We start from the raw sequence: 42,497 nt of genomic DNA on the forward strand, positions 1-42,497 counted from the left end.
GCGTAAGGCAGGCTTCATCTTGCTTCGGATGGAGATCCTTCGGTCGGCGCACGGGCTGCCGCGTGTCACCGACGGTTCAGGGCGGCGCCTTTCTCAGGATGACAAGTGGGGGCGGAGGGGGCGCTGACGAGCCCGGGCGTAAGGCAGGCGTCATCTTGCTTCGGATAAAGATACATCGGTCGGCGCACGGGCTGCCGCGTGTTACCGACGGTTCAGGGCGGCGCCTCTCTCAGGATGACAGGTGGGGGCGGAGGGGGGGGCGGAGGGGGGGCTCTGACGAGCCTGGGCGTAAGGCAGGCTTGCGGCCTCACTTCCCCGAATTTCGGTAAACAGATAGATTTCCGGCCGTTCTCGACACCACTGATCACGTTTTTCCACGGCGGGCGATGCGATTCCGCGATGTGCCGCCGGCCACGCGTTTGTAGATGATGCAGATCCGCTCCCTGATCGCGCTCGCCATCGTCGCGTGCACCGTCGCCGCGCCGGTGCGCGCCCAGCAGGGCGCAACTGACGCGACCGCGCCGTCGATGCAGGGCCCCTACACGTTCGGCGTGCGCATGGCGGAGAGCCTGCGGGCGGCGGGGCTGGCGCAGCCCAGCGGCCGCGTGCTGCTGTTCGTGGACAGCGGAGGCGTGCAGCCGCGCGTGTCGTTGCAGCTCAGCAACGTGCCGGCGGAGCTGCACGGCGTGGTGCTTCCGCTGGTGAACGAGTACGTGGCCACGCGCGGATCCGCCGCGCCCTCGCACCTGAGCATACTCCTGGAGGCGATGGTGCCGCGCCCGCCGCGGGACACGGCCGAGGTCCGGAGCGAGCAGCTGCCGGAGATCGCCAATGCGTCGCAGGTGCGCGCGTACCTGACCAACGTGGCGCAGACGCACCCGGCGTCAACGGACGGCACCGTGGACGTGCACGCGACCGTGCGCGTGTACGTAAACGAGGCGGGGCAGGTGGTGGTGGCCGAAGCGCGCCCCACGGGAGACCCGCACATCGACCTGCACCTGACCACCATCGCCCACGCCATGCGCTTTCGCCCCGCGCGCATCAACCGCCGCCCCGCAGGTGTGTGGATCGCCATCCCCCTGCACTTCACCCCCACCCGCTGACGGAGGCGCGCGCCCTCCCGCCGCGCCACCGCTTCTTTCCCCTCACACCCTCACACCCCCACACCCGTTCACCCCTTCCCCCGCTTCCCTCCCCCCCGCCGACTTCTTACATTCGCCGCCAGCGCCCGCCGCCCCGGCTGGGCGCGCTCGGAAACCGACGGGACCCGACCCATCCATGACGCTCCCCAGCCGCGACGACGCGCTCGCGCTGATGCACCAGCACGTCCAGAGCGAAAGCCTGCGGCGGCACATGTACTCCGTCGAGGCTGCCTGCCGCGCCTACGCCCGCCGCTTTGGTGAGGACGAGGAGCTGTACGGGCTGGCGGGGCTGCTGCACGACTTTGACTACGAGGAGTTTCCCGACGAGCACCCGCTGCGCGGCGTGGAAATGCTGCGCGAGCGCGGGTATCCGGACGAGCTTCTGCACGCCGTGCAGGCGCACTACGCGGCGCGTACGGGCGTGCAGCCCGAGACGCGCCTGGACCGCACCCTGCACGCCTGCGACGAGATTACCGGCCTGATCACCGCCGCCGCGCTGGTGCGCCCCAGCCGCTCGGTGATGGACCTGGAGGCCAAGTCGGTGCTCAAGAAGATGAAGGACCGGCAGTTCGCGGCCGGCGTGGACCGCGAGGACGTGCTACGCGCCGCCGAGGAGCTGGGTGTGGAGTTTGCCGAACACGTGGAGTTCGTCATCCATGCCATGCGCGGCGTCGCCCCGCAGCTGGGGCTGGCCGGTCCTGACGCGTGATTGATGAGCTGGATCCGCGATGTGTCTGATTCCGTTAGGCTCGTGCGTTGTACCCGGTTACGAACCGCGCCGGGGATTTCGGGATACTGATACTGCAATAAGTATCAGCCGCATTGCGAGGGGTGTCGGAGCGTATCTCCTTGCCGCGGGACCGTTTGGAGACGCGGCCCGCGCGCGGTTCAGATTCTTTCCTCGCGCGCGAGTTCGGGATAGATTACGCGCGGTGGCGGTTTTGATCGGTACCGAACACACGAGACAACGAGAACCTTGATTACCCTGATGCTGGGGGGATTGGGCGCCCTGGCCCTAGGTCTGGGCGTGCGCCATTACTCGACACCGGCGTGCCCCCGCTGCAAGCGCCGCGAATGGGACCGCAAGCTGTGCGCGCCGCTTCTGTTCTGCCGGCGCTGCGCCACCCGCGTGGATTCGCAGGGGCGCATCTACAACTGAACGAGCGGGCCTTTCGGTCTTTGCGCGCGGCGGCGTTCCCACACCGGGGGCGCCGCCGCGCCGCGTTGTATCAGCGCACTCATCTCGATGGATCGCAACGAGTTGCGGTGGGCCCTCGCGCGGTCCGGCCCACCGTGTTACTCTATGAACGGGGGTGGTGGGGCGGGGAACGGGGCACCGGCGGCGGGCGGGACCCGCGCCGGGGGGCCATGCCGAAGGCAGCACTCGAAGCAAAGGGAAGAGCCATGAGGAAGCCGGTCAGCAAGCACGCGTTGCGCAGGGCGATGGAGCAGGCCCGCGAAGAGGGCATCATTGCCTGGGACGAGCCCACGGGCGCCGTGGTGGACCACGTATGGCACCAGCTCGCCAAGCAGGCGCTGGAAGGCAAGCCCCGTACGGGCCAGGAGCGCGCGTCGGATGCGCGCCGCCGCGAGCCCGCCGCCGTCTGACCGTTCCCGCGGCAGTCCGCCGCACCGCCGGCCCCGTGCCCGATCCGGGCGCACCGGCCGACGCGAGCCCCGGCCCCGGCCGGGGCTCGCTGCGTGCCGAGCTTCTCTTCAACCTCACCTTTCTGGCGCTGGCCGCCGCCCTGCTGGGCGTCACCACCCACACCGTGCTGCGGCTGGTGCAGCCCGGCGACGCCTGGCTGCTGGCCCTGCTGGTGGCCGTGGACGTGGCCGTGTACCTGCTGCTGGCCAACCACCTCATCCAGCGCCTGGTGCTGCGCCCCGTGCAGGCCGCCGTCGAAGCGGCCGCCGCCGTGGCGGGCGGCGACTACGCCCGCCGCGCGCCCCCCGCCGACAGCGTGGAGATGGCCGCCCTTTCCGCCGCGCTCAACCGCATGACCGAGCAGCTGCTGGAGAACCAGGAAAAGCTGGCCGAGAACGTCCGCTCGCTCGACGAGACCAACCGCCGCCTCCTGGCCACCCAGCGCGGCCTGGTCGAGGCGGAGAAGCTGGCCTCCATCGGACGGCTGGCGGCCGGGGTGGCGCACGAGATCGGCAACCCGCTGGGCGCGCTGATGGGGTACGCCTCCGTCCTGCGCCGCCGCGGGGTAGATCCCGAGCTGACGGTCGGCGTGGAGGGCGAGGCGCGCCGCATCGACCGCATCGTCCGCGGGCTGCTGGACTACGCGCGCCCCGCCCCCGTGGACCGCGCGCCCGTGGACGTGAACGCCGCCGTGCGCTCGGCGGTGGAGGTGCTGCGGGGGCAGGGGGCGCTGGAGGGGGTAGAGGTGGCGCTGGAGCTGGCGCCGGAGCTGCCCGCGCTTCACGGCGCGCCGCACCTGCTGGAGCAGGCGTTCCTTAACCTGGTCGACAACGCGCGGCGGGCGATGGCGGGGCCCGGCTTCATCACCATCACCACGCGCCTGGTGCGCTACCAGACGGGCACCCGCATTCCCACGCGCCGCGCGGACGATCCCCCCGGCATCACGTACGCGCACCTGCGCCGCCCGCGCATCACCAGCGTCCGCGACCCGCACCGCATCGAGCCGGGAACGGAGACGGTGCAGGTGACGGTCGCGGACAGCGGCCCGGGGATCCCCCCGGAACACATCGACAAGGTGTTCGACCCCTTTTTCACCACCCGCGCGCCGGGGGAGGGAACGGGGCTGGGCCTTGCCATCGTCGCGAGCACCGTGGCAGACTTGGGCGGGCGCATCGAGGCTTCTTCGGGGGCCGGCGGCGGCGCCGTCTTTACCCTATCCCTCCCCACCGGGCGGCCCGCGTGAGCGATCGGCGCGTTCTGGTCATCGACGACGAAGCCGGCCTCCGGCATACCCTGCTCCTCATCCTGCGCGACGAGGGCTTTGCCGTCACCGTGGCCGAAGACGGCGAGGCCGGGCTGCGCATGGCCCTGGCCGACCCGCCGGACCTGGTCCTGTGCGACGTGCGGATGCCGCGCATGGGCGGCCTGGAGTTCCTGGAAAAGTACCAGGAGGCCGGCGGCTCGGCGCTGGTGGTGATGATGAGCGCGTACGGAACGGTCGACGCCGCCGTGGAGGCCATGCGCCGCGGCGCCTACGACTACATCTCCAAGCCCTTCAACGCCGACGAGGTCGTCCTCACGCTGCGCAAGGCGGAGGAGCGCGAGCAGCTGCGGCGCGAGGTGGCCCTGCTGCGGCGCGAAGTGGGCCGCGCGGTGGGGTTCGAGGAGGTGGTCGGCGTTTCCGACGCCATGCGCGAAGTGACGGACCTGGCGTCGCGGGTGGCGCCGTACCCCTCCACCGTGCTGCTGACGGGGGAAAGCGGGAGCGGCAAGGAGGCGGTCGCCCGGGCGGTGCACCGCGCCTCGCCGCGGCGGGACCGTGCGTTCGTGGCCGTCAACTGCGGCGCCATCCCCGAGAACCTGCTGGAAAGCGAGCTGTTTGGCCACGAGAAGGGCGCGTTTACCGGCGCGGACCGGGCGCACGAGGGGTTGTTCGAGCAGGCCGACGGCGGCACGCTGTTCCTGGACGAGATCGGCGAGCTTCCGCTTTCGCTGCAGGTAAAGCTGCTGCGCGTGCTGCAGGAGCGAAAGTTCCGGCGGGTGGGCGGCACGGGCGAGCGCGCGGTGGACGTGCGGGTGCTGGCGGCCACGGCGCGCGACATGGTGGACGAGGTGCGCGAGGGCCGGTTTCGCGAAGACCTCTTTTATCGCATCAACGTGGTGCAGATCCACGTTCCTCCGCTGCGCACCCGCCCGGAGGACGTTCCCCTCCTGGCGGAGCACTTCCTTCGCCTGCACGGCGCGCGGCTGGGGATGGAAACGTTCGATCTGCCGAAGGAGCTGGTGCCGGTGCTGGCCCAATACGGGTGGCCTGGGAACGTCCGCGAGCTGGAGAACGTGATCGAGCGTGCGCTGGTGCTCTCCGGCGGTCGCATGGGTATCGATCACCTGCCGCCACACGTGCGCACCGGCCGTCACCCCTTCGAGCTCCCCGACGCCGACGGCGACCTTTCCGTAAAGCGCCGCCTTCCCGCGCTGGAAAAGACGCTCATCGCCCGCGCGCTGGAGCGCTGCAAGGGCAACCGCACCCGCGCGGCCGAGATGCTGGACCTGTCCGTGCGCGCGCTTTCCTACAAGATCCAGGATTACGGCCTGGAGTAAGGAAGTGCGTGAGTGCGGGCCGCTCGCCGCGCTTCTCTGTTTCTGATGGTCTGATGGATGAGAGATGTTTGGCGCGGAGGCGCAGAGGAGCCGTTTCCTCTGCGCCTCCGCTTCGTTGTGCATACAGACTCCGAAACAGAATGGGCCTCACACGGAGTCAACGGAGTTAACGGAGTTTTCTCGCGCCGTTACCTCTGGCTGGTCGAGGAGGCACGAACTGGCATGGGGGCATCGGGAACGTGGTGGAGATGGAATGCGGCAGGGGGCCATCCGCGTTTTTTCGGGAAGGGATGTGGATCGGTCGATGTCCTCTGGAGCGGATGGATGCCCGCCGATCGCACCACCTGATGCGCGATCTTGAGAACCCTCCGTCCACTCCACGGCGGAGGTGAACGGCACGAGATCCCGGCCGCGCCGATCCGATCTCGCCACACGCGCGCACCGCCGCAGTCCCACCAGCGTTCTTCTCCGTCTCTCCACCCCTCTTACTCCACGAAATCGAGCCCGGGAGCAGTCGCGTGACTGTCCCGAAAAACTCGTTCGCGTGCTGACGGCTCGCGGTTTGGCCCTTTCGTAACGCACAGGTGAACGTAGCGGACAGTCCTCCGGGGCCGCCGCGCGGCTCCGGACCACCGGTACGGGCGGCGCTGCGGAGGGGAGGCGGCTGTGCGAGTGACGGACGCGAGGGGCGGGTACACGCTGGTGGAGCTGGTGGTGACGCTGACGATCTTTCTGATCCTGATGGCGATCGCGGCACCGCGGTTCGAGTCCATGCTGGCCCACGTGCGTACCCGCGGCGCGCTGAACCGCGTGGCCGTGGACCTGGCCTACACCCGGCAGCTGGCCGCGCGCACCGGCAGCCGCGCCAGGCTGGAGGTGGTGCCCGCGCCCGACTGCCCCCCGCCGCGCATTGGCGCCGCGGGGTACCGCTACCGCATCATCGCGGATGCCGACAGCGTGGTGTACGAGGTGAACCTGCGGCTGGACGGCACGCCGGTGTGCCTGACCACCAACCAGTCGGGAGAGGTGGTGTTCGACTCGCGCGGGCTGATCGTCGGCTTCAACAACCGCACGATGAGCGTGCGGCAGGGCGACCATCCCCCCGTCTCGCTCACCGTCTCGGCCGTGGGCCGCGTGCTGCGCAACTGATGGGCACGTGCCACCGTACGCCGGCGAGGCCCGCTCTCCATCCCTCGTTACGCCTTGCCGCGCAACGGGATGCGGGAACGCCGCGCGCGCGGGCCCCGCCCGTCTGGCATGGCGTGCCACGGCACGTCGGTCTGTACCCGGAGACGGGAGCAGGTGGGAATGGCAATCTGCATGGAATAGTGCAGGATTCCGCCCGACCGGAGGGCCCAATCGGGCAGACCGTTCTCGTAAACTGCCTTCTCACAACAACTTGGCGGAATGCCGCAATCCGGCATACCCGTTGCCTTACCCAGGGCCAGCAGCGCACGAACGCGCTGAAGTACCCCCAGCGCACCGACGCGCTGACGTACCCCACCGTCCTGACCAAGGAAGACTCCCATGCGCAACCTGCGGAACAACAAGGGCTTCACGCTCATCGAGCTCATGATCGTCGTGGTCATCATCGGCATCCTGGCCGCGATCGCGATCCCGAAGTTCAACGCGGTGTCGGTGAAGGCCAAGCAGGCGGAAGCCGGCCCGATCCTCAAGCAGATCTGCAGCCTGCAGGGCACGCAGTTCCAGGAGACCGGCGCCTATGCCGCCAACGTGGCCGCGCTGACGGGCTTCACGGCCCCGACCGCCAAGTACTTCACGTTCGAAACCGCCGGCGGCGCCAGCGCCACCGCCACCGCCACGCCGAACGGCCTGGGCACCACGTCCGGCGTCGTCGCCGAGACCATCACCTGCTAATCCAGGCTGGTTGACTGAAGGCTCCGGGGTCGGGTACGCACTCCCGGTCCCGGAGCTTCTGTTTACGGGCGCGCGCGGATCTCTCCGGCGCCCATCCCTTCTTTCACCACGATGTCGCCATGCGATCCAAGCGCGGCTTTACCCTGATCGAACTGATGATCGTCGTGGTCATCCTCGGGATCCTGGCGGCGATCGCGATCCCCAAGTTCGGCGAGGTCACCAAGCGGAGCAAGGAAGCCGAGGCTCCCCCGATCCTGCGCCAGCTGCACACGCTGCAGGAGCGGCACCGCGAAGCGACGGGCGGCTACGCCACCACGCTCAACGTGCTGGAGGGCGGCACGTCGAACTTCGGCAACGGCAAGTACTACAGCTTCTCCATGCTGGCCGCCACCTCGGCCGCGTACTCGGCGTGCGGAAGGCCCCTGGACCCCGCGCTGGGGCTTACGGCCTGGCAAATCGACCAGAACGGAGACATCCAGGACGTCGCCGCCTGCTGAGCCGGCGGCCGACGGGACCGGGACCGGACGACGAACCGCGCCAGGGCCGCCTTCGGGCGGCTTTGTCGTTGTTTCAGGGCGCATCGAAGCAGGGCCACCGCCGAACGGGCCGTGCCGCGGCGGAGCGGCTTCAGGCGCCGGACCCGGAAAACTTTTCCGGGCGCGGAAAGAAAAGAGGTGCGGGTGCAGGCGGATATCCCCGGAATCGCTGGGTTTTTCCGCCGCCGGCACCGGGCATGGAAGTTGGAATACAGGGACTTCATGACCAGCGCAAACATCGTACGGCACCGGGACAGGCGGGGGGGATACACCCTGACCGAGCTCCTGATCGTGCTGATCGTAGCGGCCATCATCTCGTCGATGGCGCTCCCCAGATTCTTCAGCTTCATTCGGCACCTGAACGCGCGCAGCGCGACCTCGCGAGTGGTGGCCGACCTGACCATGGCCCGCACCCAGGCCGTGCGCGAAGGGCGCTCCGTCTCGCTGCGCATGACCGGCGCGTCCACCTACCAGATTACGGTCGACAACGGCGCCGCGGTGCTGCGGACCATCAAGACCGTGGACGTGCGGGGGGGGCAGCGGGACGTGTCGCTGGCTCCGACCGCGGCGCGCGTCATCTTCGATTCTCGCGGAATGTTGACCGCGGCGTCGGCCCAGCAGCTCCGGGTGGTGCGCTTGGGAAAGGTCGACACCGTAAGCATCTCGGCCGTAGGGAGAGTGTATCGTGGTGGAAACTGATCTGAAGGCCGCGCCGGCCGTGCGCGCGGACCGCGGCGGCTTTTCGCTGATCGAGGTGCTGATCGCCATGGTGGTGCTGGCGGTGGGGCTGCTGGCGCTGGAGTCGCTGGCCATCGGGGCCAGCCGCAGCATCGCCACGGCCAACCGCATGACCGAGTACACGCTGATCGCCTCGCAGCAGCTGGAAAGCGTGCAGGAGCGGGTGCGGACGGGGGGCAACCCCGGCTCGACCGACGTGCGGCTGGCCAACGGAACGCGGGTGCAGACCGTGGTGCAGCGCAACAACGCGACCGGCACCCTGTGGACCATCAGCGTCACGGTTACCCCGCCCGCCGGCGGCGTCGGCAACGCCGCCCTTACCCCCACCACGGTGACCGGCCTTGTATCCCAGTAGCTCTTTCCAGGGCAGGCGCGGCTTTACGCTGGTCGAGCTGCTGATCTCGCTGGTTCTGGGCGCGCTCATCATCGGCGTGGTGCTGCAGTTCGTGACCGGGCAGACCCGCCTGACCAGCATGCAGAGCAGCCGCGAAGAGGTGCAGCAGAACGCGCGCGGGGCGCTGGAGATGGTGGCCAGCGACCTGCGCGGCTCCATCGCGTCGGGCGTGGCGCGGGGCGACGCCGATGCCATCGAGCTGCTGTTGCCGCGCCGCTGGGGTGTGGTGTGCTCGCAGGTGGGCACCGCCCGCACGACGGTGGTGTTTCCCGATCTTCCGGGGCAGGTGACCCCCGCGGGGGTGGGCGCCGGGCTTCTGCTGCAGCAGACCCCCGGCGCCGCCTGGCGGCCGGCGCTCCCGGTGCTGGCCACCGTCGCCACGGCCACCCCGGTGGGGCTGGGCACGTGCGCCGGGCTGAACGTGACCGGCAACGTGGTGGCCTTTCAGCTGGACGGCGCCAACCACCCCGGGGTAACGCCGGGCGCCACGGCGGCGCTGTACCAGCGGGTGCGCTACGACGTGCGCACGTCGCGCGGGGCGCAGTGGATTCACCGCAGCAACGGCATGAGCGACGCCAACACGTTCATCATGCAGCCGCTGGCCGGCCCGGTGGACACGAACGCGGGCGGCGTCAGCTTTACCTACTTTGCGGGCAACCCGCCCACGCCGCTCCCCGCCGCGCCCGGAACCGGCGCCGCGGCGGCGAACCTGAGCCAGGTGCGGCTGCGGGTGCGGATCAAGAGCCGGCAGGGAGGCAGCGCTTCGCAGGTGGAGTTCGACTCCGCCACCGTCCAGATCCGCAACGACAACAACTGATGAGGCCCATGACCCCCCGAATCCTGCGGTTCGCGGCCGACCGCCGCGGCGTGGCGCTCCCCGTGGCGCTGTTCGGCCTGGTGGCGGTGAGCCTGCTGGTGACCACCGCCCTGCTCACCTCGTCCACCGAGTACGCCATCAGCGCGGCGCACCGTACCGCCGCCGGTTCGCTGTACAACGCCGACGCGGCGCTGGAGCAGTACATCTTTACCCGGGCCCAGGCGGGGGGCGCATTCATGCAGGCCACGCAGAACGGGGCGGCGGCGGGGCCCGACGGAAAGAACTACCTGCTGCAGGTGGCGCGGCTGTCGTGGACCGAAGACACGGCCCCTCCCCCGGGGCAGGTGGCGGCGACGGAGCTGTTCTCCATCGTGGCCACGCCGCAGGACGGGCGCGGGCGCGGGGTGGGGGCGTTCTTGCGCCTGCGGCGGCTGGCGGCCCGGCTGGACACCAACATCAACGCGGGCGCCACCTCGGGCGGCGACATCGAGATCACCGGCAGCTCGTTCATCAGCGACGGGCGCAGCGGCGTGAACTACTGCGGCACCAGCGACAACCAGGCAGACTACGCGGTGCAGGTGACGGCCGGCAGCAAGATCGACGCAAAGGACAAGAACCTCGAAGGCGTCACCAACGTTACCACGTACCAGAAGAGCGAGCTGGCGAACAACGTGCTGGGCCCGGGCGTGACCCTGCGCGCGCTGGCCGACCAGGCGACCATCCAGTTCGGCCCCCGCTGGAACAAGCCCGCCTTTTCCGGACGTCCCAGCGGCGACGCCACGGACGAAAACTACAACTGGGGGTGCCCCGCCGTGCTGGGCGTCAGCTGCCCCAACACGTCCAGCCAGCGCCACGTGGTGGTGGCGATCGACGCCAACGGCGGCGAGGTCAAGATCAATGGCGATTACGGGCAGGGGATGATCGTCATAATCAACGGCAGCATGTCAATCCAGGGCAACTTCGTGTACAAGGGAATCATCCTGGTTGAAAAGGACATGAACATCCGCGGCGGCTCGGGCGGACAGGAGTCAAAGATCGAGGGGGCGGTGGTTTCGTTCGGGCAGAACAGCATGATCGAAGACAACCTGAGCGGCAACGCCACCATCAAGTACAACTTCTGCGCGATCGAGGACGCGGAGCGGGCGATGAACCAGAACGCCCTTCAGAACGCGCCGCAGTCGCGCCTGGGCGGCACATTCGCCTGGTACGAACTGATACGCTAACCCCCACCGGGGCAGGGTTTAGCGCGGGCATGTCGCGTCCATCTTGACGAGCGCGCATGCCCGCGCTAACGTGTTGGCAACCTCCCCGATCCATAGCCCAGTCACGCCTTTCGCCGCGGCCGGTTTTGCGGGCCGCGCCTTCACACGGACTCCACGCCGAGGCCCATGGTTTCCTTTCTGCGCCGCAACAAGTCCACGGTAGGGCTCGACATCGGCAGCGGCTTCATCAAGGTGGCCGTGATCGACCATTCCGGCGCCGAGCCGGAGCTGGTGCACGTGTCGCACACGCCGCTCATTGCCGATGCCATCGTCGAGGGCGAGGTCATGGACCCGCAGATCGTGGTGCAGACGGTGAAGTCGCTCATGGAGTCGTCGGGGGTCAAGCCCAAACGGCTTGTCGCTTCGGTGGGCGGGCGCGACGTCATGGTGAAGAAGATCCAGATGGACCGGATGAAGGAGGCGGACGCGCGCGAGGTGATCCGCTGGGAGGCCGAGCAGTACGTGCCCTTCGACATGGAGAACGTGCAGCTGGACTTTCAGATCCTGGATCCGCTGGACGACGGGCTGCAGATGAACGTGCTGCTGGTGGCCGCCAAGCGCGACGTGGTGGACCAGAAGGTGGGGCTGCTGCGTGACGCGGGGCTGGGTCCCAGCGTCATCGACGTCGACTCCTTTGCCCTGCACAACGCCTTCGAGTACAACTACCCCGAAGCCATGGAGGGGGTGGCCGCGCTGGTGAACGTGGGCCACGAGATCAGCACGGTGAACGTGCTGCAGGACGGCGCCATGGTGCTTACCCGCGACGTGCCCTTTGGCTCGCGCAAGCTGCGCGAGGACCTGCGCCGCATGCACGGACTGACGGTTGAAGAGGCAGACGCCGTGCTGCAGGGCCGCTCCGACCGCGCGCGCGAGTTCGAGGAGCTGCTGCGCGGCGGCGCCGAAGACCTGGCGGTGGGGGTGGAGCGCGCCCTGGCCTTTCTGGGCGCGGCCGACGGGGTGACCGGCGCGGGCCGCGTGTTCGTGTGCGGCGGCGGCGCGCGCATCCCCGGGCTGGTGGACGTGGTGGCGGCGCGGCTGCGCGCCCGCACCGAGGTGGCCTCGCCGCTGCAGCGCCTGCGCGCGCGGCCGGGGGTGACCTCCTTTTTCGCCGTCGACGAGCTTGCTCCCATGCTGATGCTGTCGGTGGGGCTGGCACTGCGCCAGGCCGCCTGAGGGCGGCGCCCACCGCACCCCGACCCCAAGACCAACGTGATCGAGATCAACCTGCTCCCCAGCGGCACCCCGCGGCGCCCCGCGGCGTCGGCGCGCCGCGCCCCGGGCGGGCCGTCGCTTCCCAGCCTGGGCGCCGACCCCCGCGTGGCGGGGGTGGCCGGCGCGGCCGTGCTGCTGGCGCTGCTGGGGGCGTACTGGTTCTGGACGTCGGGGCAGACGCGCGGCGGGCTGCAGGCGCAGGTCGAGGCCGAGGCGGCCGACTCGGTGCGGCTGGAGCGCACCATCGCCCTGATGAAGACGCTGGACACCCGGCGCGACACCATCGACCGCAAGATGGAGGTCATTCGCCAGGTGGACACGCGCCGCTACGTGTGGCCGCACCTGATGGACGAGGTGAGCCGCGCCACGCCCCCGTTCATGTGGCTGACCAAGCTGGCGGTGGTGGAGGACGAGGAGGCGGCCCCGCCCCCGCCGCCCACTCCCGCCCAGCAGGCGGCCGCCAAGGCCGACTCGGCCAAGGGCGACAGCGCCGCCGCGGCGGCCGCCCCCGCGGGGCCGGCCCCGGGGCCGGTGTTCACCCTGGAGGGGAACGCGGGCAGCACCGAGGCGCTTACCCGCTTCATGAAGAACCTGGAAGCCTCGCCCATGATCCGCGAGGTGTCGCTGGTGACCAGCGAGCGCGACGACGTGCAGGGGCGCGCCGTGCTCAAGTTCACCCTGGAGGCCCGGTGGGAGGAGCCCGACTCCGCCTTCGTCGAGACCGTTCCCCTTCTCACCGCGCGGTGACCTGACATGGCGCTTCCCCCCCTGGACCCGCAGCAGCGCAAGCAGCTGATGTTTGGCGCGCTGTTCCTGGCGCTGCTGGCCTTTGGCTTCTACGACCGCATCTACACGCCGCGCAAGGCGCAGATCGCGGAGCTGGAAACGCGGCTGGAGACCCTCAAGACGGTGAACACGCGCAGCCGCGCCATCACCCGCGGCGCCGAGGGCGCCATGGACGAGCAGCTGGCGCTGTACCGCCAGCAGCTGGAGCTGGCCGAAGGGCTGATCCCCAGCGACGAGGAGCTTCCCAACCTGCTGGACGCCATCTCGGCCGAGGCGCAGCGGACGGGGGTGGAGCTCACCCTCATCCAGCCGGTGGGCGCCACCGAGGAGCAGTACTACACGCGCCGCGTGTACGACATGGCGGTCACGGGCGGCTACCACCAGATCGGGGAGTTTCTTACCCGGGTGGCGTCGCTGCCGCGCATCGTGACCCCCACCAACCTGACGGTGGCCCCGGCCGCCGACACGCCCGACGCACCGCCCGCGCGCCCCGGCGCGCCGGCGTCGCTGGAGGCGCGCTTTTCCGTGGAGACCTACGTGATTCCCAGCACTCCGGTGGAGGACGATGCGAGCGCCTGAGCGCACCCTGCTGGCGCTGGCGGCGCTGCTGCTGTCCGCCGCGCCCGCCGCGGCGCAGGCGGCGCCCGCACGCCCCGCCGCCGCGGGCGCCCCCCCGGCCGCGCCGGCCGAGGCGTCGCTTCCCGAAGCGGAGGTGTACCGCCGCGAGGTGTTTCAGTACCCCGGCGCCGGCGGCCGCCCCGACCCGTTCTCGCCGCTGCTGAGCGGCGAGGAAATGGGGGTGCGGGTGCAGGACCTGAAGCTGGTGAGCGTGATCTTCAGCGGCACCCCGGGTGCCTCGGTGGCCACCTTTACCCTGCCGGACAGCACCCAGCGGGTGCGCCTGCGGGTGGGACAGCGGCTGGGCTCCGTGACGGTGGTGCGCATTCAGCCCCGGCGCGTGGACGTGCGCGAGGACGAGATGGGCGTGAGCCGCGTGTACTCGCTGGAGCTGGAGCGCCCGCGCCGCGGCGTGACCACCGGGCAGCCCGCCCCCGCGCCGGCCGTGGCCCCGCCGCCGGCCGCCGCTCCCGCAACGCCCGCGGCCGGAGGCCGCCCGTGATGACCCACACACCCCGAGCCATGAGGCGTTCGATGATGGTGCGCAACGCGGTGTTCGCGCTGCTCCTTCCCGCGCTGCTGGCCGCGGCTCCCGCGCCGCCGGCGGCGGACGGAAGCGTGGCGGCGCTGCGCCTGGAAGGGCGCGAGGGGCGCACCGAGCTGACGGTGGAGATCGCCGGCGGCGAGGTGCGCTGGACCGACTTCAGCCTGGACGGTCCGCCGCGCGTGGTGGTGGACATCGAGAACGCCACGCTGGGCCTTCCCTCCAGCCGCTACGAGGGGCTGGACCGCGGCGGCGTGCGCGGCGTGCGCACCAGCCAGCACGCCCCCGACGTGGTGCGGGTGGTGCTGGACCTGGACCGCCAGACGGAGTACCGGGTGGAGCGGGTGGGCGAGGGGCTGCGCATCTCGCTGCAGTCCGGCGCCACCGCCTTTGCGCCGTGGAGCAGCGGCGCCCGCACCGCCGCATCGCAGACGGCGCGGCCGCAGCCGGGCCGCGCGCAGGCGCCCCGGCCGGCGCAGCAGCCGCAGGCGCGCCGCATCACGGTGAGCTTCGAGAACACCGAGATGCGCGACGTGCTGGCCACCTTCGCCGAGTTCTCGGGGCGCTCCATCATCGCGGGGACCGACGTGGCCGGGATCGTGGTGGACGGGGTGACCTTTACCAACCAGCCCTGGGACGTGGCGCTGCGTACCCTGCTGCAGGCCTACGGCCTGGCGGCCGAGGAGCTGTCGGGCGGCATCATCCGGGTGGACCAGGTGGAGCGGCTGGCGGCCCGCGTGGCGGCCGAGCCGCTGGTGACGCAGGCGATCCGGGTGAACTACGTGCCCGCGGGCGACCTGGCGCGCACCTTCGCGAGCATGATGAGCGATCGCGGCAACATCGTCGCCGACACCAGCACCAACACGCTCATCGTCACCGAGGTGGACCGGGTGGTGCGCGACATCCAGGCGCTGGTGACCACGCTGGACGTGCCGGTGCCGCAGGTGGCGATCGAGGCCAAGATCATCTTCGTGGACCGCACGCAGCTGGAGGCGCTGGGGATCCGCTACGACCTGAAGGACTTTCAGGGTAACTCCTTTGGCGGGCTGATCGAGAGCCCGCTGTACGACCCGGTGACGGGGCAGCCCACGGGCGAAAGCTCGCCGGACGACCGCTTCGTGCTGGGCGGCCCCTCCATCGGCGCGGTGGGCAACGCCGACGCCGAGCTGGAGGACGCCACGCTGGACGTGGCGGTGAGCCTGCTGCTGGCCAACCGCTTTTCGCTGATCGCGCTGGTGAGCGCGCTGCAGACCACCGACATCGCCGACGTGCAGGCGATGCCGCAGATCACCATGCTCGACAACACCACCTCGCGCATCTTCGTGGGCGAGGAGATCACCTTCCTGACCGCCTCTACCACGGGTGGCGCGGGGGGCGGGGCGGGCGGCGGGGCGGCGCCGGGCGGCGTGACGCTGCAGCCGGTGCAGGTCGAGGCCGGGATCGAGCTGGAGGTGACGCCGCACATCACGGCCGACGGGCGCGTGCGCCTGGCGCTGCGGGCGGAGAACTCCAACCCGCGCACCACCGAGGCCAACCTGCTGAACGTGGCCCGCCAGCAGGCCGAAACCGCGGTGCTGGCACAGGACGGCGAGACGATCGTGATCGGCGGGCTGACGGTGACGCGCGTGGAGGAGACGCGCAGCGGCATCCCCTTCCTGATGGACCTGCCCCTGCTGGGCGGCCTGTTCCGGAGCACCCGCCGCAGCGAAAGCAAGCAGGACCTCCTCATCCTGGTGACCCCCCACATCGTGCGGCAGCCGCGCTGAGCGCCCGGCGCCGAACTTTTCAGAGGTACCTTTCCATGAAACTGCTCCGACACAGGGCCGCCCTCGCGGCGGTCCTGATGGGCGCCGCCCTGTTCACGGCCTGCGACTCGCGCAATCCGTTCGTCCCCGTTCCCGGTCCCCCCGACCCCACCGACCCGGTGGCGGCCGACAGCGTGCGTCCCACGGTGGCCATCGTCCTTCCCGACACGGCGACGGACAACGTGGCGGTGGGCGATTCGGTCTTTGTGCGCGCGCGCGTCACGGACAACGTGGCGGTGGAAACGGTGATCCTGGAGGGCTTCGCCATTCGCGGCAGCGCCACGCTGGGCACGGCCGTGCGCGTGGAGCGGTTCGAAAAGAAGACGGTGGACCTGCGGGCCGACGGCCGGCTGGTGCGCGACACGATCATCGACCGCTTTCTGCTCGCCACGGGCGACACGGTGCCCGAGGGCGGCGTGTTCGTGGTGGTGACGGCGCGCGACACGGCCGACCGCGAGACCGCCGACACCATGCAGGTGAACCTGGGCGGGCCGCGCATCAGCGTAACGTCGGGGGCCGCGGAGTACTTTGCGGGGACGCAGATGTCGGTGACCATCAACGCCACCGACAACCGCGACCTGCTCAGCTCGGTGACGCTCAACCTGAGCGGCGGCATGCAGCTGAACCAGGTGATCCAGTTCTCGTCGGCGCGGGCGCAGTACGACACCACCATCATCATCCCCATCCCGCTGGCGGCGCGGGGCGACGTGCGCGTGTCGGCCACCACCATCTCCGGAAGCAACCTGGTGGGCGTGTCCACGCCGGTGATCGTGCGGCTCAAGGAGCCCGACGTGGACCAGGTGGCCCCCAAGGCCACCGTCCAGTTTTCCATCTCCGAGCGGGTGGAGCAGCAGGACTCGTTCTCGGTGCAGGTGACGGGGCTGGACGAGAACCGGGTGGACTCGGTGGGCGTGACCATCCTGGCCATCCGCCGCGACACCGTTCCCAACGACACGCTGCGGGTGTTCGTGGGCCGCGGCGCGGTGGCGGACGGCACCTTCCGCTTCGCGTTCGCCGACCTGGGGCTGGATCCGTACGGCACCTTCGAGGTGGACCTGGAGATCACGGGGTGGGCCAGGGACGTACAGGGCAACTGCGGCGCGGCCACCCGCGAAAACGCGCCGCAGGAGCTGGCGTGCGTGGTGTCGCCGGCCGGGTTCCGCCTGTCGACGGGCGCCGGGCGCCTGCTGCGGGTGTTCGTGGCGCGCGGCGTGACCATCGACCGGCCGGGCGCCAACGGCACCGACGTGGTGGCCGACCTGGTGGCCGACAGCAGCCGCGTGTACCTGAGCAACTACACGCAGAACCGGGTGGACGTGCTGCCGCTGGGCGGCCTGACGTACGGCACGCCGGTGGCGGTGGGCTCGTTCCCCTGGGGGCTGGCGCTGGGGCGCACGCGCGACTCGCTGTACGTGGCCAACAGCGGCGGCACCAACATCTCGGTGATCCCGCTGCGCAACGCCACGCTGCGCGAGGCGCAGGAAAAGCGCATCTTTACCCGCAACGAGCTGCTGTTCGGCGTGATCTACGACGTGGAGAGCGGCGAGGCGGCGTCGGTGTCGCTGCACGACTACTCCGACCGCCCGCAGTTCCTGGCGCAGACGGCCAACGGGCTGCTGGTGTACTCCACGCGTCCCACGGCCGCGGCCGAGGACGGCACGGTGCGCATCTACAACCCCGAAAAGGCGCGCTCGGAGATCTTTACCGGGTACGTGGACAAGCACACCTCCGGCCGGGCGCTGGTGGTGAACGCCGACTCCGCGTTCTATGCGCCCCCCAGTGACGTGGTGGTGTGCCCGCGCCGCCGCTTTGGCGACACCGAGAACCCGCCGTGCATCACCGGGTTTCCGCGGGCCGTCTCGGACTCGCTCACCAAGCTGCGGGCGCTTCCGGCCAACCAGAACGGCGCCCGGTACGATACGCGGCTGGACATTGGCGCCGACGTGCGCGAGGTGGGCTTCTCGGACACCACCTTCGTGGCGGCCAGCACCGACCGCCGCTTCGTGGCGGTGGGCGAGGGCGTGCGCGAGAACGCGCGCATCCCGCTGTTCGAGGCGCTGGGCGACTCGCTGGTGATGCGCGGCGACGTGCGCGACCTGATCAGCAACGCGGCGGAGCGCGTGATCGGGCTGGGCATCAACCGTGACGGCACGCTGGGCGTGGCGCGCGGGCAGCAGGCGTACTTCTTCAACGAAGAGCTGCGCCTGCAGGGTGTGATGGAGAGCGGCTCGCCCACGGGTGGCGTGGCGCTGCACCCGGAGGGCGGCAACTACCTGACGGGCGACCTGCGGCTCGCCTTTGTCTCGGGCTCCCAGGGGGGGCGGCCGTACGTGGCCGTGCTGAACACCTTCAACTTCTGCGAGCTGGCGCGGGTGTACACGCGTGACCCCGTGACCGGCGCGCTGGCCCTGGCGCCGCGGGCTCCGGGCGACCCGGCGAACGTGGACCTGCGGCTGTACGCGCTCACCTCCACGGGCGTGCTGTCGCTGCCGATCACCAAGGCCGACCTGGCGTCCCGCCCGCCGCTCTGCCTGAACGGAAACTGAGCGGGTACGGACGAGGCCCGGCGCAAGCCGGGCCTCGTCGCTGTTGATGCGGAGGACGCGGACTTTTTCCGCGTCCTCCGCCTTTTTCGTATCGTCCCGAAACAGAATGCCTCACACGGAGTCAACGGAGTTAACGGAGTGGAACGTCGTCGCTGATCCGCCGGTTCGATGTGCGGAGCGATTCTTCACGGGATTGATGACGTGCGCCCCGTACCCGCTCACCCGTTCACCCGCTCACCCGTTCACTCCGCACTCCCGCTCTCCGTACTTTCGTACTTTCGCACTCTCGTACTATCTTCCCCGCATGCCGACCTTTCGCTTTACGACCGCGGGCGAGTCGCACGGGCCCGCATTGGCGGCGGTCGTGGAAGGGCTTCCCGCCGGCCTGACGATTTACCCGGACGAGATCGACCGCGAACTGCGCCGCCGCCAGGGCGGGTACGGACGCGGCGGCCGCATGCGCATCGAGTCCGACCGCGCCGAGATCCTTTCCGGTGTGCGCCACGGCGAAACGCTGGGCTCGCCCGTCACGCTGCTGGTGCGCAACCGCGACTGGGCCAACTGGACGGAGCCCATGTCGCCCGTCCCCGTGGAGACCGAGGACGATGACGAGGCCATGCGCCGCGTCTTTTTTCCCCGGCCCGGCCACGCCGACCTCGTCGGCGCGCTGAAGTACGACCGCACCGACGCCCGCGACATCCTGGAGCGCGCCAGCGCGCGCGAAACCACCATGCGCGTGGCCGCCGGCGCCCTGGCCAAACAGCTGCTGGGGGCGCTGGGGGTGCAGATCGGCAGCCACGTGGTGTCCATCGGCGGCGTGGTGGCGCAGGTGCCGGCGGAGCTGCCGGCCGATTTGAACGCGGCGTCGGATCCGTCCCCCGTGCGGTGCCTGGATCCCGAGGCGGAGGGGCGGATGATCGACCTGATCGATGCCGCCAAGCGCGACGGGGACACGCTGGGCGGGGTGGTGGAAGTTGTCGTCCGCGGACTCCCCGCCGGACTGGGGTCGCACGTGTCGTGGGACCGGAAGCTGGACGGGCGCCTGGCGGCGGCGCTGATGTCCATCCAGGCCATCAAAGGGGTGGAGATCGGCCTGGGCTTTGAAGCCGCCCTGCGTCCCGGCAGCCGCGTGCACGACGCGATCACCCGCGACGCGGCGGCGGAGCGGGGCGGGGGGTTCGGCCGGGTGGGGAACCACGCGGGCGGGCTGGAGGGCGGCATCACCACCGGGCAGCCGCTGGTCTGCCGCGCGGCGATGAAGCCCATCTCCACGCTGATGACGCCGCTGGGGACGGTGGACCTGCGCACGGGCGAGGCGGCGGAAGCGGTGCGCGAGCGCTCGGACGTCTGCGCCGTCCCCGCGGCCGGCGTGGTCGCGGAGGCGATGGTGGCGATCGTCCTGGCGGGCGCGGTTCTGGAGAAGTTCGGCGGCGACTCGATGACGGAGCTGCGGCGCAGCGTCGACGCGTACTGCGCGCAGATCCGCGCCCGCGGCGCCTTCGCGGGCTGAGTCGCGTCTTCGACGCGGGGCCCTCTCCCCCAGACGGCCTTTTGCTCGTTCCTCGCAACGGCGTCCCACCCCCTCCCCCAAACTGCGGGGGAGGGGTGGTGCCGGCCCGACGCAGCGATGGGCTCCCCTCTCCGCGAGGGAGGAGCGGGGAGGGGCACCCTGGCGGGCGTCAGTTCGATGCTGTTCGCTGAATCCTGATCCGTCGCCGACCCAACCTCCCCCAGGGTTTTCGGGGGGGGTGGCGCGCCTGAGCGAGCGGAGGGGGCGCCGCGGGCGCGGTTCGATGCCATTCGACAAATCGCCGTGACGAGCCCATCTTCCGCTGACCTTTCCATCACCCGCGTCGTCCTGGTGGGGATGATGGCGTCGGGAAAGTCGGCGGTGGGGGCGGAACTGGCCCGGCGGCTGGGGTGGACGCACCTGGACCTGGACCGCGAGATCGAGCGCGCGGCGGGGCGGGCGGTCCGCGAGATCTTCGCGGCGGAGGGCGAGGCGGCGTTCCGGCGGATGGAGGCGGAGGCCACCGCCCGCGTCGCGGAACGCACCGGGATCGTCCTTTCCCCCGGCGGCGGGTGGATCACCAACCCCGATCTGCTGCAATCGCTGGGCGCCGGCACCCTCTGCGTCTGGCTGAAGGTATCTCCCGAAGAGGCCGTGCGGCGCGCCGGCGCGGAGCCGGGGGAACGCCCCTTGCTCGCCGGTGCCGATCCGCTGGCGGCTGTCCGCCGCCTGCTGGCGGAGCGCGAAGGCTTCTACGCCCGCGCCGACGTCGAGGTGCTTACCGACGGCAGGTCCGTGAGCGAGCTGGCGGACGAAATCCACAATGTGATCCGCGCCCGGGCCAAGACGCCCGCTGAAACGCGCGGGGAATCCCCCTGGAACGACTGATGGCGGGCAAGAACAACACGCGGCTGGTGGTGGTGGAGTCGCCCACGAAGGCCAAGACGATCCGCGGCTTTCTGCCGGCGGGGTACCGCGTGGCGGCCAGCATGGGCCACGTGCGCGACCTGCCCGAATCCGCGACCGACATCCCCGCCAAGTACAAGGGCCAGGAGTGGGCGCGGCTGGGGGTGAACGTGGACGCGGACTTCGAGCCGCTGTACATCGTGCCCGGCAAAAAGGCCAAGATCGTCTCCGAGCTCAAGGCGCTGCTCAAGGACGCGGACGAGCTGATCGTCGCGACCGACGAAGACCGCGAGGGGGAGAGCATTGGGTGGCACCTGGTGCAGGTGCTGAACCCCAGGGTGCCCATCTCGCGCATCGTCTTTCACGAGATCACTCCCGAGGCCATCCGCGCGGCGCTGGCCAGCCCCCGCCAGATCGACGAGGACCTGGTGCGCGCGCAGGAAACGCGGCGCATCCTGGACCGGCTCGTCGGTTACACGGTCAGCCCGCTGCTATGGAAGAAGATCGCCACCGGCCTTTCCGCCGGTCGCGTGCAGTCCGTGGCCGTCCGCCTGCTGGTCAATCGCGAGCGGGAGCGGCGTGCCTTTCGCTCGGCGACGTACTGGGACCTGAAGGCCACGCTGCTGCGCGGCATCACCCCCTTTACCGCGGTGCTGACGGCGGTGGGCGGCAAGCGGGTGGCGGCGGGGCGCGACTTCGACGAGAACACGGGGCGGCTGAAGTCCAACGACGTCGTTCTCCTGGACGGCGAGCAGGCGACGGCGCTGCAGGAGCGGCTGCGCGCGTCGGGGTGGAAGGTGGCGGAGACGGACGAAAAGCCCACGGTGCGCCGTCCGTATCCCCCGTTCACCACGTCGACGCTGCAGCAGGAGGCCAACCGCAAGCTGCGGCTGAGCGCGCGCGACACCATGCGCATCGCCCAGCGGCTGTACGAGGAGGGCCTGATCACGTACATGCGTACGGACAGCGTCCACCTGAGCGAGCAGGCCATCAAGGCGTCGCGCAGCCGCATCCGCTCGCTGTACGGCGACAACTACCTCAGCCCTCAGCCGCGCCAGTTCACGACCAAGTCCAAGGGCGCGCAGGAGGCCCACGAGGCCATCCGCCCCGCCGGGACGGAGATGCGCACGGTGGAGGAGCTGCGGCTGACCGGCGTGGAAGGCGCGCTGTACGACCTGATCTGGAAGCGCACCGTGGCCAGCCAGATGGCCGAGGCGCGGCTTACCTATCTGACGGCGACCATCCAGGCGGACAACGCCACCTTCCGCGCCTCCGGCAAGCGCATCGACTTTCCCGGCTTCTTCCGCGCCTACGTGGAGGGGCAGGACGATCCCGACGCGGCGCTGGAGGACCGCGAGGAGCCGCTGCCGCCGCTGGCCGCCGGCGATGACCTGGCGCTGCGCGCGCTGGAGGCGCTGAGCCACGCCACGCAGCCGCCCGCGCGCTACACCGAGGCCACGCTGGTCAAGATGCTGGAGCAGGAGGGGATCGGCCGCCCCAGCACCTACGCCAGCATCATCGGCACGGTGATCGACCGCGGGTACGTGGAGCGGGTGAGCAACCAGCTGGTCCCCACCTTCACGGCGTTCGCCGTCACCGGGCTGCTGGAAAAGAACTTCCCGTCGCTCGTGGATACCAAGTTCACGGCGAAGATGGAGGAGGAGCTGGACGAGATCGCCGAGGGAGAGGCGCAGTGGCTTCCCTACCTGCGCGATTTCTTCCTTGGGGCGGACGGGCTGGACGAGACGGTAAAGCGGGGGCAGGAGTCCATCGACCCCCGCGAGGCGTCGACGGTGATCCTGGAGGACCTGGGCGCGCGGGTGCGCATCGGCCGCTTTGGCCCCTTCGCGGAGACGGAGGCGGACGGCGAAACCTTCACCGCCTCGCTGCCCGAGGGGATCGCGCCGGCGGACCTGACGGCGGAGCAGGTGTCGGAGCTGGTCCGCGCCAAGGCCGAGGGGCCGGACGTGCTGGGGAACGATCCCGTGACCGGCAAGCCGATCCTGATGCTGCAGGGGCGCTTTGGCCCCTACGTGCAGCTGGGCGAGGCGGAGGAGGGATCGAAGTCGAAGCCCAAGCGCGCCTCGCTCCCCAAGGGGATGAACCCCGCGGACCTGAAGCTGGACTTCGCGCTCAAGCTGCTTTCCCTTCCGCGCACGCTGGGTACGCACCCGGAGACGGGGAAGGAGATCCAGGCCAACGCGGGGCGCTTTGGACCGTACGTGGTGCACGACGGCGACTTTCGCTCGCTGGCCAAGACGGACGACGTGTACACGGTGGATCTGGCCCGCGCGCTGGAGCTGATCTCGCAGCCCAAGGGCGGACGCGGCCAGCGCGCGGCCATCGAGCCGCTCCGCACGATCGGCGCGCACCCCAAAGACGGGGAGCCGGTGAACCTGTTCGAGGGGCGCTACGGCCCGTACGTAAAGCACGGCGCGGTGAACGCGTCCATCCCCAAGGGTACCGGGCCGGACGAGGTGACGCTGGAGCAGGCCGTCACGCTGCTCGCCGAGCGCGAGGCGGCCGGGCCGCCCGCCAAGAAGGGTGCGCGTGGGGGCCGTGCCGGCGGCGCGCGGACGGCGCGTCCCGCGTCGAAGTCGGGATCCAAGTCCAAGGCGGACACGGCGGCCAAGACGCCGGCGCGCGCGGCGAAGTCCCGGACCGCCGCCTCCGCCCGCACCGCGGCCGCCAAGTCGACGGCGCGCACCGCGTCCAAGACGGCAAGCAGCCGCACCGCCGCCAAGAAGCCGAAGAAGTAGGCGCGGCGGCGCGCTGGCGGAACGCTGGATTGCCCTCCTCCGGGTTCGGGGGAGGGCACTGCGTTTGGGGCCTCCCCCGGCGGCGCCTGAGAGCGCGCCACCCCCTCCCGCAAACTGCGCGGGAGGGGGGATACACGGCATGGGCGGTGGGACGCTTCGGACGAGCGGGTGCGAGGGGCGGCGCCCCCTCCGGGCGAGCACCACTCGCCCACCTCCCCCAACAAACCTGGGGGAGGTTGGGTGTGGGGCAGGGGATGCGATGCTTCGGCGAGAGGATGGTGCGGGATGGTGGGCCGCCCCCCTCCCCGGCCCTCCCCCGCAAACTGCGCGGGGGAGGGAGGTGCGACGCACCGTCCGGAGCGCGATCGAATGCTCCCCTCTCCTTGGAGCACGAGGGGGCGTCCGCGGACGAAGTTCGATACTGGTCGTCGAGCTCGAATCCAGTGGCAACATGTAGTTCTCCCCTCTCCGTGAGGAACGAACGGGGAGGGGCCGGGGGAGGGGCACCCCGCGGACGCCGTGCGAGGCCGGCTCCGCTCTCGATCTGGTGAGCACGCGGACTGTCCCGCACGTGCCGTCTCGGCTATACTCGCGCGGTCTCTGTTGTCGTCACCCACGGGCATTCCGGCCGAAAGGAGGAGGGATGAAGTTCGACAAGATCGCTCCCCTTCTGGACGGGATTCCGTATACCAGCCCGCACAAGGGACGGGTGTTCTACGACTTCGTGATGGACACGCGACCGGAGCAGTGCCTGGAACTGGGGTTCGCGCACGGGGTCAGCAGCTGCTACATCGCGGCCGCGCTGCACGAGTTGGGCAGAGGCCACCTGACCACCGTGGACCTGCTGGGCAGCAAGGAGTGGTTCGATCCCACCATCGAAACGCTGCTCGCGCGGACGGGGCTGGCGAGCTACGTCACGGTGGCGCGCGAGAACACGTCGTACACGTGGTTCCTGAAGAAGAAGATCGAGCAGCAGACCGCCGATCATGTCTGCGCGCCCTGCTACGACTTCTGCTTCATCGACGGATGTAAGAACTGGACGCACGACGGCGCGGCGTTCTTCATGGTCGACAAGCTGCTCCGCCCGGGCGGGTGGATCATGTTCGACGATCTGCTGTGGACGTCGGCGCAAGAGGAGGCGCGCAGCGGCCTGAAGACCGCCGCCGGCGTGCCGACGGACCAGCTTGCGGAAGACGAGTACCGCGAGGCCCACGTCGAGGCCATCTTTCGCCTCCTCGTCATGCAACATCCCAGCTACTCGCGCTTCAAGGTGCTGGACGAGATCCTGGCCCTGGCGCACAAAACCTCGGGCGACACGAAGCAGATCCAGTTCGACTCCATGGTAAGCTTGAAGTACAAGCTCGTGACGCTGATGAAGAAGCTCGCCGGGCGGACGCGGAAGCAGCGCTTTTCGCAGAGGCCCTCCCCCGGCGGCGCCTGAGAGCGCGCCACCCCCTCCCGCAAACTGCGCGGGAGGGGGGATACACCACGGGCGGCGGGGCGCTGCGGATGGAGGGTGTGAGAGGCGGCGCCCCCTCCAGGCGAGCACCACTCGCCCACCTCCCCCAAGACTGGGGGAGGTTGTCGTGGGGCATGGATTGAGCTGCTTCGGATCGTGGGGTGCGAGATGGTGGGCCGCCCCCCTCCCCGGCCCTCCCACAAACTGCGTGGGGGAGGGAGGTGCGACGCACCTCGTCGAAGCGGGATCGAATACTCCCCTCTCCGTGAGGAACGAACGGGGAGGGGCTGGGGGAGGGCCCCCCGCGGGTCGCGCGAATCGTGCAGTAAACGCAATCTGCCGAAGCAGTTGCAGTATCAAAACCGTGAGGGATAGAAGATGGCCGAGGTAACGGTGGTCGGAGGCGGGCTTTCGGGCTCGGAGGCGGCGTGGCAGCTCGCGGAGCGCGGGCACGACGTGAACCTGTACGAGATGCGGCCCGTGCGCGGCACGGAGGCGCACAAGACGGAACTGCTGGGCGAGATCGTCTGCTCCAACACCTTCAAGAGCGAAGACCCGTCCAACGCGCACGGCCTGCTCAAGCTGGAGATGGACGCGCTGGGCGTGGGCGGCTCCCTGCTGCTGGCGTGCGCCCGCGAGTCGCGCATCCCCGGCGGCACCGCGCTCACCGTGGACCGCGGCGAGTTCGCCCAGCGGATGACGGCCGCCATCGCCTCCAACCCCCGCATCCACGTGCGCCGCGAAGAGGTGACGGAGCTGCCGGACGGCCCCGCCATCGTCGCCACCGGACCGCTGACCAGCGACGCGCTCTCCACCTCCATCCGCCGCGCGCTGGGCGACGAGGGGCTGGCCTTTTTCGACGCCATCGCGCCCGTGGTCAGCGCCGATTCGCTGGACATGGACACGCTCTTTTTCGCCAGCCGCTGGGGCAAGGGCGAGGAGTCCGCGGGCGACTACCTGAACGCGCCGATGACGAAGGAGCAGTACGAGGCCTTCATCGAAGCGCTCAAGTCCGGCGAGGAGCACGCGGGGCACGACTGGGAGAACGTCCCCTACTTCGAGGGGTGCCTGCCGATCGAGGTGATGGCGCACCGCGGGCCCGAGACGCTGCGCTTCGGGCCGATGAAGCCCGTGGGGCTGCCCGTGCCGCAGTTCGACGGCAAGTGGGCGCACGCGGTGGTCCAGCTGCGGCGCGAGGACCGCGCGGGGCAGCTGTGGAACCTGGTGGGCTTTCAGACGCGGCTGCGCATCCCCGAGCAAAAGCGCATCTTCCGGATGATCCCGGGGCTGCAGGACGCGGAGTTCCTGCGCTGGGGATCCATCCACCGCAACACGTACCTCAACTTTCCCGCGCGCCTGTCGACGCACGGCTCGCTGCGCGACCGGCCGGAGCTGCTGTTCGCCGGCCAGGTGACGGGAGTGGAGGGATACACGGAGTCGACGGCGATCGGCATTCTGGCGGCGATGAACCTGGACCGCATCGTCCGCGGCCTGGAGCCCGTCGTCCCCCCGCCCACGACGATGATGGGCGGGCTGATGCGCTACCTGCGCGAGAGCGATCCCAAGCACTTTGCGCCCATGAACAGCAACTTTGGCCTGCTGGATCCGCTCGATCGTCGGGTGAAGGACAAGGACGAGAAGCGCGCCATCCTGTCGGAGCGCGGGCGCGCGGACTTCGCGGCGTGGATGGAGGCCAACGGCGTCACCGGCGGCGTGGAGGCCGCGGCGGCGCGATGAGCGACGCGGGGGCGGCGGCCGAGGTCCAGCGCGGGGGCGAGCTGGACGCGTTCATGCGCTACGTTGCGCACGAGCGGCAGCTGTCTCCGCAGACGGTGCGCGCCTACGCGGACGACCTGCGTGAGTTCACGGACTTCCTGGACCGCTACTACGGCGCGCCGGAGTGGTTGTGGGGCGGGGTGGACCGGCTGGCCATCCGGGCATGGATGGGCGACTGCGCCACCCGCCGCGACCTGGCGCGGACCAGCATCGCCCGAAAGCTGAGCGCCGTCCGCTCGTTCTACCGCTTTCTGCACGTGGAAGAGCGCGTGCAGGCCAACCCCGCCCGCGCCGCCCGCACGCCCAAGAAGGAGCGCACGCTCCCCGGCTTTCTGACGCGCGAGCAGATGGACGCGCTCTTCGAGACGGCGACGATGCGCGCCCAGGCCGGCGGATTTCGCGCCCAGCGCAACCTGGCGATCGTGGAGCTGTTCTACTCCGCCGGGCTGCGCGTGTCGGAGCTGCAGGGGCTGGGGATGGATTCCGTCGATCTGATCAGCGACCGGCTGCGGGTGATGGGGAAGGGGAGGAAGGAGCGCATCGTGCCGATTGGCGGGATGGCGGTGCGGGCGCTGCGGACCTACTACGAGTCCCGCGCGCGCATCATGGGGCAGGCGACGCGGCCGGACGCGCGCGCGGTGTTCGTGGGGCAGACGGGGCGGCGATTGGGCGTGCGGCAGGTGCAGAACATCGTCACCGACTTTCTGCGCGAGGTGGCGGGCGAGGCGGGGCTCAGCACGCACTCGCTCCGCCACACCTTTGCCACCCACATGCTGGATGCCGGCGCCGACCTGCTGGCGGTGAAGGAGCTGCTGGGCCACGCCAGCCTCTCGACGACGCAGATCTACACGCACACCAGCAAGGAGCGGCTGAAGCGCGTGTACCGGCAGGCGCATCCGCGAGCGTGAGGTGTGAGGGTGTGAGGGTGTGAGGGTGTGCGCTTCGGCAGGCGTCCCGCTGCGTCCGCCGCGCCCCCTCCGCTCGCTCAGGCTCGCACCTCCCCCAAAAAAACCTGGGGGAGGTTGGTGTTGCTGACGGTTCGCGGTGCGGCGGCAAGGATCGTATTGTACGCGTCCGCGCGCGGAACAGGGGGGAATACCCACACCGGCCCTCTGTGCGCTCCGGCTTGCGTATCTGCTGGCGCGGCGCGAGTTTGTCAGCCCCGCGCGCGAGAGCGGCTGAGGGCGCCGCAACCAACCGCGGAAAGCCCCGCAAACGGCGCGGGGCTTCATCGGCGGGCGCTGCGGTTCGTTGGGCGGGTGAGTGCTGGCGGCTGCAGCCCGCGCAGGCGGGCTTCGTGGCGTTCCAGCCGCGGTTTCAACCGCCGGAACGGAGCCGGGGGCGCACATCGGCCTGGCCCCAACACCGGGGCCGCCAATCCGCGCAGGCGGATTTCGTGTGGTTGGTGCAGCGAATCCATTCGCCCTTGCAAGGCCGCGGGTATCCCCTTCCATGCGAGGCCGGGGAAACCCTGGAGTCCGGAGGGCCGGGAGCGAGTCCAACTTTCGTACTTTCGCACTTTCGTACTCGTACTTCGGTCATACATGGCAATCACTACCTTCCACGCCACCACCATCCTCGCGGTGCGCCGCGACGGGCAGGTCGCGCTGGGCGGCGACGGGCAGGTCACCATGGGCGACGTGGTCGCCAAGAGCAGCGCCACCAAGGTGCGCAAGCTCCGCGACGGCAGGATCCTCGCGGGGTTCGCCGGCTCCGTGGCCGACGCGTTCACGCTCTTCGAGAAGTTCGAGGAAAAGCTGGAGCGCTACCCCGGCAACCTGTCCAAGGCCGCCGTGGAGCTGGCCAAGGACTGGCGCAGCGACCGCTACCTGCGCCGGCTCGAGGCGCTGCTGGCCGTGGCCGACCGCGAGAACCTGTACATGATCAGCGGCACCGGCGACGTGATCGCCCCCGACGACGACATCGTCGCCATCGGCAGCGGCGGCAGCTACGCGCTGGCCGCCGCGCGGGCGCTCAAGGAATACTCCCCGCTCAACGCGGCCGAGATCGTGCGGCGCGGGCTGGAGATCGCGGGCGAGATCTGCATCTACACCAACACCAACATCACCGTGCTGGAGCTGGACGGAAATCCATCCCCCCGCACGCCGGAAGTTTGAATCGATGGCGACCAACGAAACCGAAGTGGCGGCCGCCGCCGGAGCCGACGGCCAGCCGGAGCAGCCGCTCTGGCTGGACGAGATGACGCCCCGGCAGATCGTGGCCGAGCTGGACAAGTACATCGTGGGGCAGAACGCGGCCAAAAAGGCCGTGGCCATCGCGCTGCGCAACCGCTGGCGCCGTCAGCGCGTGGGCGAGGACCTGCGCGAGGAGATCGTCCCCAACAACATCATCATGATCGGCCCCACCGGCGTGGGGAAGACGGAGATCGCCCGCCGGCTGGCCCGCCTGGCCGGCGCGCCGTTCGTCAAGGTCGAAGCGTCCAAGTTCACCGAAGTGGGCTACGTGGGCCGCGACGTGGAGAGCATGGTGCGCGACCTGGTGGACGTGGCGGTGAACATGGTGCGCACCGAGCGCGAGGACGAGGTGCAGGAGCAGGCCGAGCAGCGTGCCGAGGAGCGCCTGCTGGACCTGCTGCTCCCCGCCCCCGACGCCCCCCCGCAGCCGCAGCCGACGGGTGAAAAGGGCGAGCAGCGCGTGTGGTTCGCCAACGCCGGCGGGCAGGCCGAGCCGGTGACGGAGGACGCGCAGACCAAGGAGCGCCGCGAGCGCACCCGCGACAAGTTTCGCCAGCTGCTGCGCGACGGAAAGCTGGAAGAGCGCGAGGTGGAGGTCGAGGTGAGCCACAGCATGCCCATCGAGAACATGATGGTGCCGATGGGCGGCGGGATGGACGCCGGCGGCGGCATGGACGGCAACTTCATGGACATGCTGCAGGAGTGGCTGCCCAAGCGCACCAAGCGCCGCCGCGTAACGGTGGCCGAGGCGCGCCGCATCCTGGTGCAGGACGAGCTGGACAAGCTCGTCAACATGGACGAGGTGATCAACGAGGCGCTGGACCGCTGCGAAGAGATGGGCATCATCTTTCTCGACGAGATCGACAAGATCGCGGGCGAGCGCAGTGGCGCGTCGGGGCCCGACGTTTCGCGCGAAGGGGTGCAGCGCGACCTGCTCCCCGTGGTCGAAGGCTCCACGGTGCAGACCAAGTACGGGATGGTGCGCACCGACCACATGCTCTTCATCGCGGCGGGCGCGTTCCACGTCAGCAAGCCGTCGGACCTGATCCCCGAGCTGCAGGGCCGCTTTCCCATCCGCGTGGAGCTTACGACGCTCACCGAGGACGACTTTGTCCGCATTCTGCAGGAGCCCAAGAACGCGCTGGTGACGCAGTACCGCGCGCTGGCGGCGGCGGACGGCGCGGAGCTGGAGTTCACGGGCGACGGCGTGCGCGAGATCGCCCGCACGGCGGCGAACCTGAACGTCAAGATGGAGAACATCGGCGCGCGGCGGCTGCACACGGTGCTCACCACGCTGCTGGAGGACGTGATGTTCGACCTTCCCGACCTGGCGGACAAGAAGATCACCATCGACCCCGACCGCGTCCGCGACCGCCTGAAGGACATCGTCGAGGACGAGGACCTGCGCAAGTACATCCTTTGATCCTCGCCGGATTTACGATGGATGCGGATTCGGCCCTCTCCCGGGATTCCGGGGGAGGGCCGGTCCGCGTTCTGCACCTGTCCGCGACAGGGGGAATCGTCCCCCTTGCGCGGGGAACGCGAGCGGGCGAACGGCGGCGCGTCCGCCGGCCGCGCGCCATGGGCCCGCGCGGGTCCAGGACCACTACCGACGCACATCCGTATGACCCTGACGCTGCTCAAGACGGTCGCGCTGCTGACGGCCGCCAACGTGTTCATGACCTTCGCGTGGTACGGCCACCTGAAGTCGCTCAACCACCGTCCGCTCCTGCTCGCCATCTTCGCCAGCTGGGGGATCGCGTTCTTCGAGTACGTGCTGCAGGTGCCCGCCAACCGCCTGGGCTTTCAGGTGCTGACGCTGGGCCAGCTGAAGATCGTGCAGGAGGTGATCACGCTGGCGGTCTTCATCCCCTTTGCCGTGCTGTACATGAAGCAGCCGATCTCGCTCAACTACCTGTGGGCGTCGCTGTGCATGTGCGGGGCGGTCTACTTCGTCTTCCGCGGCTGACGGCGGGCGCGGCGCCACGCGTGCGTCCGCCTTCGGGCCCCGTTGTAACGTTCTGACGGGGTGGCGTAACGATCTGATACAGACTGTTTTACCTTGCATTTCGCGGTGGAGGCGGCTATTCTCCTGCGCAGTCCACATCAAGTATAACTACGGTGTGGACATGCGGGCGGGGAGGGACATTTTCGTATTTCTTGCTCTCCGCTTTTCTGGTGCGGCGGTTCCTGTCCGCCCGCCCTGCAGCGACGCACCGGCGTCAGGTCGGATCCTGAAGTTCACGGGTCCGGAGGGCCGTTCCCCACGTTTCCCTCAGGAGGCTTCATGATCACGCGTTCCGAGTTCCATCCGTCCCCGCCGCGTCCCGGCCGGCTGCTGTTTGCCGCGGCCGTGCTGCTGTCGGCGTGCGCCGCACCGCGCACGTCGCCCCTTCCGCCCGGCGGCGCGGGTCCGCTCAGGGGGGTGGACGCGGCCATCCTGGGCGTTGCCCCCAGCGACTCGGGGCAGCCGCTGCGCCAGCCGATCGTGGTGGCGTCGCAGAACGGCGTGCTGAACGTGGTGATGGAGGCCGTCGTGCGCGACCTGCCGGTGCCGGGCAGCAAGCCGGGGACGGAGACGCTGCGCACCTACCGGCTGCTGGAGGCCAACGGCACCTCGTACCGCGACACCAGCATCGTGGGCTTTCCCGGGCCCACCTTCCGGATCTGGCAGGGCGACTCGGTACACATCAAGCTCATCAACAGCCTTCCGCCTGACACGCTTCCGGGCGCGTGCGAAGCGTATCCTGCGTCGCAGCCCCCGGGCAGCGTGGACCGGATGATCAACTGCTTTCACGGGCCCAACAGCACCAACATCCACTACCACGGCTTTCACGTGTCGCCGCAGGAGCCGGCCGACGCGGTGCTGATGCAGATCGCGCCCGGCGACTCGTTCCAGTACTCGTTCCGCGTTCCCGCCAACCAGGCCGCCGGCACGCACTGGTACCACCCGCACAAGCACGGCTCGGTGGCGTCGCAGGTGGCCAACGGGATGGCGGGCGCGTTCATCATCCACGAAAAGCAGGGCGGGCTGGACTCGCTTACCCGGGCCCGGGGGATCCGCGACGTGCTGGTGGCGGTGCAGGAGATCCAGCCGAACGTGAACCTGGTGGACCGGACCATCCCGCTGGTCAAGCTGGTGAACGGGCAGTACCAGCCGGTCATCGAGATCGCCGCGGGCGAGATCATCCGCATGCGGCTGGTGAACGAGAACGTGGCGGCCTCGGCCAGCTACGCGCTGCTCTTCGCCAACAAGCCCGGCGAGGAGCCGTCGCTGTACGACATCGCGCGTGACGGGGTGCAGTACGCCCCGGTGAACTACGACACCGTGACGGCCGACACGGCGCTGTTCGTGGCGCCCGGCAACCGCCTGGACGCGTTCGTGCGCGCCCCCTGCACCACGGGGCTGCACGACCTGCAGGCCGACGTCACGCACCCCGAGGGCGAGCTGTCGCGCAAGGAGCGCGCGGGCGTGCCGCTGGTGTCCACGCAGACGGTGGTGCGCTTTCGCGTGACGGCGCGCGCCGGGGCCGGTCCCTGCACCCTGGCGCAGCTGCCGCCGACGCTTCCGCCGCTGCCGCCGTACCTGGCCAACCTGTCGGGAACCAGCGACACGGCGGCGATGCCCGCCATCGTGTTCAACGACTCCACCCCGTCCAACCGCACGCGGGCCAACCCGTCCACGTTCTACCTGGGGACGGTGCAGAACCCGTGGATGCAGATGAGCAACACCGTCTACATCCCCACCACCTCCACTGGCGGGCGGGAGCCGATGGTGTTCGGGCAGACGCAGACGTGGCGGGTGGTGAACCGGGGCACCACCATCAACCACCCGTTCCACATCCACATCAACCCGTTCCAGGTGGTGTACGTGGCGTACGGCTCCGGCGATCCCAACGCGGAGTACTACGCCATGATCAACACCGCCTCCCGCAACAACGCGCCGATCTGGATGGACGTGCTGCCGCTGCCCATGCCGTACGTCGACAGCACCGGTGCCACGCCGGTGTCGCGCGCCGGCTACGCCATCGTGCGGCAGGAGTACGCGCCCTTCCTGAACGCGGACGGCAGCGTGTGCCAGGGATGCGGTCCGCCCACGGGGCAGTTCGTGATGCACTGCCACATCCTGGGCCACGAAGAGCGCGGGATGATGCAGATCCTGGAGATCTTCCCCTCGCTGTCCTCCGCCCAGGCCTCCGACGGCCGCGTGCGCGGCGTGCAGATGCTGATGCCGGGCTTCGGATCGGGACACGGTGCCGGAGCGGGCCACGGGGGCGGATCGCAGCCCCATCGGCACTGACGGCGGCGGACGGGATGAACGACGAAACCGCCCGGGGCATCGCGCTCCGGGCGGTTCTTTGTTGTTTACCATCTTCGCAAAAGAATGGGCCTCACACGGAGTCAACGGAGTCAACGGAGTTTGTTCGTGCCGTTTGCTCCGGTCGCCGGTGCCAGGCCGGAGCACGGGTGAGTGAGAGTATCGGGTCGCGCAAGAACTGGAATGCGGCAGGGGGCCATCCGCGTTTTTTTTGAAGGGGAATGTGGATTGGTGGAGGGGTCTCCGGAGCGCGGCGGAATATGCCGATCGCACCACCTGATGCGCGATCTGGAGAACCGTCGATCCACTCCACGACTTCGGTGACGGACGCGGGTGCAGCGGTCAGCCGGCCTGCCCCGGATCTTCGTAGAGCGTGACGGAGGTGGTCTTGATGAGGAGAAAGAGCACGGTGCCGGGGACCAGGTGAAGCTCGGTACTGGCGTCTGCGGTCACCTCGGCGACGACGGGAGGCGAGTCGGCGGCGACGCGCGCGGTGACCAGGCAGACGGGGCCCACGCGCTGCACCTCTTCAACGCGGGCGGGGACCGCGTTGCGGGCGGACAGGCCGGCGGGGTGCTCCAGCGCCAGCACGATCTCGTCCGCGGGGACGCTCAGAAGCAGCGCGCTGCCGGGGGGCAGGGCGCTGCGGGGAACGGTGAGCGCGGGGCCGTCGGCGCCCGTGCCCAGCGAGACGCGGCTGGTGTCGGCGCCGGACTCGATCACGCGGGCGGGGAGCATGTTCTCGAACCCCTCGTGCTCCGCCAGCGGAAACACCTCTGGCCGCGTGAGCACCGCCCGCGGCTCGCCCCGCGCGATGATGCGCCCCTCGCGCAGCACCACCAGGTCCTCGCACAGCGCCTGCACCTCCACCGGGTTGTGCGAAACGAGCAGGATGGGGAGCGAGAACTCCGCCTGCACGCGGTGCAGGAAGGGGAGCACCTTGCGGCGCAGCCCGGCGTCCAGTGACGCCAGCGGCTCGTCCAGCAGCAGCAGGCGGGGGCCGGAGCAGAGCGCGCGCCCCAGCGCCACCCGCTGCCGCTCGCCGCCGGAGAGCGTGGTCACCGGCCGGCGCAGGAGCGGCGCCAGGTCCAGCACGCGCACCACGTTCTCCATCGTCTCTGCCACGTGGTTGCCGCCGCGCAACGCCCGCCCGCGCCCCGCGTGCAGGTTGCCAAGCACGTCCAGGTGCGGAAAGAGCAGGCTGTCCTGCGGCACGTAGCCGATGTGCCGCCGCTCCGGGGGCACGCGCAGCCGCCGCGCGCTATCCAGCCAGTCCGTGGCGCCCAGGCGGACGCGTCCCTGCGCCCCCCGCCGCAGCCCCGCCACCGTCTCCAGCAGCGTGGTCTTTCCCGATCCCGACACGCCGAACACGCCCGTCACCCGGTGCGTCGTGGTGAAGTTGACGTCCAGGTCAAAGCGGTCCAGCGGCAGGCGCACCTGCACGTGCAGCGGCGTGGCGTCCGTCATCGGCGCGTGGCGGCGGCGGCCTGCTTTTGCGACAGTGCCTCGCTGGCGTACACGGCCGCGAATCCCGCCACCAGGGCGATCACCAGCAGCACGTTCGCCTCGCCCTCGCGCCCCGCCTGCTGCGCGCTGAAGATGGCCGTCGCCAGCGTCTGCGTGCGGCCGGGGATGTTGCCGGCCAGGATGATGGTGGCGCCAAACTCGCCCACCGCGCGCGTGAAGCCCAGGATGAGCGCCGCCATCAGCCCGCGGCGAGCCATCGGCAGGGTGTAGCGCAGAAAGGTGGCGGCGCGGCCGTGGCCCAGCGTGCGCGCCATGTCCTCGTAGCGTGGGTCCACCGCCTCAAAGCTCACCCGCGCCGTGCGGACCACCAGCGGCGTCGCCATCACCGCGCAGGCGATGACGACGGCCTTCCAGCTCAGGATCACGTCCAGGTCGATCCCCAGCGTGTCGCGCCCCAGCGGGCCGTCCACCGCGAAGGTGCGCAGCAGCAGGTAGCCCACCGCGGTCGGCGGAAGGACCAGGGGAAGGGAGAAGAGGGTGGATACGATGCGCTTGCCCCGGAAGTCACGCCGGGCCAGGACGTACGCCACCAGCATTCCCGGCACCATCACCAGCGCCGTGGCCAGCGCGGCCCAGAGCAGTGTGTTGCGCAGCACCTCCGCCGCGGTGGCGGTCACGGCGCGGCGGCGGGGAGCGGGTCGAAGCCGTGCTTGCGGAACACCTCCGCCCCGGTGGCGCCCACCAGGTGCTCGTAGAAGCGCGCGCCGTTCTCTCCGCCGCGCCCCTCCGTCAGCCGCGCGATCACGGTGCGGATCGCCGGGCCGTCGCGCACCTCGTACAGCACGCGCGTGCGGTCGGCGAAGGCCATCTGGTCGGTCTTGTAGACGATGCCGATTACCCGCGGGTCCGCCAGCACCAGCCCCAGCGCGGCGCGCACGTCGGGCGCGGGGGCCACGCGCGCCTGCACCGCGTCCCATAGCGGCCGCCCGCCGCACTGCACCGACCGCAGCCAGGCGCGCGCGTACGTCCCCGCCGGCACCGCCTCGGGGTCGCCCATGGCCAGGTTGCGGAACGGCATCGTGGCCAGCGCGCACGGTTCCGCGACGGTGGACGTGTCGCGCGCGCTGGCGACGACCACCAGCGTGTTGGACAGCAGGTCGCGCCGCGACCCCGGCAGCACGCGGCCGCCGCTCTGCACCGTGTCCATCCACGCCTTGCTGGCGCTCAGAAAGATGTCGGGCCCGCGGGTGGCCGCGATCTGGTGTGCCAGGTCGTTGCTCCCCGCGAAGTTGAAGACGATCTCGACACCCGTCTCCTTTTCGAACCCCGCGCCCAGTTCCTCCATCGCCTCACGCAGGCTGGCCGCGGCAAACACCATCACCTCGCCCCCCGCTTCGCCGGACGATTTCTCCGCGCCGCTCTTCGCTGCCTCTTCCGAACCGCCTCCGCACGCGGCCAGCATCACCAGCAGCGCCGTGAGGGGGGCGAATCTGCGTTGCACCGTGTTCATCGATCCCGATGTGGAAAGGTCCGTACGGCTGAAATCACGAGAATCACGCCCAGCACAGGCTGTCGGAAGCTTCCGAACCGCCCCGAATCGCCTCGCGCGGATCAGTCCTCCGCCGCCTTCGCCATCGCGCGCCGCGCGCCGGCGAAGCAGAGCACGGCCAGAAGCAGCAGCGGAAGCAGGAGCCGCGCGGCGTCCGGCATCTGCCCAAAGAGCACGGAGGTGCGCAGCGCGTCGGAAACCAGGGTGAGCGGGTTCCAGCGCGCGACGGCCTCCAGCCACCCCGGCATCTGCCGCGCGGGAACGAGTGCCGTGCTGGTAAAGAGCAGCGGCATGTTCACCACGTGGACGAACACCGCCATGCTCTCCTGCGCCCGCGTCTTGAGCGCGATCCAGCACGACAGGCTGGCGTAGGCGAGCGCGAACAGCGCCAGCCCCAGCGCGGAGACCAACACGGCGCCCCAGTCGATCCACAGCCGCGCCCCCAGCAGCTTGCCGATCATCCCCACCACCAGCGCCTGCGCCAGCAGCCGGGAGACGTCCGCCGCCAGCTTGCCGCCCAGCATCCAGCCGGGATACGGCGTGGCGCGCGCCATCCGCTGTGCGAACCCCGTCTGCAGATCGCGCACAACCTCGATCCCCGCCTGTGACGCGCCAAACAGCACCGTCATGGCGCAGATGCCGGGGAGCACAAAGGTCAGGTAGGGGATGCGAAAGTAGCCCGGCCCCAGGTCGTAGCGGTGAAACAGGAACCCGAAGATCAGGATCCAGAACAGCGGCTGCACAAAGCTGAACGACAGCGGCACCGGCCGCCGCAGCGTCTTGAGCCAGCTTCGCCGCGCCGTCTGCTGCATTACGTAGAACGGCGCCGCGTTCATCCCCGCCTCCCGCGCCACAACCGCAACGGGATTCCCGTAGCGGACGCGCCAGAGCCTGGAATGCCGCACACGGTCCGGCCGCCGAATCCGCGCAGGCGGATTTCGTGAAGTTGTAGCCGCGGTTTCAACCGCCATGGACGGAGCCGGACGATCCGCCTGGTTGCGGACGCGCGGGAGCGTGGGATACCGGACATGGCCGAGCCGCCGCCAAATCCGCACCAGGAGCGATTGAAATCGCCGCTGGAAAATCGCGAAGTCCGCCTTCGCGGACTGGTTGCGGACGCGCCGGAGCCTGGACTGCCGCACACATCCGGGCCGCCGAGTCCACGCAGGTGGACTTTGTGTAGTTGTTGCCGCGAATTTATTCGCCCTTGCGGTCGGACGCCGAGATCCCTGCTCATCCACCCCTCCCGCGTCCCCCACCTCCGCGCCCTCCACCCCCACCTCCCCGACGGCCACCTCCACCCCCACCTCCTCCGCCTCCCCGACCTCCACCTCCGCCATCGCCCCGCCCGGCCGCAACCTCCGGCACCGCCCACGCGCTCCCCGTCAGGCGAAAGTACGCGCCCGCGAGGTCCGGCTCGTGGTGCGCGTAGCCGCGCACCGTGTGGCCGGCGTGGGCGAGCACCCCCAGCAGCGGATCCGCGCCGTCCGGGCTCTCGTCGCGCCAGACGACGACGGTGGCGCCGCTGATGCTCACCTCCTGCACGCCCGGGAGCCGCGCCAGCAGCGGCCCCAGCGCGTCCTCCGCCGCCGCCTCGCGCGCGAGCGTGAACACGGTGCGCGCGCGGGCGTGCGCCGCCGCCAGCGCGGCGGGCGCGTCCACGGCGATGAGGTGGCCCTGGTGCAGCAGCACGGCCAGGTCGCAGTGCGCCGCCACGTCCGCCAGGTCGTGCGACGCCACCAGCGCCGTGTTTCCATCCCCCGAATCGCGGTATTCCGCCAGCTGGCGCCACAGGTCGCGGCGGCCGTCGGGGTCCAGCCCGGCCGCGGGCTCGTCCAGCATCAGCAGGGCGGGGGCGTGCAGCGTGGCCAGCGCCAGGTGCAGCCGCCGCCGCTGCCCGCCCGACCATGTCCCCACCGCCCGGTCCAGAAACGCGCCGAGCCCGAACCGGTCCACCGCGCTGGACAGGCGGGCCTCCCGCTCCCCGCGCGGAAGGCCCTGCAGGGCGTGAAAGAGCCGCAGCGTCTCCCACCCGGTCATGTCCGGATCCAGCGCCGCGTCCTGCTCCGCGTACGCCGTCCTGGCGCGAAGCGTCGAACGGTCGCGGCGCGGGTCCATCCCCAGCACCTCCGCCCGACCGCCGTCCGCCGCCACGATCCCGGCCAGGATGCGCAGTAGCGTGCTCTTTCCCGATCCGTTGCCGCCGATGACGCCGACCAGCGCGCCGGCGGGGATGGCGAGGTCGATGCCGTCCAGCGCGCGGACGGACCCGAACGACTTCCCCACCCCCGACAGCCGGACGGCCGCGTCAGTCCGCGTAGACGATGGTGCCGGCATGTTCTCCGCGCACGGCGGCCGCGATGCGGTCCGGGTCGCGCCCGTTCACCACCTGGAACTGCTTCACCAGCCGCGCGTTGATCAGCACGTCCGGCAGCACCTCGTCAAACGGCAGGGTCTTCAGCTGCCGCTTCTTCAGCTCCTTGGCGCCGATGCTGTCGATAAAGCTGGCCGACGGGTTCTCCTTGGGATCCTCCGTGTACAGCCCGTCCACGTCCTTGACCAGCGTGACGGACTTGCACCCGAAGCACTCACCCAGGATCAGGCACCCCGCGTCCGTGCGGTGCGGCGGAATGCGGCCCAGCTCCGGCGGATGCTCCCAGATGGAGTAGGGCGGCACGCCGTTGAAGATCACCCCCGGCGCGCTGTGGATGAACAGCGGCAACAGGTGGCCAAAGATCTCCGGCGGAATGGCCACCACCCCGTACGGCGACAGCAGCGTTCCCAGGATGTGCGCGTTGCCCAGCGCGTCGGCCACCGACACCTGGGCCAGCACCCCCGTCGGAAGACCCAGGTCGATGCCGATGGAGAACACGTGGCGGCTGCGCACCCCGCCGCCCACGCCCAGGATCAGCTTGCTTCCGCCCTTCAGCAGCTCGCCGATCGTCGCCACCACGGGGTAGGTGACCGCGCGGCCCTGGTCCAGGATGGAGCTGCCGCCCACCTTCACCACGTGCACGTCGGGGAGCATGCGGACCACGTCGCTCTCCGTCGACGCCATCACCTGCTTGTCCAGCAGGCTCTCGCGCATCAGCATCGACTGCACGTGGTGGCGGTCGTCCGGCCCCGTGCGCGGCTGTAGAATGGTATCGCTCATGGTCCTCAGTCCGCGGTGATGATGGTGCCGACGGGCTCGCCTTCGAGCGCGCGGGTCAGATTGCCCGGCACCAGGCCGTTGATGATCTGAATGGAGCGGCGGTTTTCCGCGTTGGGCATGATGTCCAGCACCGCGCGCTCCACCACCACGTCGTCCAGGTCCATCGCCTTGAGCTCGCTTACCGAGATCCTGGGGATGAACTTGGCGTGGCGGTCCTTCTTGGGGTCCGCCGTGTACAGTCCGTCCTCGTCCTTCACGTAGATCATGGACCGCGTGCCGAACACCTCGCTGATCAGAAAGCACCCCGTGTCCGTGCGGTGCGGGGGGATGCGGCCGATGGCGGGGTTCTTTTGCCAGAACGTGTACGGCGGCATGCCGAAGAAGATGGCCGCGCCGCGCTCCGCCAGATAGAGCGGCAGCTGGGGAAACTGCACGGGTTCGATGAAGGGGATGCCGTGCTTGGCCAGCAGGTAGTGCAGCATCCGCGCGTTCTGCATGCTCACGAAGGTGCCAAGGACGCTCAGAACGCCCGTGGGCATCCCCAGGTCGATGCCCACGCTGTAGGCGTGCCGCGCGCGCGTGCCGGCCCCCGTGCCGATGATCATCTTGTGCCGCCCCAGGTTCGCCGAGATCTCGTCGATCAGGGGGAACACCGCCGAGCGGCCGCGGTCGATAAAGCTCTGCCCGCCCACCTTGACCACGTTGGCGTCGGGAAGGATCTGTACCAGCGGGTGCTCCGATGTGCGCGCCAGCAGCGCCTCGTCCGTCAGGCTGCCCGAGACGAGCGATTGGCCCAGCGCGGTCAGGAGTTCGTTCTGCATGCGGTGTGGGTGTGGAGGATGGGGGATTGCAGACGTGGAGTGCTTCGGCCAGCCTTGTTTCGTCAGCGGTCGATGCGGATCGGCTGGCTCTGTGCCGTCCGCCTTGCAAGGGCGAATGAATTCGCTGCAACAACTACACAAAGTCCACCTTCGTGGACTCGGCGGCCCGGGTGTGTGCGGCGTTCCAGGCACCCGCGCGTCCGCTACCGGGTGAATCTGCCGGCTTCGTCCGTGCGGCCTGTGCACCCGCGCGTCCGCTACCGCGTGAGCCGCGCAGGGGATGCCACTCGCCCTGGATCGACCGCTCGAGGGAGCGCCGCTCGCTACCGTTCGGTGCCGGGAACCTGGCGCACGAGAGAATCTGCTCTCCGCACCTCGTGGCCCGCCGAAGCACCGCGATCCCGCCCGCGCATATCCGCCCCGCGCGATCAGACGGCGGGGACGCGAATGGCATCCAGCTCGAACGATTCTTCCTGATCGAGCGGCTGATCAAGATCGCCGTACTCCCCCGCGGCCCAGTCGCGCAGTTCTGCCAGGACGCGCGCCTTGGCCTCGACGGGGACGTCGATGCCGGCCAGCCCGCTCTTGCCCTCCCACGATGCGAGGGATTCGGCGGGGCGGTGCGCGCCGGTCCAGCGGGCGGCGACGCGCGGCTCCATCCGCAGGCCGCCCGCGCGCTCCAGCGCCGCGAACACGGCTCCCGCGCGCGCTTCGTGGCTGCGCCCGGCGAAGCCCTGCGCCTGCAGCATCCTGCGCATCTGCCGCCGCAGTATGGATTTGGGCGAATCCGGCGGGCGGCGGACGCGGCCCAGCACCAGCCATCCGCCGGGCGCGCGAAGCACGCGGCGCGTTTCCGTGGCGGCGTGCTCCGGGTCCAGGTGGTGCAGCGCACGGGCGGAAAACACCACGTCCGTGCTCGCGTCTTCCGCCGTCCAGCGCGCGTTCCCATCCGCCACGTGCAGCGCCGCGGCAAGCCCAGCCGCGTCCGCGCGCTGGCGGAACACCTCCAGCATCGCGGGCGACTGGTCGAATCCCGTGTAGTGGATCGGCAGGCGCAGCAGCGGCAGGCTAAGTCCGCCCGTCCCGGCGCCCACCTCCAGCCACCGCTGTCCATCCACCGGCCCCACCATCTCCACCAGCGCCGCCGCGACCGCCTGGACGGCATCCGCCGGCACCCCCGCGCGCTCGTCGAACCCCGCCGCCTGGTCGTCGTAGAGCATCGGGATAGGGGCGTGTGGAGAGAAGGCTTCTCGGGAGGGCTGCCGTGCGGCTACGGGTACTGTACCTTGCCGACGCATTATTTGCAAATCTTTCTGATCCCGGAAGCCGTAACAGGTCAGTTCGTATCGTGCACGACGTGGTTGGTGCGGTGGACCACCGTGGCGGGAATTTGGACGCCAACCGCCAGTCGTGGACTGGCGACAGCGCGCACTTCGATGCAACACCGCGCGAAAATGCGGCGATCGTGTTATCTTATCCGCGGCACACGGGAACTCTTTTCTCCGGGGATATCGCATTGTCGACTCTTGATCTGGCCGCCGAGATGGCCGCGGCGCGCGCACGGCGCGCGGAACAGACGGCTCGCTCGCTGCGCGAGGCACGCGTACAGACCATTCGCGGGGCCGTACGCCCCGGCTCTACCCGCCTGGAGATCGAGGAGCGGGCGCGCAGCTTCTATCCGCGCCTGAACGCCGATCTGCTGGAAGAGGTGGTGAACCTGGTGTGCGACGACGGCCGCCGCCCGGCCGCTCCGGAAGCCGCCCCCGCCGAACGCTGACGGCTGGTTCCGCCGCTTCGCGAAAAAGGCCGCGCCCGATTACCGGGCGCGGCCTTGTCGCGCGGGGTCCCGCCGCCGTAAGCCTTAGAGTGTGTTGCCAAATCTCACCTGCTCCCCATGGCGGCCCACTGTCATCCTGAGCTCGACTTTGTCCAAGTTGACATCGTGACGCGGCGGGAGGTCTCGCCCAAACACCCGTCCAGTTTACATTGGGTGCATGTGCTTTCCTATCGCCGCCGCTGGATCCGGATTCGCCGAGTTCGAGGCGCTTGTCCTCTC

At 70.1% G+C, this 42,497-nt stretch carries 38 protein-coding genes; 30 read left to right on the forward strand and 8 right to left on the reverse strand.

Going from position 1 to position 42,497, the window contains the following annotated elements:
- The first annotated feature begins 428 nt into the window (after window positions 1–428).
- The 29 genes from ACOJUJ_RS10950 (at window position 429) to ACOJUJ_RS11090 (ending at window position 33,432) form a co-directional block, all read left to right on the forward strand.
- Entirely contained in the window at window positions 429–1,103 is a 675-nt protein-coding gene (locus tag ACOJUJ_RS10950; RefSeq protein WP_420126911.1) for a hypothetical protein, read from the forward strand.
- Between the two features lie 175 nt (window positions 1,104–1,278).
- Entirely contained in the window at window positions 1,279–1,851 is a 573-nt protein-coding gene (locus ACOJUJ_RS10955; protein WP_420126912.1) for an HD domain-containing protein, read from the forward strand.
- A gap of 267 nt (window positions 1,852–2,118) precedes the next feature.
- On the forward strand, window positions 2,119–2,301 hold the full coding sequence (locus ACOJUJ_RS10960) for a hypothetical protein (protein ID WP_420126913.1): 183 nt from the start codon (window positions 2,119–2,121) through the stop codon (window positions 2,299–2,301).
- Window positions 2,302–2,546: 245 nt separating this feature from the next.
- Window positions 2,547–2,750, forward strand: a complete 204-nt coding sequence (locus ACOJUJ_RS10965; protein ID WP_420126914.1) for a hypothetical protein — start codon at window positions 2,547–2,549, stop codon at window positions 2,748–2,750.
- A gap of 35 nt (window positions 2,751–2,785) precedes the next feature.
- Entirely contained in the window at window positions 2,786–4,033 is a 1,248-nt protein-coding gene (locus ACOJUJ_RS10970; RefSeq protein WP_420126915.1) for a sensor histidine kinase, read from the forward strand.
- A complete protein-coding gene (locus ACOJUJ_RS10975; protein WP_420126916.1) occupies window positions 4,030–5,391 on the forward strand; it encodes a sigma-54-dependent transcriptional regulator in 1,362 nt (453 codons plus the stop codon). The genes ACOJUJ_RS10970 and ACOJUJ_RS10975 overlap by 4 nt, the downstream gene beginning before the upstream one ends.
- 672 nt (window positions 5,392–6,063) lie before the next feature.
- Window positions 6,064–6,540, forward strand: coding sequence for a pilus assembly FimT family protein (locus ACOJUJ_RS10980; protein WP_420126917.1), 477 nt, complete (start codon window positions 6,064–6,066; stop codon window positions 6,538–6,540).
- 378 nt (window positions 6,541–6,918) lie between these two features.
- Window positions 6,919–7,269, forward strand: a complete 351-nt coding sequence (locus ACOJUJ_RS10985; RefSeq protein WP_420126918.1) for a type IV pilin protein — start codon at window positions 6,919–6,921, stop codon at window positions 7,267–7,269.
- 119 nt (window positions 7,270–7,388) lie between these two features.
- Window positions 7,389–7,766 carry a type IV pilin protein gene (locus tag ACOJUJ_RS10990; protein WP_420126919.1) on the forward strand — a complete coding sequence of 126 codons (378 nt, stop codon included), beginning with the start codon at window positions 7,389–7,391 and terminating at the stop codon, window positions 7,764–7,766.
- Window positions 7,767–8,027: 261 nt separating this feature from the next.
- Window positions 8,028–8,504, forward strand: a complete 477-nt coding sequence (locus ACOJUJ_RS10995) for a GspH/FimT family pseudopilin (RefSeq protein ID WP_420126948.1) — start codon at window positions 8,028–8,030, stop codon at window positions 8,502–8,504.
- On the forward strand, window positions 8,494–8,898 hold the full coding sequence (locus tag ACOJUJ_RS11000; protein WP_420126920.1) for a type IV pilus modification PilV family protein: 405 nt from the start codon (window positions 8,494–8,496) through the stop codon (window positions 8,896–8,898). The genes ACOJUJ_RS10995 and ACOJUJ_RS11000 overlap by 11 nt, the downstream gene beginning before the upstream one ends.
- Window positions 8,885–9,754, forward strand: a complete 870-nt coding sequence (locus tag ACOJUJ_RS11005; protein ID WP_420126921.1) for a PilW family protein — start codon at window positions 8,885–8,887, stop codon at window positions 9,752–9,754. Before ACOJUJ_RS11000 ends, ACOJUJ_RS11005 begins: the two co-directional genes overlap by 14 nt.
- An 8-nt stretch (window positions 9,755–9,762) precedes the next feature.
- Complete coding sequence (locus ACOJUJ_RS11010; protein ID WP_420126922.1) at window positions 9,763–10,977, forward strand: hypothetical protein; 1,215 nt, start codon at window positions 9,763–9,765, stop codon at window positions 10,975–10,977.
- A gap of 165 nt (window positions 10,978–11,142) precedes the next feature.
- Entirely contained in the window at window positions 11,143–12,189 is a 1,047-nt protein-coding gene (pilM, locus tag ACOJUJ_RS11015) for a type IV pilus assembly protein PilM (protein WP_420126923.1), read from the forward strand.
- A gap of 36 nt (window positions 12,190–12,225) precedes the next feature.
- Window positions 12,226–12,975 carry a PilN domain-containing protein gene (locus ACOJUJ_RS11020; RefSeq protein WP_420126924.1) on the forward strand — a complete coding sequence of 250 codons (750 nt, stop codon included), beginning with the start codon at window positions 12,226–12,228 and terminating at the stop codon, window positions 12,973–12,975.
- Window positions 12,976–12,981: 6 nt separating this feature from the next.
- Window positions 12,982–13,593, forward strand: coding sequence for a type 4a pilus biogenesis protein PilO (locus ACOJUJ_RS11025; protein WP_420126925.1), 612 nt, complete (start codon window positions 12,982–12,984; stop codon window positions 13,591–13,593).
- Window positions 13,580–14,134, forward strand: coding sequence for a hypothetical protein (locus ACOJUJ_RS11030; protein ID WP_420126926.1), 555 nt, complete (start codon window positions 13,580–13,582; stop codon window positions 14,132–14,134). The genes ACOJUJ_RS11025 and ACOJUJ_RS11030 overlap by 14 nt, the downstream gene beginning before the upstream one ends.
- A 20-nt stretch (window positions 14,135–14,154) precedes the next feature.
- Entirely contained in the window at window positions 14,155–15,942 is a 1,788-nt protein-coding gene (locus ACOJUJ_RS11035; protein ID WP_420126927.1) for an AMIN domain-containing protein, read from the forward strand.
- A 35-nt stretch (window positions 15,943–15,977) separates the two neighbouring features.
- The gene (locus ACOJUJ_RS11040; RefSeq protein ID WP_420126928.1) at window positions 15,978–18,527 is read left to right on the forward strand and encodes a YncE family protein; all 2,550 of its coding nucleotides are present in this window, start codon (window positions 15,978–15,980) and stop codon (window positions 18,525–18,527) included.
- Between the two features lie 304 nt (window positions 18,528–18,831).
- Complete coding sequence (gene aroC / locus ACOJUJ_RS11045) at window positions 18,832–20,037, forward strand: chorismate synthase (RefSeq protein ID WP_420126929.1); 1,206 nt, start codon at window positions 18,832–18,834, stop codon at window positions 20,035–20,037.
- Between the two features lie 303 nt (window positions 20,038–20,340).
- Window positions 20,341–20,925 carry a shikimate kinase gene (locus ACOJUJ_RS11050; protein WP_420126930.1) on the forward strand — a complete coding sequence of 195 codons (585 nt, stop codon included), beginning with the start codon at window positions 20,341–20,343 and terminating at the stop codon, window positions 20,923–20,925.
- Complete coding sequence (gene topA, locus ACOJUJ_RS11055) at window positions 20,925–23,702, forward strand: type I DNA topoisomerase (RefSeq protein WP_420126931.1); 2,778 nt, start codon at window positions 20,925–20,927, stop codon at window positions 23,700–23,702. The genes ACOJUJ_RS11050 and topA overlap by 1 nt, the downstream gene beginning before the upstream one ends.
- A 643-nt stretch (window positions 23,703–24,345) precedes the next feature.
- On the forward strand, window positions 24,346–25,143 hold the full coding sequence (locus ACOJUJ_RS11060) for a class I SAM-dependent methyltransferase (protein WP_420126932.1): 798 nt from the start codon (window positions 24,346–24,348) through the stop codon (window positions 25,141–25,143).
- A gap of 396 nt (window positions 25,144–25,539) precedes the next feature.
- On the forward strand, window positions 25,540–26,898 hold the full coding sequence (trmFO, locus tag ACOJUJ_RS11065) for a methylenetetrahydrofolate--tRNA-(uracil(54)-C(5))-methyltransferase (FADH(2)-oxidizing) TrmFO (protein WP_420126933.1): 1,359 nt from the start codon (window positions 25,540–25,542) through the stop codon (window positions 26,896–26,898).
- A complete protein-coding gene (locus tag ACOJUJ_RS11070; RefSeq protein WP_420126934.1) occupies window positions 26,895–27,845 on the forward strand; it encodes a tyrosine recombinase XerC in 951 nt (316 codons plus the stop codon). Before trmFO ends, ACOJUJ_RS11070 begins: the two co-directional genes overlap by 4 nt.
- Window positions 27,846–28,481: 636 nt before the next feature.
- Window positions 28,482–29,054 carry an ATP-dependent protease subunit HslV gene (gene hslV / locus ACOJUJ_RS11075; protein ID WP_420126935.1) on the forward strand — a complete coding sequence of 191 codons (573 nt, stop codon included), beginning with the start codon at window positions 28,482–28,484 and terminating at the stop codon, window positions 29,052–29,054.
- 4 nt (window positions 29,055–29,058) lie between these two features.
- Window positions 29,059–30,555, forward strand: a complete 1,497-nt coding sequence (gene hslU, locus ACOJUJ_RS11080) for an ATP-dependent protease ATPase subunit HslU (protein WP_420126936.1) — start codon at window positions 29,059–29,061, stop codon at window positions 30,553–30,555.
- 201 nt (window positions 30,556–30,756) lie between these two features.
- Complete coding sequence (locus ACOJUJ_RS11085; protein WP_420126937.1) at window positions 30,757–31,101, forward strand: DMT family protein; 345 nt, start codon at window positions 30,757–30,759, stop codon at window positions 31,099–31,101.
- 318 nt (window positions 31,102–31,419) lie between these two features.
- Window positions 31,420–33,432 (forward strand): multicopper oxidase family protein, encoded by a 2,013-nt coding sequence (locus tag ACOJUJ_RS11090; RefSeq protein WP_420126938.1) that lies wholly within the window; start codon window positions 31,420–31,422, stop codon window positions 33,430–33,432.
- Window positions 33,433–33,792: 360 nt separating this feature from the next.
- Here the strand turns inward: ACOJUJ_RS11090 and modC are convergent, their stop codons facing one another.
- The 8 genes from modC to ACOJUJ_RS11130 form a co-directional block, all read right to left on the reverse strand.
- Window positions 33,793–34,917, reverse strand: a complete 1,125-nt coding sequence (modC, locus tag ACOJUJ_RS11095; RefSeq protein WP_420126939.1) for a molybdenum ABC transporter ATP-binding protein — start codon at window positions 34,915–34,917, stop codon at window positions 33,793–33,795.
- Window positions 34,914–35,594 carry a molybdate ABC transporter permease subunit gene (gene modB, locus ACOJUJ_RS11100; protein WP_420126940.1) on the reverse strand — a complete coding sequence of 227 codons (681 nt, stop codon included), beginning with the start codon at window positions 35,592–35,594 and terminating at the stop codon, window positions 34,914–34,916. Before modB ends, modC begins: the two co-directional genes overlap by 4 nt.
- A complete protein-coding gene (gene modA / locus ACOJUJ_RS11105; protein ID WP_420126941.1) occupies window positions 35,591–36,418 on the reverse strand; it encodes a molybdate ABC transporter substrate-binding protein in 828 nt (275 codons plus the stop codon). Before modA ends, modB begins: the two co-directional genes overlap by 4 nt.
- 110 nt (window positions 36,419–36,528) lie before the next feature.
- Window positions 36,529–37,302 carry an ABC transporter permease gene (locus ACOJUJ_RS11110; protein WP_420126942.1) on the reverse strand — a complete coding sequence of 258 codons (774 nt, stop codon included), beginning with the start codon at window positions 37,300–37,302 and terminating at the stop codon, window positions 36,529–36,531.
- A gap of 397 nt (window positions 37,303–37,699) precedes the next feature.
- Window positions 37,700–38,803, reverse strand: coding sequence for an ABC transporter ATP-binding protein (locus ACOJUJ_RS11115; RefSeq protein ID WP_420126943.1), 1,104 nt, complete (start codon window positions 38,801–38,803; stop codon window positions 37,700–37,702).
- Window positions 38,775–39,620 carry a uridylate kinase gene (locus tag ACOJUJ_RS11120; protein WP_420126944.1) on the reverse strand — a complete coding sequence of 282 codons (846 nt, stop codon included), beginning with the start codon at window positions 39,618–39,620 and terminating at the stop codon, window positions 38,775–38,777. The genes ACOJUJ_RS11115 and ACOJUJ_RS11120 overlap by 29 nt, the downstream gene beginning before the upstream one ends.
- A gap of 5 nt (window positions 39,621–39,625) precedes the next feature.
- Entirely contained in the window at window positions 39,626–40,441 is an 816-nt protein-coding gene (locus ACOJUJ_RS11125; RefSeq protein WP_420126945.1) for a uridine kinase, read from the reverse strand.
- 428 nt (window positions 40,442–40,869) lie between these two features.
- Complete coding sequence (locus ACOJUJ_RS11130; RefSeq protein WP_420126946.1) at window positions 40,870–41,661, reverse strand: class I SAM-dependent methyltransferase; 792 nt, start codon at window positions 41,659–41,661, stop codon at window positions 40,870–40,872.
- Between the two features lie 296 nt (window positions 41,662–41,957).
- On the opposite strand from ACOJUJ_RS11130, the gene ACOJUJ_RS11135 reads away from it, so the two are divergent.
- On the forward strand, window positions 41,958–42,218 hold the full coding sequence (locus ACOJUJ_RS11135) for a hypothetical protein (protein WP_420126947.1): 261 nt from the start codon (window positions 41,958–41,960) through the stop codon (window positions 42,216–42,218).
- Window positions 42,219–42,497: the final 279 nt, after the last annotated feature.

Origin of the sequence: Longimicrobium sp. (assembly GCF_048594345.1) — a bacterium.
Classification (GTDB): domain Bacteria; phylum Gemmatimonadota; class Gemmatimonadetes; order Longimicrobiales; family Longimicrobiaceae; genus Longimicrobium.

What these genes read in the sequence shown, in the direction of transcription:
- ACOJUJ_RS10950 (WP_420126911.1), top strand. Translation starts at nt 429, where the DNA reads ATGCAGATCCGCTCCCTGATCGCGCTCGCCATCGTCGCGTGCACCGTC.
- ACOJUJ_RS10955 (WP_420126912.1), top strand. Translation starts at nt 1,279, where the DNA reads ATGACGCTCCCCAGCCGCGACGACGCGCTCGCGCTGATGCACCAGCAC.
- ACOJUJ_RS10965 (WP_420126914.1), top strand. Translation starts at nt 2,547, where the DNA reads ATGAGGAAGCCGGTCAGCAAGCACGCGTTGCGCAGGGCGATGGAGCAG.
- ACOJUJ_RS10985 (WP_420126918.1), top strand. Translation starts at nt 6,919, where the DNA reads ATGCGCAACCTGCGGAACAACAAGGGCTTCACGCTCATCGAGCTCATG.
- ACOJUJ_RS10990 (WP_420126919.1), top strand. Translation starts at nt 7,389, where the DNA reads ATGCGATCCAAGCGCGGCTTTACCCTGATCGAACTGATGATCGTCGTG.
- ACOJUJ_RS10995 (WP_420126948.1), top strand. Translation starts at nt 8,028, where the DNA reads ATGACCAGCGCAAACATCGTACGGCACCGGGACAGGCGGGGGGGATAC.
- ACOJUJ_RS11010 (WP_420126922.1), top strand. Translation starts at nt 9,763, where the DNA reads ATGACCCCCCGAATCCTGCGGTTCGCGGCCGACCGCCGCGGCGTGGCG.
- pilM (WP_420126923.1), top strand. Translation starts at nt 11,143, where the DNA reads ATGGTTTCCTTTCTGCGCCGCAACAAGTCCACGGTAGGGCTCGACATC.
- ACOJUJ_RS11025 (WP_420126925.1), top strand. Translation starts at nt 12,982, where the DNA reads ATGGCGCTTCCCCCCCTGGACCCGCAGCAGCGCAAGCAGCTGATGTTT.
- ACOJUJ_RS11030 (WP_420126926.1), top strand. Translation starts at nt 13,580, where the DNA reads ATGCGAGCGCCTGAGCGCACCCTGCTGGCGCTGGCGGCGCTGCTGCTG.
- ACOJUJ_RS11035 (WP_420126927.1), top strand. Translation starts at nt 14,155, where the DNA reads ATGAGGCGTTCGATGATGGTGCGCAACGCGGTGTTCGCGCTGCTCCTT.
- ACOJUJ_RS11040 (WP_420126928.1), top strand. Translation starts at nt 15,978, where the DNA reads ATGAAACTGCTCCGACACAGGGCCGCCCTCGCGGCGGTCCTGATGGGC.
- aroC (WP_420126929.1), top strand. Translation starts at nt 18,832, where the DNA reads ATGCCGACCTTTCGCTTTACGACCGCGGGCGAGTCGCACGGGCCCGCA.
- topA (WP_420126931.1), top strand. Translation starts at nt 20,925, where the DNA reads ATGGCGGGCAAGAACAACACGCGGCTGGTGGTGGTGGAGTCGCCCACG.
- ACOJUJ_RS11060 (WP_420126932.1), top strand. Translation starts at nt 24,346, where the DNA reads ATGAAGTTCGACAAGATCGCTCCCCTTCTGGACGGGATTCCGTATACC.
- trmFO (WP_420126933.1), top strand. Translation starts at nt 25,540, where the DNA reads ATGGCCGAGGTAACGGTGGTCGGAGGCGGGCTTTCGGGCTCGGAGGCG.
- ACOJUJ_RS11070 (WP_420126934.1), top strand. Translation starts at nt 26,895, where the DNA reads ATGAGCGACGCGGGGGCGGCGGCCGAGGTCCAGCGCGGGGGCGAGCTG.
- hslV (WP_420126935.1), top strand. Translation starts at nt 28,482, where the DNA reads ATGGCAATCACTACCTTCCACGCCACCACCATCCTCGCGGTGCGCCGC.
- hslU (WP_420126936.1), top strand. Translation starts at nt 29,059, where the DNA reads ATGGCGACCAACGAAACCGAAGTGGCGGCCGCCGCCGGAGCCGACGGC.
- ACOJUJ_RS11085 (WP_420126937.1), top strand. Translation starts at nt 30,757, where the DNA reads ATGACCCTGACGCTGCTCAAGACGGTCGCGCTGCTGACGGCCGCCAAC.
- ACOJUJ_RS11090 (WP_420126938.1), top strand. Translation starts at nt 31,420, where the DNA reads ATGATCACGCGTTCCGAGTTCCATCCGTCCCCGCCGCGTCCCGGCCGG.
- modC (WP_420126939.1), bottom strand. Translation starts at nt 34,917, where the DNA reads ATGACGGACGCCACGCCGCTGCACGTGCAGGTGCGCCTGCCGCTGGAC.
- ACOJUJ_RS11110 (WP_420126942.1), bottom strand. Translation starts at nt 37,302, where the DNA reads ATGAACGCGGCGCCGTTCTACGTAATGCAGCAGACGGCGCGGCGAAGC.
- ACOJUJ_RS11115 (WP_420126943.1), bottom strand. Translation starts at nt 38,803, where the DNA reads ATGCCGGCACCATCGTCTACGCGGACTGACGCGGCCGTCCGGCTGTCG.
- ACOJUJ_RS11120 (WP_420126944.1), bottom strand. Translation starts at nt 39,620, where the DNA reads ATGAGCGATACCATTCTACAGCCGCGCACGGGGCCGGACGACCGCCAC.
- ACOJUJ_RS11125 (WP_420126945.1), bottom strand. Translation starts at nt 40,441, where the DNA reads ATGCAGAACGAACTCCTGACCGCGCTGGGCCAATCGCTCGTCTCGGGC.
- ACOJUJ_RS11130 (WP_420126946.1), bottom strand. Translation starts at nt 41,661, where the DNA reads ATGCTCTACGACGACCAGGCGGCGGGGTTCGACGAGCGCGCGGGGGTG.